The 54,598-nt window shown below is 70.4% G+C and carries 59 protein-coding genes and 2 pseudogenes (1 of these 61 cut by a window edge); 30 read left to right on the top strand and 31 right to left on the bottom strand.

Going from position 1 to position 54,598, the window contains the following annotated elements; genetic code table 11:
- Positions 1–190: the 5' portion of an NAD(P)H-quinone dehydrogenase gene (locus tag AB0N07_RS25375; RefSeq protein ID WP_030929901.1), read on the bottom strand. Its footprint begins 1,259 nt before the window's first position; 190 of the gene's 1,449 nt are visible here — the first part of the coding sequence; it begins with the start codon at positions 188–190; the stop codon falls past the left edge of the window.
- A gap of 107 nt (positions 191–297) precedes the next feature.
- Here AB0N07_RS25375 and AB0N07_RS25370 point away from each other — a divergent pair, with 107 nt between their 5' ends.
- The 4 genes from AB0N07_RS25370 (at position 298) to AB0N07_RS25355 (ending at position 3,811) form a co-directional block, all read left to right on the top strand.
- Positions 298–735 (top strand): gamma-glutamylcyclotransferase, encoded by a 438-nt coding sequence (locus AB0N07_RS25370; protein WP_275775213.1) that lies wholly within the window; start codon positions 298–300, stop codon positions 733–735.
- A gap of 49 nt (positions 736–784) precedes the next feature.
- Positions 785–1,063, top strand: coding sequence for a hypothetical protein (locus AB0N07_RS25365; RefSeq protein ID WP_115906260.1), 279 nt, complete (start codon positions 785–787; stop codon positions 1,061–1,063).
- A 153-nt stretch (positions 1,064–1,216) separates the two neighbouring features.
- A complete protein-coding gene (locus tag AB0N07_RS25360) occupies positions 1,217–2,041 on the top strand; it encodes a purine-nucleoside phosphorylase (RefSeq protein ID WP_365838724.1) in 825 nt (274 codons plus the stop codon).
- Positions 2,042–2,179: 138 nt separating this feature from the next.
- Positions 2,180–3,811: a phospho-sugar mutase gene (locus AB0N07_RS25355; protein ID WP_365838722.1), complete on the top strand. Its 1,632-nt coding sequence runs from the start codon at positions 2,180–2,182 to the stop codon at positions 3,809–3,811.
- Between the two features lie 225 nt (positions 3,812–4,036).
- On the opposite strand, the gene AB0N07_RS25350 is transcribed toward AB0N07_RS25355, so the two are convergent.
- Complete coding sequence (locus AB0N07_RS25350) at positions 4,037–4,516, bottom strand: SRPBCC domain-containing protein (protein WP_365838720.1); 480 nt, start codon at positions 4,514–4,516, stop codon at positions 4,037–4,039.
- A gap of 105 nt (positions 4,517–4,621) precedes the next feature.
- On the opposite strand from AB0N07_RS25350, the gene AB0N07_RS25345 reads away from it, so the two are divergent.
- Positions 4,622–5,380, top strand: coding sequence for a CerR family C-terminal domain-containing protein (locus AB0N07_RS25345; protein WP_365838718.1), 759 nt, complete (start codon positions 4,622–4,624; stop codon positions 5,378–5,380).
- Positions 5,381–5,620: 240 nt separating this feature from the next.
- On the opposite strand, the gene AB0N07_RS25340 is transcribed toward AB0N07_RS25345, so the two are convergent.
- Positions 5,621–6,310, bottom strand: a complete 690-nt coding sequence (locus AB0N07_RS25340) for a PH domain-containing protein (protein WP_365838716.1) — start codon at positions 6,308–6,310, stop codon at positions 5,621–5,623.
- 113 nt (positions 6,311–6,423) lie between these two features.
- Here AB0N07_RS25340 and deoC point away from each other — a divergent pair, with 113 nt between their 5' ends.
- The 5 genes from deoC to AB0N07_RS25315 all read left to right on the top strand — a co-directional run bounded on the left by deoC (position 6,424) and on the right by AB0N07_RS25315 (position 10,342).
- Positions 6,424–7,386: a deoxyribose-phosphate aldolase gene (deoC, locus tag AB0N07_RS25335; RefSeq protein ID WP_365838765.1), complete on the top strand. Its 963-nt coding sequence runs from the start codon at positions 6,424–6,426 to the stop codon at positions 7,384–7,386.
- 5 nt (positions 7,387–7,391) lie between these two features.
- Complete coding sequence (locus AB0N07_RS25330; RefSeq protein ID WP_365838714.1) at positions 7,392–8,828, top strand: aldehyde dehydrogenase family protein; 1,437 nt, start codon at positions 7,392–7,394, stop codon at positions 8,826–8,828.
- Positions 8,821–9,714: an aldehyde dehydrogenase family protein gene (locus tag AB0N07_RS25325; protein WP_365838712.1), complete on the top strand. Its 894-nt coding sequence runs from the start codon at positions 8,821–8,823 to the stop codon at positions 9,712–9,714. The genes AB0N07_RS25330 and AB0N07_RS25325 overlap by 8 nt, the downstream gene beginning before the upstream one ends.
- 127 nt (positions 9,715–9,841) lie before the next feature.
- The gene (locus AB0N07_RS25320) at positions 9,842–10,090 is read left to right on the top strand and encodes a type II toxin-antitoxin system Phd/YefM family antitoxin (RefSeq protein WP_208782558.1); all 249 of its coding nucleotides are present in this window, start codon (positions 9,842–9,844) and stop codon (positions 10,088–10,090) included.
- The gene (locus AB0N07_RS25315; RefSeq protein ID WP_365838710.1) at positions 10,091–10,342 is read left to right on the top strand and encodes a type II toxin-antitoxin system RelE/ParE family toxin; all 252 of its coding nucleotides are present in this window, start codon (positions 10,091–10,093) and stop codon (positions 10,340–10,342) included. It abuts the gene before it with no gap.
- 68 nt (positions 10,343–10,410) lie between these two features.
- Here the strand turns inward: AB0N07_RS25315 and AB0N07_RS25310 are convergent, their stop codons facing one another.
- Positions 10,411–10,812, bottom strand: a complete 402-nt coding sequence (locus AB0N07_RS25310) for a hypothetical protein (RefSeq protein ID WP_365838708.1) — start codon at positions 10,810–10,812, stop codon at positions 10,411–10,413.
- A 126-nt stretch (positions 10,813–10,938) separates the two neighbouring features.
- Between AB0N07_RS25310 and AB0N07_RS25305 the strand changes: the two genes are divergently transcribed.
- On the top strand, positions 10,939–11,574 hold the full coding sequence (locus tag AB0N07_RS25305; RefSeq protein ID WP_365838706.1) for a uridine kinase: 636 nt from the start codon (positions 10,939–10,941) through the stop codon (positions 11,572–11,574).
- A 182-nt stretch (positions 11,575–11,756) separates the two neighbouring features.
- Here the strand turns inward: AB0N07_RS25305 and AB0N07_RS25300 are convergent, their stop codons facing one another.
- Complete coding sequence (locus AB0N07_RS25300) at positions 11,757–12,500, bottom strand: SigE family RNA polymerase sigma factor (RefSeq protein WP_365838704.1); 744 nt, start codon at positions 12,498–12,500, stop codon at positions 11,757–11,759.
- A gap of 264 nt (positions 12,501–12,764) precedes the next feature.
- Between AB0N07_RS25300 and afsQ1 the strand changes: the two genes are divergently transcribed.
- The 5 genes from afsQ1 to AB0N07_RS25275 all read left to right on the top strand — a co-directional run bounded on the left by afsQ1 (position 12,765) and on the right by AB0N07_RS25275 (position 16,561).
- Entirely contained in the window at positions 12,765–13,442 is a 678-nt protein-coding gene (afsQ1, locus tag AB0N07_RS25295; RefSeq protein ID WP_030929935.1) for a two-component system response regulator AfsQ1, read from the top strand.
- Positions 13,439–15,019, top strand: a complete 1,581-nt coding sequence (locus AB0N07_RS25290; RefSeq protein ID WP_365838702.1) for a HAMP domain-containing sensor histidine kinase — start codon at positions 13,439–13,441, stop codon at positions 15,017–15,019. The genes afsQ1 and AB0N07_RS25290 overlap by 4 nt, the downstream gene beginning before the upstream one ends.
- Entirely contained in the window at positions 15,016–15,627 is a 612-nt protein-coding gene (locus tag AB0N07_RS25285) for a hypothetical protein (protein ID WP_365838700.1), read from the top strand. Before AB0N07_RS25290 ends, AB0N07_RS25285 begins: the two co-directional genes overlap by 4 nt.
- Positions 15,628–15,709: 82 nt before the next feature.
- Complete coding sequence (locus AB0N07_RS25280; RefSeq protein ID WP_365838698.1) at positions 15,710–16,261, top strand: VanZ family protein; 552 nt, start codon at positions 15,710–15,712, stop codon at positions 16,259–16,261.
- A gap of 96 nt (positions 16,262–16,357) precedes the next feature.
- Positions 16,358–16,561 carry a PspC domain-containing protein gene (locus tag AB0N07_RS25275; RefSeq protein WP_030929945.1) on the top strand — a complete coding sequence of 68 codons (204 nt, stop codon included), beginning with the start codon at positions 16,358–16,360 and terminating at the stop codon, positions 16,559–16,561.
- Between the two features lie 78 nt (positions 16,562–16,639).
- Here AB0N07_RS25275 and AB0N07_RS25270 read toward each other — a convergent pair whose 3' ends face one another.
- Entirely contained in the window at positions 16,640–16,990 is a 351-nt protein-coding gene (locus tag AB0N07_RS25270) for an ATP-binding protein (protein WP_365838696.1), read from the bottom strand.
- A gap of 139 nt (positions 16,991–17,129) precedes the next feature.
- The gene (locus AB0N07_RS25265) at positions 17,130–18,287 is read right to left on the bottom strand and encodes an adenosine deaminase (RefSeq protein WP_365838694.1); all 1,158 of its coding nucleotides are present in this window, start codon (positions 18,285–18,287) and stop codon (positions 17,130–17,132) included.
- 113 nt (positions 18,288–18,400) lie between these two features.
- Between AB0N07_RS25265 and AB0N07_RS25260 the strand changes: the two genes are divergently transcribed.
- A complete protein-coding gene (locus tag AB0N07_RS25260) occupies positions 18,401–19,162 on the top strand; it encodes an alpha/beta hydrolase (RefSeq protein WP_365838692.1) in 762 nt (253 codons plus the stop codon).
- 112 nt (positions 19,163–19,274) lie between these two features.
- Here the strand turns inward: AB0N07_RS25260 and AB0N07_RS25255 are convergent, their stop codons facing one another.
- Positions 19,275–20,237, bottom strand: coding sequence for a LysR substrate-binding domain-containing protein (locus tag AB0N07_RS25255; protein WP_365838690.1), 963 nt, complete (start codon positions 20,235–20,237; stop codon positions 19,275–19,277).
- 63 nt (positions 20,238–20,300) lie between these two features.
- Between AB0N07_RS25255 and AB0N07_RS25250 the strand changes: the two genes are divergently transcribed.
- Positions 20,301–21,614, top strand: a complete 1,314-nt coding sequence (locus AB0N07_RS25250; protein ID WP_365838688.1) for an MFS transporter — start codon at positions 20,301–20,303, stop codon at positions 21,612–21,614.
- Between the two features lie 176 nt (positions 21,615–21,790).
- Positions 21,791–22,795, top strand: coding sequence for a sigma-70 family RNA polymerase sigma factor (locus AB0N07_RS25245; protein WP_351462304.1), 1,005 nt, complete (start codon positions 21,791–21,793; stop codon positions 22,793–22,795).
- Here AB0N07_RS25245 and AB0N07_RS25240 read toward each other — a convergent pair.
- The gene (locus tag AB0N07_RS25240) at positions 22,679–23,065 is read right to left on the bottom strand and encodes an STAS domain-containing protein (RefSeq protein ID WP_365838686.1); all 387 of its coding nucleotides are present in this window, start codon (positions 23,063–23,065) and stop codon (positions 22,679–22,681) included. The two genes, AB0N07_RS25245 and AB0N07_RS25240, sit on opposite strands and share 117 nt — an antisense overlap.
- A 78-nt stretch (positions 23,066–23,143) precedes the next feature.
- On the opposite strand from AB0N07_RS25240, the gene AB0N07_RS25235 reads away from it, so the two are divergent.
- Both AB0N07_RS25235 and AB0N07_RS25230 read left to right on the top strand, forming a co-directional pair.
- Positions 23,144–23,293 (top strand): hypothetical protein, encoded by a 150-nt coding sequence (locus AB0N07_RS25235; RefSeq protein WP_365838684.1) that lies wholly within the window; start codon positions 23,144–23,146, stop codon positions 23,291–23,293.
- Positions 23,294–23,328: 35 nt separating this feature from the next.
- Positions 23,329–23,481 (top strand): annotated as a pseudogene (locus AB0N07_RS25230) (AEC family transporter); the annotation flags it as partial.
- Between the two features lie 6 nt (positions 23,482–23,487).
- Here AB0N07_RS25230 and AB0N07_RS25225 read toward each other — a convergent pair.
- The 9 genes from AB0N07_RS25225 to AB0N07_RS25185 form a co-directional block, all read right to left on the bottom strand.
- Positions 23,488–23,736 (bottom strand): Uma2 family endonuclease, encoded by a 249-nt coding sequence (locus AB0N07_RS25225; protein WP_365838682.1) that lies wholly within the window; start codon positions 23,734–23,736, stop codon positions 23,488–23,490.
- Positions 23,727–24,077, bottom strand: coding sequence for a hypothetical protein (locus AB0N07_RS25220; protein WP_365838680.1), 351 nt, complete (start codon positions 24,075–24,077; stop codon positions 23,727–23,729). Before AB0N07_RS25220 ends, AB0N07_RS25225 begins: the two co-directional genes overlap by 10 nt.
- Positions 24,078–24,152: 75 nt before the next feature.
- A complete protein-coding gene (locus AB0N07_RS25215; RefSeq protein ID WP_365838763.1) occupies positions 24,153–25,430 on the bottom strand; it encodes a thymidine phosphorylase in 1,278 nt (425 codons plus the stop codon).
- 86 nt (positions 25,431–25,516) lie between these two features.
- Positions 25,517–25,918, bottom strand: a complete 402-nt coding sequence (locus tag AB0N07_RS25210) for a cytidine deaminase (RefSeq protein WP_365838678.1) — start codon at positions 25,916–25,918, stop codon at positions 25,517–25,519.
- Positions 25,915–27,201 (bottom strand): ABC transporter permease, encoded by a 1,287-nt coding sequence (locus AB0N07_RS25205; RefSeq protein ID WP_365838676.1) that lies wholly within the window; start codon positions 27,199–27,201, stop codon positions 25,915–25,917. The genes AB0N07_RS25210 and AB0N07_RS25205 overlap by 4 nt, the downstream gene beginning before the upstream one ends.
- Positions 27,201–28,325: an ABC transporter permease gene (locus AB0N07_RS25200; protein WP_365838674.1), complete on the bottom strand. Its 1,125-nt coding sequence runs from the start codon at positions 28,323–28,325 to the stop codon at positions 27,201–27,203. Before AB0N07_RS25200 ends, AB0N07_RS25205 begins: the two co-directional genes overlap by 1 nt.
- Positions 28,322–29,836, bottom strand: a complete 1,515-nt coding sequence (locus tag AB0N07_RS25195; protein WP_365838672.1) for an ABC transporter ATP-binding protein — start codon at positions 29,834–29,836, stop codon at positions 28,322–28,324. The genes AB0N07_RS25200 and AB0N07_RS25195 overlap by 4 nt, the downstream gene beginning before the upstream one ends.
- A 233-nt stretch (positions 29,837–30,069) precedes the next feature.
- On the bottom strand, positions 30,070–31,131 hold the full coding sequence (locus tag AB0N07_RS25190) for a BMP family ABC transporter substrate-binding protein (protein WP_365838670.1): 1,062 nt from the start codon (positions 31,129–31,131) through the stop codon (positions 30,070–30,072).
- A gap of 289 nt (positions 31,132–31,420) precedes the next feature.
- Positions 31,421–32,641 (bottom strand): M20 family metallopeptidase, encoded by a 1,221-nt coding sequence (locus AB0N07_RS25185; RefSeq protein WP_365838761.1) that lies wholly within the window; start codon positions 32,639–32,641, stop codon positions 31,421–31,423.
- Between the two features lie 233 nt (positions 32,642–32,874).
- On the opposite strand from AB0N07_RS25185, the gene AB0N07_RS25180 reads away from it, so the two are divergent.
- On the top strand, positions 32,875–33,543 hold the full coding sequence (locus AB0N07_RS25180; RefSeq protein ID WP_365838668.1) for a class I SAM-dependent methyltransferase: 669 nt from the start codon (positions 32,875–32,877) through the stop codon (positions 33,541–33,543).
- Positions 33,544–33,597: 54 nt separating this feature from the next.
- Here AB0N07_RS25180 and AB0N07_RS25175 read toward each other — a convergent pair whose 3' ends face one another.
- From AB0N07_RS25175 to AB0N07_RS25160, 4 genes are all read right to left on the bottom strand, one after another.
- Entirely contained in the window at positions 33,598–34,752 is a 1,155-nt protein-coding gene (locus AB0N07_RS25175) for a hypothetical protein (protein ID WP_365838666.1), read from the bottom strand.
- Between the two features lie 52 nt (positions 34,753–34,804).
- Positions 34,805–35,743 carry an N-acetylneuraminate synthase family protein gene (locus AB0N07_RS25170; RefSeq protein ID WP_365838664.1) on the bottom strand — a complete coding sequence of 313 codons (939 nt, stop codon included), beginning with the start codon at positions 35,741–35,743 and terminating at the stop codon, positions 34,805–34,807.
- 14 nt (positions 35,744–35,757) lie between these two features.
- On the bottom strand, positions 35,758–37,023 hold the full coding sequence (locus tag AB0N07_RS25165) for an acylneuraminate cytidylyltransferase (protein ID WP_365838662.1): 1,266 nt from the start codon (positions 37,021–37,023) through the stop codon (positions 35,758–35,760).
- Positions 37,024–37,319: 296 nt separating this feature from the next.
- Positions 37,320–38,681 carry a DUF6716 putative glycosyltransferase gene (locus AB0N07_RS25160; protein ID WP_365838660.1) on the bottom strand — a complete coding sequence of 454 codons (1,362 nt, stop codon included), beginning with the start codon at positions 38,679–38,681 and terminating at the stop codon, positions 37,320–37,322.
- 197 nt (positions 38,682–38,878) lie between these two features.
- On the opposite strand from AB0N07_RS25160, the gene AB0N07_RS25155 reads away from it, so the two are divergent.
- From AB0N07_RS25155 to AB0N07_RS25140, 4 genes are all read left to right on the top strand, one after another.
- On the top strand, positions 38,879–39,865 hold the full coding sequence (locus tag AB0N07_RS25155) for a glycosyltransferase family 2 protein (RefSeq protein ID WP_365838658.1): 987 nt from the start codon (positions 38,879–38,881) through the stop codon (positions 39,863–39,865).
- Positions 39,865–41,205 carry an alpha-2,8-polysialyltransferase family protein gene (locus AB0N07_RS25150; protein WP_365838656.1) on the top strand — a complete coding sequence of 447 codons (1,341 nt, stop codon included), beginning with the start codon at positions 39,865–39,867 and terminating at the stop codon, positions 41,203–41,205. The genes AB0N07_RS25155 and AB0N07_RS25150 overlap by 1 nt, the downstream gene beginning before the upstream one ends.
- A 245-nt stretch (positions 41,206–41,450) precedes the next feature.
- On the top strand, positions 41,451–42,575 hold the full coding sequence (locus AB0N07_RS25145; protein WP_365838654.1) for an acyltransferase: 1,125 nt from the start codon (positions 41,451–41,453) through the stop codon (positions 42,573–42,575).
- A 38-nt stretch (positions 42,576–42,613) separates the two neighbouring features.
- Positions 42,614–42,850 carry a hypothetical protein gene (locus AB0N07_RS25140; RefSeq protein ID WP_365838652.1) on the top strand — a complete coding sequence of 79 codons (237 nt, stop codon included), beginning with the start codon at positions 42,614–42,616 and terminating at the stop codon, positions 42,848–42,850.
- A 73-nt stretch (positions 42,851–42,923) separates the two neighbouring features.
- On the opposite strand, the gene AB0N07_RS25135 is transcribed toward AB0N07_RS25140, so the two are convergent.
- Positions 42,924–43,505, bottom strand: coding sequence for a Uma2 family endonuclease (locus AB0N07_RS25135; RefSeq protein WP_365838650.1), 582 nt, complete (start codon positions 43,503–43,505; stop codon positions 42,924–42,926).
- 92 nt (positions 43,506–43,597) lie between these two features.
- Positions 43,598–45,196: a methylmalonyl-CoA mutase family protein gene (locus AB0N07_RS25130; RefSeq protein ID WP_365838648.1), complete on the bottom strand. Its 1,599-nt coding sequence runs from the start codon at positions 45,194–45,196 to the stop codon at positions 43,598–43,600.
- Between the two features lie 242 nt (positions 45,197–45,438).
- Between AB0N07_RS25130 and AB0N07_RS25125 the strand changes: the two genes are divergently transcribed.
- Positions 45,439–46,314, top strand: coding sequence for a L,D-transpeptidase family protein (locus AB0N07_RS25125; protein WP_365838646.1), 876 nt, complete (start codon positions 45,439–45,441; stop codon positions 46,312–46,314).
- 210 nt (positions 46,315–46,524) lie between these two features.
- On the opposite strand, the gene AB0N07_RS25120 is transcribed toward AB0N07_RS25125, so the two are convergent.
- The 5 genes from AB0N07_RS25120 to AB0N07_RS25100 all read right to left on the bottom strand — a co-directional run bounded on the left by AB0N07_RS25120 (position 46,525) and on the right by AB0N07_RS25100 (position 50,122).
- The gene (locus AB0N07_RS25120; protein ID WP_365838644.1) at positions 46,525–47,589 is read right to left on the bottom strand and encodes a hypothetical protein; all 1,065 of its coding nucleotides are present in this window, start codon (positions 47,587–47,589) and stop codon (positions 46,525–46,527) included.
- Entirely contained in the window at positions 47,589–48,251 is a 663-nt protein-coding gene (locus tag AB0N07_RS25115; protein ID WP_365838642.1) for an RNA polymerase sigma factor, read from the bottom strand. Before AB0N07_RS25115 ends, AB0N07_RS25120 begins: the two co-directional genes overlap by 1 nt.
- A 383-nt stretch (positions 48,252–48,634) precedes the next feature.
- Complete coding sequence (locus AB0N07_RS25110) at positions 48,635–49,390, bottom strand: hypothetical protein (RefSeq protein WP_365838640.1); 756 nt, start codon at positions 49,388–49,390, stop codon at positions 48,635–48,637.
- The gene (locus AB0N07_RS25105; protein WP_365838638.1) at positions 49,383–49,508 is read right to left on the bottom strand and encodes a hypothetical protein; all 126 of its coding nucleotides are present in this window, start codon (positions 49,506–49,508) and stop codon (positions 49,383–49,385) included. Before AB0N07_RS25105 ends, AB0N07_RS25110 begins: the two co-directional genes overlap by 8 nt.
- The gene (locus AB0N07_RS25100; protein WP_365838636.1) at positions 49,505–50,122 is read right to left on the bottom strand and encodes an RNA polymerase sigma factor; all 618 of its coding nucleotides are present in this window, start codon (positions 50,120–50,122) and stop codon (positions 49,505–49,507) included. Before AB0N07_RS25100 ends, AB0N07_RS25105 begins: the two co-directional genes overlap by 4 nt.
- 355 nt (positions 50,123–50,477) lie before the next feature.
- Here AB0N07_RS25100 and AB0N07_RS25095 point away from each other — a divergent pair, with 355 nt between their 5' ends.
- Both AB0N07_RS25095 and AB0N07_RS25090 read left to right on the top strand, forming a co-directional pair.
- Positions 50,478–51,365, top strand: a complete 888-nt coding sequence (locus AB0N07_RS25095) for a hypothetical protein (protein ID WP_365838634.1) — start codon at positions 50,478–50,480, stop codon at positions 51,363–51,365.
- Positions 51,289–51,648 carry a hypothetical protein gene (locus AB0N07_RS25090; protein WP_365838632.1) on the top strand — a complete coding sequence of 120 codons (360 nt, stop codon included), beginning with the start codon at positions 51,289–51,291 and terminating at the stop codon, positions 51,646–51,648. Before AB0N07_RS25095 ends, AB0N07_RS25090 begins: the two co-directional genes overlap by 77 nt.
- Positions 51,649–51,666: 18 nt before the next feature.
- Here the strand turns inward: AB0N07_RS25090 and AB0N07_RS25085 are convergent.
- Both AB0N07_RS25085 and AB0N07_RS25080 read right to left on the bottom strand, forming a co-directional pair.
- Positions 51,667–53,114, bottom strand: a pseudogene (locus AB0N07_RS25085) (MFS transporter).
- Between the two features lie 106 nt (positions 53,115–53,220).
- On the bottom strand, positions 53,221–53,613 hold the full coding sequence (locus AB0N07_RS25080; protein WP_365838630.1) for a hypothetical protein: 393 nt from the start codon (positions 53,611–53,613) through the stop codon (positions 53,221–53,223).
- Positions 53,614–53,780: 167 nt separating this feature from the next.
- Here AB0N07_RS25080 and AB0N07_RS25075 point away from each other — a divergent pair, with 167 nt between their 5' ends.
- A complete protein-coding gene (locus AB0N07_RS25075) occupies positions 53,781–54,275 on the top strand; it encodes a DUF1877 family protein (protein ID WP_365838628.1) in 495 nt (164 codons plus the stop codon).
- Positions 54,276–54,598 lie beyond the last annotated feature (323 nt).

Here is a 54,598-nt window from a genome sequence, read left to right as displayed (position 1 = left end):
CGAAGGTGGTCATCACCTCGGCCGTAGCGATAAGGGTCTTCGACGGTACGCAGTCGGTCAGCACCGACGCCCCGCCCAGACCGTCGCAGTCGACGACGGTCACCTCCGCGCCGAGCTGGGCGGCCACCAGGGCCGCCTCGTATCCGCCGGGTCCGCCACCGATGATCACGATCCGAGTCACGTACCCCATTGTCCCGCACCGTTCAAGGTGCTACTGCCCGGGGGGCGGGGCAATGGGTTGGCAAGGGGCCGCTGATACGTCAGGGGCCCGTGGGCCGGCTGCCGTACTCTCGACCCATGTCGCTCTACGCCGCGTACGCCGGCAACCTCGACGCGCGGCTGATGACCCGCCGCGCCCCGCACTCGCCGATGCGCGCCACGGGCTGGCTGAACGGCTGGCGGCTGACGTTCGGGGGCGAGCACATGGGCTGGGAGGGCGCCTTGGCGACGATCGTCGAGGACCCGTTCTCGCAGGTCTTCGTCGCGCTGTACGACATCGCGCCGCCGGACGAGGAGTCCATGGACCGCTGGGAGGGGGTCGGCCTGGGCGTCTACCGCCGGATGCGGGTGCGGGTGCACACGCTGGAGGGCGAGGAGTCGGCGTGGACGTACGTCCTGGACGGCTACGAGGGCGGTCTGCCGTCGGCGCGGTATCTCGGGGAGATCGCCGATGCGGCCGAGTCCGCGGGGGCACCACACGATTACGTGATGGAACTGCGGAAGCGTCCCTGCTGAGGGGGTCGGCTCCTAGACTTGGAGGATCGACGCACCAACGGGAGATCGCATGGCCCCCACCACGTATGACGTCTACTACACGGTGCAGGCCGCCGCGGCCCGCGACCGGCTCGACGACCGGCAGCGCATCGCGTTCGACAAAGGCATCGCCCTGCTGGCCCGCGACCCGTTCCTTTCGGTGTCGCGGCCCATAAGCTCCACCGGCGACGACCGCACGATCCGGCTCACGCAGAACGTCCTCGTCGAATACACGGTCAGCCGTGGGCGCCTGCTGATCTTCATCGTCGAGGTCTTCAACGACAAGGACGTCCTCGTCACGGACGAGTAGCTGTCCGGCCACCGCACAGCTTGACCACTTGACCACAGCGGCCGCAAAGGTCCCGTTGTGTCACCTGGTTCGTTGGAAACGACAAGACAACGATCGCCATCCCGTGAGCTCTGCCATCTACGCGCGTAGGCGTCGAGCGGCTACTCTCGACGCGTGAACGCATCTCTTCTTCCGGACGACATCCAGGGCGACCCGCACGCCGCCGCCGACGCCGCCGCCGCGCGCCTGCGCGAACTGACCGGCGCCGAGACCCACGACGTCGCCCTCGTGATGGGCTCCGGCTGGGCACCGGCCGTGGACGCCCTCGGCGCACCCGACGCCGAGCTCCTCGTCACCGAGCTGCCCGGTTTCCCGCCGCCGGCGGTGGAGGGGCACGGCGGCAAGATCCGCTCGTACAAGATCGGTGAGAAGCGGACCCTGGTCTTCCTGGGCCGTACGCACTACTACGAGGGCCGCGGGGTCGCCGCCGTGGCGCACGGCGTCCGTACCGCCGTCGCCGCCGGCTGCAAGACCGTCGTGCTGACCAACGGCTGCGGCGGGCTGCGCGAGGGCATGCGGCCGGGGCAGCCGGTGCTGATCAGCGACCACATCAACCTGACGGCCACGTCGCCGATCGTCGGCGCGAACTTCGTCGACCTGACCGACCTGTACTCGCCGCGGCTGCGCGCCCTGTGCAAGGAGATCGACCCGAGCCTGGAGGAGGGCGTCTACGCCCAGTTCCCCGGCCCGCACTACGAGACGCCGGCCGAGATCCGGATGGCGCGGGTGATCGGGGCGGACCTGGTGGGCATGTCGACGGTGCTGGAAGCCATCGCGGCGCGTGAGGCCGGTGCGGAGGTGCTGGGTATCTCCCTGGTGACGAACCTTGCGGCGGGGATGACGGGTGAGCCGTTGAACCACGAGGAAGTTCTGCAGGCGGGGCGGGACTCGGCGACTCGGATGGGGTCGCTGCTGGCTCAGGTGCTCGGGCGGCTGTAAGGGCGGGACTGCTCGGGGCCGGTGCGGCATTTTCAGCCCGTCCGGCATGTGAGGACGAGGCCCTTCGGGCCGAAGGGGGGTCCGGGGGCGCAGCCCCCAGGGACCCGCACCACGAGACGATGAGAGGCTGACCCGGACGTGCACGACGAACTGCTAACCCGCGCCAACGCGTGGCTCGGCGAGGACCCCGACCCGGAGACCCGCGACGAGCTCGCCAAGCTCATCGAGGCCGGTGACGTCGCGGAGCTCGAAGAGCGATTCAGCGGCACTCTCCAGTTCGGCACCGCGGGCCTGCGCGGTGAGCTGGGTGCCGGGCCGATGCGGATGAACCGGTCCGTCGTCATCCGTGCCGCGGGCGGTCTGGCCGCGTATCTCAACGCCAAGGGGGAGCGCGGCGGGCTCGTCGTCATCGGCTACGACGCCCGGCACAAGTCCGCCGACTTCGCGCGCGACACGGCGGCCGTGATGACGGGCGCGGGCTTCCGGGCCGCGGTGCTCCCCCGCCCGCTGCCCACGCCGGTGCTCGCCTACGCGATACGGCATCTCGGCGCGGTCGCGGGCGTGGAGGTCACCGCCAGCCACAATCCGCCCCGGGACAACGGCTACAAGGTCTATCTGGGGGACGGTTCGCAGATCGTGCCGCCGGCCGACGCGGAGATCGCCGCCGAGATCGACGCGATCGTCTCCCTGGACGACGTGCCGCGCCCTGAAGCCGGCTGGGAGATCCTCGACGACAGCGTCCTGAACTCCTATCTGGCCCGTACGGAGGCGGTGCTCGCCGCCGGTTCCCCGCGCACCGCGCGCACCGTCTACACCGCGATGCACGGCGTCGGCAAGGACGTCCTGCTCGCCGCGTTCGCCCGGGCCGGTTTCCCCGAGCCCGCCCTGGTCGCCGAACAGGCCGAGCCCGACCCGGACTTCCCGACCGTCGCCTTCCCCAACCCGGAAGAGCCGGGCGCCATGGACCTCGCCTTCGCGCAGGCCCGCGCGACCGACCCCGACCTGATCATCGCCAACGACCCCGACGCCGACCGCTGCGCCGTGGCAGTGAGGGACGGTGGCGACTGGCGGATGCTGCGCGGCGACGAGGTGGGCGCCCTGCTCGCCGCCCATCTCGTCAGGCGCGGCGCCCGGGGCACCTTCGCCGAGTCGATCGTCTCGTCCTCCCTGCTCGGCCGTATCGCCGAGAAGGCGGGGCTGCCGTACGAGGAGACCCTCACCGGCTTCAAGTGGATCGCCCGCGTCGAGGGCCTGCGCTACGGCTACGAGGAGGCTCTCGGCTACTGCGTGGACCCGGACGGGGTGCGCGACAAGGACGGCATCACCGCCGCGCTGCTGATCACCGAGCTGGCCTCCGAGCTCAAGGAGGAGGGGCGGACCCTGACTGACCTCCTCGACGACCTCGCCGTGGAGCACGGGCTGCACGCCACCGACCAGCTCTCGGTCCGGGTGGCGGACCTGTCGGTCATCGCCCGCGCCATGCAGCAGCTGCGGGAGCAGCCGCCGACCGAGCTCGCGGGCCTCGCCATCACCCGGGCCGAGGACCTCACCCGGGGCACCGAGAAGCTGCCGCCCACCGACGGGCTGCGCTACACGCTCGACGGCGCCCGCGTCATCGTCCGCCCGAGCGGCACGGAGCCCAAGCTGAAGTGCTATCTGGAGGTCGTGGTCCCCGCCGCCACGCACGGCGACCTCCCGGCGGCCCACGCCACCGCGAACGACCTCCTCGCGGCAATCAAGCGGGACCTGTCGGCGGCGGCCGGCATCTGAGCCGTACCGCTCGAACCTGCGTCACCTCGAAGGGGCGCCCTCTCGGCCATCGGCCCGGGGACGCCCCTTCGAGGGTTTCACCCGGGGCTGTTGACCCGGCCACCCCGCTCCGGGCAAGGGCGGACTGGAATCGCACCGCCGATCCGGCCCTGAAGCCCGTGGACTCGCGCCGCCGAGCTGATCCAGCCGAGCGATCGGCTCGGTGTGCCCTGTGATCGGCAGTCGTCAGATCTTGCGCTCGGGACCGCTCCCGGGGCGGAGCCTGCCCGCCTCATCGAGGTCGTTGAGTACCGCGGGCAGGCCGACGCGCAGCATCCTGCGCCGGACGTGGCCCAGGATCCGGGCCACGAAGAACCCGCCGGTTCCTGCGAAGCCCGTGTGGTCGTAGGTGAAGCGCGTTCCTGCAGCCCGAGGCTCGATCCGATAGGTGACCTCGGTGGTTTCGCCGCCGCCGTGGTCGGTCCACGAGTAGCGCAGCAGTCGCGGCTCGTCCACCTCCAGCACGACGCAGTCGACGATCCCGCTCCAGCCAGGCTTCGGCTTCGCGGTGAACCGGAACTCGGTGCCGACGGTGGTGGCAAACCCTTCCGGTCGGGCCCCGGCGCCGGTCGCCGTCCACAAGGGGATGAGCGCCGGATCGGTGACGGCGCGCCAGACCTTCGTGGGGGAGTGCGGATAGTCGCGGACGATGTGGATGGCGCTCATGGGGGCTCCCAAGGCAGTGTGGACGTCTCCCGGCAGAAGAAAGTTACAGCAACTGAAAATATACAGTAGCAGTAATAATCCAGTCGCTGGACTACGCTGTCATGCGTGAGCACGGTGGACTGGACGGGATGGCGCAGACAGGTCGGGGAGCCCGCGGCCGAGGGATTGCGGGAGCGGAAGAAGCGTCTGATGCGGCAACGCCTGTCGGACACCGCGACCGAGATGTTCCTGGAGCACGGCTTCGACGGCGTTCGCGTTGCGGAGATCGCCCAGGCGTGCGGAGTCTCGGAGAAGACGGTTTTCAACTACTTCCCCACCAAGGAATCGCTCATCCTGGACCTCGACGAGGCCACGACGACCGCCCTGCGCACCGGCCTGGCCATCCCTGACCGCTGCCCGGTCGACGCGGTGCTGCGGGTCCTGTCCGACGAGTTGCACGGCATGACGTCCTGGATCGCCGCACAGGACGACTCGGGTCAGGCCGCCGCCACGATCAGGCGCTTCCGCGAGCTGATCCGGTCCACGCCCTCACTACGGGCCTATCACCGCGACATGACTGACCGGCTCATCGCAGTCGCAGCCGAGGCGCTGGCCCAGCGCACCGGGATGAGCCCGGATGATCCCGAGCCGCAGATCGCGGCAACGGCTCTGATCGGGCTGTGGCCCGTCCAGTTCCGGAGCCTGGGAAAGCACCTGAAGAGCGTTCGCACACCTGAGCAGGTTCACAAGGCGGTGACCGCCGACGTCCGCCGCGCAGCCAAGCTCATCGAGGCCGGCCTGGCCACGTTCAAGGCTCTGGGGGAACCGCCGGCACCCATGCCCGCAACGCACTCCGAGCCAGAGAAAGGGCTGCCGACTCGTTGACACGCTCGGGGACGCCGTGACCGACCGAGCCGCCCGGGACCGGGCGTGCCCCAGCGGGGCCGGGCAGGACCGAGCGTCGGGGCGGTACCCAGCAGCCCGAGCGCTGCCGGTGCCCAGCGGTCCGAGCAGGGCCAAGCGGCCCGAGAGGCGCAACACCGTGGCCGACCGGCCGGACCCGGCGGCCCGGACAGTACCCAGCAGCCCGAGCGCTGCCGGCACCCCCGGCGGCTCGGACGCAGGTCAGCCCATAGCCGCCAGAACCGCCAGCAGCACCGCCCCCGCCACCGCCGGACCCGCGATCTCGTAAGCCCAGCGCACCGTGACCTCCCCCTGCGCCGTCCCCGTCTGCTCATGGGCTTCGAGCAGTGCTCGCAGGTCGTCCATGATCTTGTCGCTCTCGGCGCGGACGGGCCCCTCCGGGACGGGGGTGCCGCCCGGGAGTCCGCCGGGTCCGAAGACACCGCCCGGACGGCCCCGCCGCCCCCCGCCGCTCGCGTCCGCCGTGGCCCTGGCCTCCTGTCGCGCCGCCCTCTTCCGGGCGCGCAGCGAGACGGGGACGGCCCACAGCTGGTACTTGCTCCCGGACTTCACGACGACCTCGTTGGAGTAGCCGGACCGCAGCAGGGCGACCTCGCTCCAGGGCACCACGACGATGCGGAAGGGGTTGCGGATGCGCAGCCGCTCGGCGTTGGCGTATACGGCGGGGCGCAGCGTGAAGGCCAGGATCAGCGGCACCACGAGGATAAGCGCGGCGAGCGCCAGCCACGGGGTGCGGCCGTGCCCGGAGACGATCGCGTCGATGCCCAGCCAGCCCGCGACGGCAAGCAGCAGGACGCCGCCGACGATCCCCCCGGACGACCGGTAGGCCCGGTCCTTGTACTGGGGGGCCGGGGGCTGCGGTGCTGGTGACTCATGGTCCGGGGTCGTCATACCGCCGATTCTGCCCGACGGCCACGACGATGCTCGTACGTGGTGTGTGCGCACTTGATGGGCAGCCGGGGGTGTACAGCCGCTACGCGCGTAGATATGCTCGTCTGGTGACCATGCCCACCACTGCACCCAACGCAGCCCACGCACTCGAAGACGTCACCGCGTCCGACAGCACGCTGCGCCGCTTCCTTCACGGGCTGCCCGGCGTCGACGCGGTCGGTCTGGAGGCGCGCGCCGCCTCGCTCGGCACCCGTTCCATCAAGACGACCGCGAAGGCGTACGCCATCGACCTCGCCATCTCGATGGTCGATCTGACGACACTGGAAGGCGCGGACACCCCGGGCAAGGTCCGGGCGCTCGGCGCCAAGGCCGTCCACCCCGACCCCACGGACCGTACGACCCCCGCGACCGCGGCCGTCTGCGTCTATCCCGACATGGTGCCCGCCGCGAAGGAGGCCGTCGCCGGCTCCTCGGTGAAGGTCGCCTCGGTCGCCACGGCCTTCCCGGCGGGCCGCGCCCCGATCGCCGTGAAGCTGGCCGACGTCCGCGAGGCCGTCGCCGCGGGCGCCGACGAGATCGACATGGTCATCGACCGCGGGGCGTTCCTCGCGGGCAACTACATCAAGGTGTACGACGAGATCATCGCCGTGAAGGAGGCCTGCGGCACCTCGGCCCGCCTCAAGGTCATCTTCGAGACGGGCGAGCTGTCGACGTACGACAACATCCGCCGCGCGAGCTGGCTCGGCATGCTGGCGGGCGCGGACTTCATCAAGACGTCCACGGGCAAGGTCGCGGTCAACGCCACCCCCGCCAACACCCTGCTGATGCTGGAGGCCGTGCGCGACTTCCGCGCGCAGACCGGGGTACAGGTCGGCGTGAAGCCCGCCGGCGGCATCAGGACGACCAAGGACGCCGTGAAGTTTCTCGTACTGGTCAACGAGACCGCCGGCGAGGACTGGCTGGACAACCACTGGTTCCGCTTCGGCGCCTCCTCGCTCCTGAACGACCTGCTGATGCAGCGTCAGAAGCTGGCCACCGGCCGCTACTCCGGCCCCGACTACGTGACGGTGGACTGATCACCATGGCATCCGCATTCGAATACGCCCCGGCACCCGAGTCCCGCTCGATCGTCGACATCGCGCCGTCCTACGGCCTGTTCATCGACGGCGAATTCACGGAGGCGGCCGACGGCAAGGTCTTCAAGACGGTCTCCCCGAGCACCGAGGAGGTGCTGTCGGAGGTCGCCCGGGCCGGTTCCGAGGACGTCGACCGCGCGGTGAAGGCCGCCCGCAGGGCCTTCGAGAAGTGGTCGGCGCTGCCCGGCTCGGAGCGCGCCAAGTACCTGTTCCGCATCGCACGGATCATCCAGGAGCGCAGCCGTGAGCTGGCGGTCCTGGAAACCCTCGACAACGGCAAGCCGATCAAGGAGACCCGCGACGCCGACCTCCCCCTGGTCGCCGCGCACTTCTTCTACTACGCGGGCTGGGCGGACAAGCTCGACCACGCCGGCTACGGCGCGGAACCCCGCCCCCTGGGCGTCGCCGGCCAGGTCATCCCCTGGAACTTCCCGCTCCTGATGCTGGCCTGGAAGATCGCCCCGGCGCTCGCCACCGGCAACACGGTGGTCCTCAAGCCCGCCGAGACGACCCCTCTGTCCGCCCTCTTCTTCGCGGACATCTGCCGCCAGGCCGGTCTCCCCAAGGGCGTCGTCAACATCCTTCCTGGCTACGGCGACACGGGCGCCGCGCTCGTCGCGCACCCGGACGTCAACAAGGTCGCGTTCACGGGCTCGACGGCGGTCGGCAAGGAGATCGCCCGCACGGTGGCGGGCTCGCGCAAGAAGCTCACCCTCGAACTGGGCGGCAAGGGCGCCAACATCGTCTTCGACGACGCCCCGATCGACCAGGCCGTCGAGGGCATCATCAACGGCATCTTCTTCAACCAGGGCCAGGTCTGCTGCGCGGGCAGCCGACTCCTCGTCCAGGAGTCGATCCAGGACGAGCTGCTGGAGTCGCTGAAGCGCCGCCTCACCACGCTTCGTCTCGGCGACCCGCTGGACAAGAACACGGACATCGGCGCGATCAACTCCGAGGAACAGCTCTCCCGCATCACCACCCTCGTCGAGCAGGGCGAGGCGGAGGGCGCCGAGCGCTGGTCCCCGGCCTGCGAAATCCCGTCCTCCGGCTACTGGTTCGCCCCGACGCTCTTCACGAACGTCACCCAGGCGCACCGGATCGCCCGTGACGAGATCTTCGGCCCGGTGCTGTCCGTCCTCACCTTCCGCACCCCGGACGAGGCGGTCGCCAAGGCCAACAACACCCCGTACGGCCTGTCGGCGGGCATCTGGACGGAGAAGGGTTCGCGGATCCTCGCCGTGGCGAACAAGCTCCGTGCGGGCGTCGTCTGGTCCAACACGTTCAACAAGTTCGACCCGACCTCGCCGTTCGGCGGCTACAAGGAGTCGGGCTTCGGCCGCGAGGGCGGCCGCCACGGCCTGGAGGCGTACCTCGATGTCTGACCGCTTGACTGTCTTCAAGACCTACAAGCTGTACGTCGGCGGGAAGTTCCCGCGTTCCGAGAGCGGCCGGGTGTACGAGGTGACCGACAAGAAGGGCAACTGGCTCGCGAACGTGCCCCTTTCGTCCCGGAAGGACGCCCGTGACGCGGTGGTCGCCGCCCGCAAGGCGTTCGGCGGCTGGTCCGGGGCCACGGCCTACAACCGCGGCCAGATCCTGTACCGCATCGCGGAGATGCTGGAGGGGCGCAGGGACCAGTTCGTCCGCGAAGTCGCCGACTCGGAAGGCATCTCGAAGTCCAAGGCGGCTGCGGTCGTCGACGCTGCGATCGACCGCTGGGTCTGGTACGCGGGCTGGACCGACAAGATCGCCCAGGTCGTGGGCGGCGGAAACCCGGTCGCGGGCCCGTACTTCAACCTGTCCTCCCCCGAGCCGACGGGCGTGGTCGCGGTCCTGGCCCCCCAGGAGTCGTCGTTCCTCGGCCTGGCCTCGGTGATCGCCCCGGTGATCGCGACGGGCAACACGGCGGTCGTGGTGGCCTCCGAGAAGTCCCCGCTCCCCGCCCTGTCCCTGGGCGAGGTCCTGGCCACCTCCGACCTGCCCGGCGGCGTCGTCAACGTCCTGTCCGGCCGTACGGCGGAGATCGCCACGCCGCTGGCCGCGCACCAGGACGTCAACGCCATCGACCTCGCGGGCGCCGACGACGTACTGGCCAAGGAGCTGGAGATCGCGGCGGCGGACAACCTGAAGCGTGTTCTCCGTCCACAGCCTGTGGACGAAGTCGACTGGTTGACGACTCCGGGCACCGACCGCATGACGGCATTCCTGGAGACGAAGACGGTCTGGCACCCGACGGGTTCGCTGGGCGCGTCCGGCTCGGCGTACTGAGCCCTCCTCGACCGAGCCGCGCTTCCCCTCCGTCCGGGGGAGGCGCGGCTCTCCCGTCGGGGCGAGCCTTGCAGACATATAGTCACATGAATTGCACACTAGAGTAATCTTGTGCCACCATGCGCACATGGTAGAGATCGCCATCAGCGCAGCCCGTTCCCAGCTCGGCGACCTGGTCCGCCGCGCCGCCCACGGCCGCGAGACCATCGCCCTCACCGACCACGGGCACGTGGCCGCTCTCCTCGTATCGCCGCAAGTGATAGAGGATCTCGAAGACGCCCTTGTATTCGCGGACTACCAGCGGCGCAAGGCAGAGGGAACGCTCGAACCGGGCATCCCGCATGAGGAAGTCGGCCGGATGCTGGGGCTGCGGTAAGTGGCCTACGAGATCATCTGGGAGCCTCGCGCCACGAGCGCGGCCGTGCGGTTCCTCAAGGAGGATCCCGCCGGACTGTCCGCCGTTTACGCGGCCGTGGACGCCTTGGCCACCCAGCCGCGCCCGTCGGGCTCCATCCCCTACGGATCACCCGACCTCCGACGCCTGCACGTCGGGGACTACCGAGTGCTGTACGTCATCGACAACGACGTGATCCACATCCTGGTGACCCACCTCGGCCGCACCACCTGATCAGAGACCGAGAGCCGCGCCCTCCCCGTCCGGGGAAGACGCGGCTCTCTTTCATGCACGGGCCGGGTTCAGACCAGGCGAGGCCCGCCCAGCAGCATTGCGGCCGTCTCCAGCGCCGCCGGAACCGTACCGACCGGGCTCTCCTGGCTCAGAGCGGCCAGACCGGAGAGCGGGCCGGCGATGTGGTTGCTCGTCGGGTCGACGGTGTTGACGGGGAGAGCGCCGCGCCTCAGGCCCGGCACGGAACCGGTGACCGACCGCACCTGGCCGGTCGGGCCCTGGAGGCTCTTCTGCGGGTCGAGCTTGCTGAGCGTGTTCGCCGCGGTGGCCGGCGACAACGGCACCTTCACGGCGGCCGTGGAGTCCGCGGACGCCGTCGCCGCGCTCGCGCCGAGTGCCGCCGAGACGGTGGCGAGGGCGATCAGGGCGCGCCGGGCGTGCGGCTTGGAGGGGGAAGCGTGTCGTGCCATTGCAGTAGTCACCTTGGATTCGCTGAGTAATCAGGTCGACACGAAGGGTAGTTGAGATGTGATGCGCACACCAATGCCGACCCGCGGGGTCGGCAGGACGTACGGAATACGTCAAACTGGTGTCCCGTGAGCATCCATCTCCCCTCCTCCGCCCGCGTCGTGCTGCTCTGCGGCCCCTCGGGCTCGGGCAAGTCCCTTGTCGCCGCCCGCTCCGGCCTCCCCGTGCTGCGCCTCGACGACTTCTACAAGGAGGGCGAGGACCCGACGCTGCCGCTGGTGGCTGGAAGCTCCGACATCGACTGGGACCACCCGGACTCCTGGGACACGGACACCGCCGTCGCCGCGATTGCGGAGCTGTGCCGCACGGGCCGTACGAAGGTTCCCGTCTACGACATCTCCCTCTCCGCCCGCACCGGTGAGGAGACCGTCGACATAGGACGGACACCGCTGTTCATCGCGGAGGGCATCTTCGCGGCCGAGATCGTCGACCGTTGCCGGGAGTTGGGGCTGCTGGCCGACGCCCTGTGCCTGAACCGCGGCGCGGTCCGCACCTTCCGCCGCCGCTTCCTGCGCGATCTCAAGGAGGGCCGCAAGTCGGTCCCGTTCCTGCTGCGCCGCGGCTGGCGCCTGATGCGCCAGGAACGCTCGATCGTCGCCCGCCAGACCGCCCTCGGCGCCCACGCCTGCGACCGGGACGAGGCCTTGGGCCGGCTGGCCGCGGCCGCGGTGGGCCGGCGCCCCGCGGCGGCGCCCACACGCTGACCCCACCCACGACAGCGGGAGCACAAGAACAAAAAAAGCGGGACTGGACGGACCCCCCGGCCCTCCAGTCCCGCTCTCCCCCGTTCCCCCGTTCCCCCGGTGGTGCTTCCCCCATGAGCCCCCGTAGCTCCCCCGGTTACCGCTCCCCCTGCTTCCCCCGTTACCTGCTTCCCCCCCAACCCTCAGGCGACGAGCTCCCCGAAGGCGTCCTCCTCGTCACGGCCGAAGCTGAGGACCTCGTCCTCGCGCAGCCGGCGGAGCGACCGCCAGATGCTGGACTTCACCGTGCCGACACTGATGTCGAGGATCTCCGCGATCTCCGGGTCCGTGCGGCCCTCGTAGTAGCGCAGGACCAGCATGGTGCGCTGGAGTTCGGGGAGTCGGGCGAGCGCCTGCCACAGGACCGCGCGCAGCTCCGTGCCGCGCATCGCGTCCGTGTCGCCGGGCGTCTCCGGCAGTTCCTCGGTCGGGTACTCGTTCAGCTTGCGGCGCCGCCACGCGCTGATGTGCAGGTTCGTCATGGTGCGCCGGAGGTAGCCCCCGACCGCGGCCTTGTCGCTGATCCGGTCCCAGGCCTTGTACGTCGAGAACAGCGCGCTCTGCAGCAGGTCCTCGGCCTCGAAGCGGTCACCGGTCAGGTGGTAGGCGGTGGCGTACAGGGAGGCGCGGCGCTCCTGGACGTAGGCGGTGAACTCCGCCTCCGACAGCGACCGACGCTCCCCCGTGTCCTCCCTGTACGCGCTTCCCCCGTGCGTTTCCCCCGTGAAGGTGTCAACCACCGTCATGTACGCGGTGTGCTGACGCCCGGTGCCGCGAGCGCACCCCCGCCCGCTCACGGCACCGGACTTCTCGGAACCCCGGCCCCCGTTCACGTCGTGCAGGCGCGTGACCACTGCGCTATTGCTGGTGCTGTGCAGCATGTTCATCTCGCGCCCCCCGTCGTGGACTTCCGGTGTTCGGCTTGCTCAGGCGGTGGATCTCCGCGATGTCCTGGCGGTGCTTCCTTGCCTGTGCCGAGAAGCTTGCCCCCGCACCTTCATGGCCGTGTCCGCCGACTGTCACAGACCTGTCACAGGGGTCGGCCGCAGGGAAGACACAGCGCGGTCACGGAGCAGAGCGGTACGGGCACACAGGCGTACGGGTCCGCAGCAGAGTCGAAACCCCGACCCACCATGGGCCAGAATGAGCGCGTGCCTACCCTGTTGCTGATCGAGGATGACGACGCCATCCGTACGGCCCTGGAGCTGTCTCTTACGCGCCAGGGACACCGGGTTGCCACCGCTGCCACCGGTGAGGACGGTCTGAAGCTCCTGCGGGAGCAGCGGCCGGACCTGATCGTGCTGGATGTGATGCTGCCCGGCATCGACGGGTTCGAGGTGTGCCGGCGCATCCGGCGCACGGACCAGTTGCCGATCATTCTGCTGACCGCGCGCAGCGACGACATCGATGTGGTCGTGGGCCTGGAGTCCGGCGCGGACGACTACGTGGTCAAGCCGATCCAGGGGCGGGTGCTCGACGCCCGGATCCGGGCCGTGCTGCGGCGCGGGGACCGCGAGTCGACCGACGCGGCGAGCTTCGGCAGCCTGGTCATCGACCGCGCGGCGATGACGGTGACCAAGAACGGCGAGGACCTGCAGCTCACACCGACCGAGCTCAGGCTGCTCCTGGAGCTGAGCCGACGGCCCGGGCAGGCGCTGTCCCGGCAGCAGCTGCTGCGGCTGGTGTGGGAGCACGACTACCTCGGTGACTCCCGGCTGGTGGACGCGTGCGTCCAGCGGCTGCGTGCCAAGGTCGAGGACGTACCGTCGTCCCCGACGCTGATCCGTACAGTGCGTGGCGTGGGCTACCGGCTGGACACGCCTCAGTGACCGAAGCGCAAGGGGGGGTTCGCGGCTGGGCCGCGACTCGCAAGGGACATCTTTCACGGCTCCGTTTCACCAGTCTGCGGCTGCGCCTGGTCGTCGTCTTCGGGCTTGTGGCACTCACCGCCGCCGTGTCCGCGTCCGGGATCGCGTACTGGCTCAACCGCGAGGCCGTGCTCACCCGCACCCAGGACGCGGTGCTCGGCGACTTCCGGCAGGCGATGCAGACCCGGGCCGGCACCCTGAGCGCGCACCCCACACAGGACGAACTGCAGCACACCGCGGGCCAGATGGCGAACAGCAGCCAGCGCTTCAGCGTGCTGCTCGTCGCACAGGACGCCGACGGCAGGACCGTCTACGGCAGTTCGAGCGGCCTGGCCGGCTTCTCGCTGCAGGACGTACCCCAGTCGCTGCGCGCGGCCGTGACCAAGAAGCAGCAGGTCGACTCCGGCAACAAGTACGCCTACCACCTGTACTGGCAGCGCGTCGTCCACCACGGCACGCCGTACCTGGTGGCGGGCACGAGGGTGATCAACGGCGGGGCGACCGGCTACATGCTCAAGTCACTGGAGCCGGAGGCCAAGGACCTCAACTCGCTCGCCTGGTCGCTGGGGATCGCCACCGGGCTCGCGCTGGTCGGCTCGGCGCTGCTCGCGCAGGCCGCCGCCTCGACCGTGCTCAAGCCCGTGCAGCGGCTCGGGGTCGCCGCGCGCCGGCTCGGCGAGGGCAGGCTGGACACCCGGCTCAGGGTGTCGGGAACCGACGAACTCGCCGATCTGTCACGGACGTTCAACTACGCCGCCGAGGCGCTGGAGAAGCGGGTCGAGGACATGGCCGCGCGGGACGAGGCGTCCCGGCGGTTCGTCGCCGACATGAGTCATGAACTCCGTACTCCGCTCACCGCGATCACCGCCGTGACGGAGATCCTGGAGGAGGAGCTGGAGGCGGACTCCGGGTCGGTGGACCCGATGATCGAACCCGCCGTACGGCTGGTCGTCAGCGAGACCCGGCGGCTCAACGACCTCGTCGAGAACCTCATGGAGGTCACCCGCTTCGACGCGGGCACCGCACGGCTGGTCCTGGACGACGTCGACCTCGCCGACCAGATCACCGCCTGCATAGACGCCCGCGCCTGGCTGGACGCGGTCGAGCTGGACGCCGAGCGCGGCATCCACGCCCGCGTCGATCCGCGCCGCCTGGACGTGATCCTCGCCAACCTGATCGGCAACGCGCTCAAGCACGGCGGCTCGCCGGTGCGGGTGTCGGTGCGGCCGGAGGACGCCGGCGGGGAGGGTGCCGAGATCGTCATCGCGGTGCGCGACCACGGGCCGGGCATCCCCGAGGACGTCCTGCCGCACGTCTTCGACCGCTTCTACAAGGCGAGCGCCTCCCGCCCGCGCTCCGAGGGCAGCGGCCTGGGCCTGTCCATCGCGCTGGAGAACGCCCACATCCACGGCGGCGAGATCACCGCCGCCAACTCCCCCGACGGGGGCGCCGTGTTCACGTTGCGGCTGCCGCGGGACGCTTCGGCGCTGACCGAGGAGTCCGAGAAGGACTCGGGGAAGAACGGGAACGCCTCATGACCGTACGACGTCTACTGGCGCTCCCCTATTTCGTCGGCATGGCCGCGCTGCTCACCGGCTGCGGCATCCGGCCCACCGAGGTGCCCACGGACTTCGGGGCGGCACCCTCCCAGGTGCAGTGCTCGCCGCCCGAGCCGGACGTCTCGACCCAGGCCTCGCGCGGGCTGCCCGTACAGGTGTTCCTGCTGTGCGGGTCGTCACTGGTCGCCGTGGACCGGACGGTACGGGTCCCGGACGGCTCCCCGGACTCGCAACGGCGGGTCCTGGTGGCGCAGGGCCTGCTCGACCAGCTCGCGGCGACGCCGTCGCCCGCCGAGAAGGAGGCCGGGTACACCACGGACGTACGCGGCGGCATGACCGTGACCGGCCCCCGTCCCGGCGACCCCGACGAGACACTCCGGCTCAGCAACCCGCCCGGCGGCCTCACGTCCTTCGCGCTGGCCCAGCTCGTCTGCACCTTCTCCGACTCGACGGCGGCCGGGGGCGACGGCTCGGTCGTCCTCGGCGGCCCCGGCAAACAGCCGCTGCACCGCTACGAGTGCACGGACGAGGTCCGCTCCCGCCCGGGCACCGAGCAGCCGCCGTCGAGCGGGGTTACGGGCGGCTGACGTACGGGTGTGGCGGAGGCCTCATCCAGGTACCTCCGGGCAAGCCGGAACCGATCCTGCCGCACGCGGCGTCTAGGGGGTCGTGCAGCGTCAAGGCTTCATCGGCGGCAACGCCGCGATCCGCATCCGTGTGACAGGGAGCGTCCTCCTTGTCGCACACCTCGCGTTCGTCGCCTGGCTCACGCTGCGCCCGCTGGACGTGCCCTGGGTGATGCCCCCCAACCTGCATCCGTTCGCCGGGATACGCGCCGACCTGGCCCTGGGCCGGCCGGAGGCGGCCCGCCGCATCGGCGAGGGCATCGGCCTCCTCGCGCCGCTCGGCGTACTGCTCCCGATGGCGCACGGCAGGCTGTGGGCCTTTCCGTTCGCCTCGTTCGTCCGCACGGTCGCCGCGGGCGCGCTGGTGTCCGCAGGCATCCTGCTGCTGCAGACCGGGGTGCCCGGCCGGGTCCCGGACGTGGACTCGCTGCTGATGAACACCGTGGGCGTGGCCCTCGCCCATCTCGCCGTCGTCCCCGCGGCCCGCTCCTGGCTCCGCCGCAGGTCCGAGCGGAACGAAGGGGCGGCCCTCCGCCAGGAGGAAGCGGTTCAGGGTCGGACCCCGACGTTTCCCAGGGTCGGGATCGCACCGTAGAGCGACGCTTTGCCCCCTTCGTCTAAGTAGCGTTGAAGGCAGATGAGGAAGCCACCAAGAGGCCGCCTCCTACCGACGCTCACGAAGGAGCCGCACATGTCCGCCCTCGTCCGCCCCACCCACGGCCGCATGATCGGCGGCGTGTGCGCCGGTCTGGCGCGGCGCTTCGGCACCTCCGCGACCACCATGCGCGTGATCTTCCTGCTCTCCTGTCTGCTGCCGGGCCCGCAGTTCCTGCTCTACATAGCGCTGTGGATCCTGCTGCCCTCGGAGGAGAAGGCCGCCCGCACCGCCTGGTGAGCCCCTTTTCGCAGGTACGCCGATGGGGCGCACCCCGTGCCCGGGGATGCGCCCCATCGGCGCGTTCGCGAGGCGGACTCAGCCGATCGGCATGCCGTTCACGGGCAGGCCGTGGGTGGGCAGGCTCGACTGCACCGGCAGACCGCCGAGCAGCCCGGCGACCGGCGTGGACCCGTCGGTGAGCGCACCGGCCGACGGCTGCACGGAGGACAGACCGCGCTCGAGGGCGGGCTTGCCCTGGGCGACCGCCGCCTGGGCACCCGGCAGCGCCTGGGAGACGTTCTGCGCCGGGAGTGCGCTGGTGACGGAGCCCAGCGTGCCGGTGGCGTCCGGGACCGCCGGGGCCGCGTTCGCGGCGCCCGCGCCCGTGGCGGCGAAGGCGGCACCGAGAGCGGCGACACCGAGGGTCTTGGCAGCAGACTGCTTCATGAAATGAATCCTCGAAATGGGGTTGGGAAATGTGAGCGGTGTCCACGACCGTAAACACGGGCACCCGCCCGCCGCAAACATCGAAATGCGAACGGGTTGTGAATACCCGTCCGCATTCCACACACCCCGATATCCCCAGTTACTCCTCCGAGGACACAGACCCGCTGGTGGAGGCCGTCTGCTGGAACAGCCATTCGGACTTCAGCTCGGCATACCCGGGCTTGATCACGTCATTGATCATCGCCAGTCGTTCATCGAAAGGAATGAACGCTGATTTCATCGCATTGACGGAGAACCACTGCACGTCGTCGAGCGAATAACCGAAGGCGTCGACAAGGTGCTCGAATTCCTGACTCATACTCGTGCCGGACATGAGTCGATTGTCCGTATTCACGGTCGCACGGAAGTGCAGTCGGCGCAGCAGCCCGATCGGGTGTTCGGCATACGACTCCGCCGCCCCGGTCTGCAGGTTCGAACTGGGACACAGTTCGAGCGGAATGCGCTTGTCCCGTACGTACGAGGCGAGCCGCCCGAGCTTCACCGAGCCGTCCGCGTGCACCTGGATGTCGTCGATGATGCGCACACCGTGTCCGAGCCGGTCGGCGCCGCACCACTGCAGGGCCTGCCAGATGGACGGCAGCCCGAAGGCCTCACCGGCGTGGATCGTGAAGTGGTTGTTCTCCCGCTTCAGATACTCGAAGGCGTCGAGGTGCCGGGTGGGCGGGTAACCGGCCTCGGCGCCGGCGATGTCGAAGCCCACCACCCCCAAGTCCCGGTACCTGTTGGCGAGTTCGGCGATCTCCAGGGCACGGGCGGCGTGCCGCATGGCGGTCAGCAGGGCGCCCACGCGGATCCGGTGACCACTCTGCCGCGCGAGCCGCTCCCCTTCCCGGAAGCCCTCGTTGACTGCCTCGACGACCTCCTCGAGGGTCAGCCCGCCCTCCAGGTGCTGCTCGGGGGCGTACCGCACCTCGGCGTACACGACCCCGTCCTCGGCCAGGTCCTCGGCGCACTCGCGCGCGACCCGGACGAGCGCGTCCCGGGTCTGCATCACGCCGACGGTGTGGGAGAAGGTCTCCAAGTACCGCTCCAGCGATCCGGAGTCGGCAGCCTCCCGGAACCAGACGCCGAGCTTGCCGGAGTCGGTCTCGGGAAGGCGGTCGTAGCCCGTGTCGCGGGCTAGTTCGACGATCGTCCCCGGGCGGAGGCCGCCGTCGAGGTGGTCGTGCAGCAGAACCTTCGGCGCCCGGCGGATCTGCTCCGGCGTCGGGGTGTTCGAGATGGTCTGGCTCGTCATTTCCGCACTCTACCTCCTACGCGCGTAGATCGCGTGTTGTACAACTCCGTCGATACGTAACGGTGACCGCATGGACGGGGCACGTACACCCGCGCTTCTGACACTGTTCTGTCATGGCACACCAAGCGACGCCGGTTCGACGGGCCCGGCTGGGGAGGGCGCTCGGCCCGGAACCGACGGCGGTGAGCGGAGTGGTACTGCTGCTCCCCGGCGGCGACGAGGAGTCGGCCCGCAGACCGTCCCCCATGCTGGCGACCGCCTCCGTACGCGCACTGGGCCGCCGCCTGGCCCGCGCCGGACGGGAGGAGGGCCTCGCCGCACATGTCGTCCACTACCGCTATCGCGGCTGGAACGGCAGCGCGGCCCATCTCGCCGAAGACGCCTCCTGGGCCGCGGACGAAGCCGTACGGCGCTACGGCGACGTCCCCGTCTGCCTCGTCGGCCTCGGCATGGGCGGCCGGGCCGCACTGCGCGCGGGCGGGCACGAGGCCGTCAACTCCGTGCTGGCGATGGCACCTTGGCTGCCCGAGGAGGACGTCGCGGCTTCGCCTGAACCGGTGAAGCAGCTGGCGGGGCGGCGGGTGCTGATCGTTCACGGTACGAATGACGAGCGGACCGATCCCGAGTTGTCGTTCCGGCTGGCGGCGCGCGCGAAGAAGGCGAACCGGGACGTCTGCCGGTTCGAGGTGCACTCCGACGGTCATGGGTTGCATCAGTACCGGAGTGAAGTGCATGCGCTGGCGGAGGACTTCGTGATGGGGGTGTTGTTCGGGCGGTCGTTCTCGCGGCCGGTGGAGGATGCACTGGCGGCTCCGCCGCCGTTGGGGTTGCGGATGCCGTTGGCTGCGGGGTTTGGTAAGTCTCTGCGCCGGTGAGAGCTTGGGGGTTCGGGTTCGTTGCGGGGTGCGGGTTGGGTGTGGTTGCTCGCGCCCACGCGGCGGAGACGCATATCGATACAGCCCCGCGTCCCTCAAGGGGCGCTGTCGCTCAAGCCGGTAGCAGGTTGCCCCTTCTTGAGAGCAGGAACTTCTTGAAGGCGGCCACCGGGGGTGTGTCCGGGTGGCCGTCCAACCACGCCACGCCGATTTCTCTTGCCGCTCTCGGGGCCGTGACCGTGAGTTCCACAACTCCTGGGCGGGGGAAGGCGGGTGGGGGCAGGAGGGCTACTCCGAGGCCTGCTGCCACCAGGCCCCTCAGGGTCTCCGCCTCTTCTCCCTCGAAGGCGATTCGAGGCCGGAAGCCGGCCTCCTTGCAGAGGTCGTCGGTGATGCGGCGCATGCCGTAGCCCGGTTCGAGGGTGACGAAGGTTTCTTCGGACGCTTCTGCCAGGCGGATGCGGCGGCGGGACGCGAGGGGGTGGTCGGCCGGGACGACCAGGCGGAGTTTCTGTTCGTCGAGACGGCGGGCCACCAGGTCGGGGGCGTCGGGGACCGGGGAGGTCAGACAGAGGTCGAGTTCACCCGCGCGCAGCTTCTCCAGCATCGCCTCGCCGTAGTTCTGGACGAGGCTGAAGCGTACGCGGGGGTGATCGGCCCGGAAGGCGTGGATGAGGCCGGGGACCGTTTCGGCGCCCATGGTGTGCAGGAAACCGAAGGCGACCTTGCCGGTGGCCGGGTCGGCGTCGGCGCGGACCTCCTCGGCGGCGCGCTCGATCTCGGCGAGGGCGCGTTCGACGGAGCCGAGGAAGGTGCGGCCGGCCGGCGTGAGCGAGACGGTGCGGCCGCGGCGGGCGAACAGGTCGACGCCCAGGTCCTGTTCGAGGCGGACCATGGCCCGGGAGAGGGTGGACTGCGGGACCTGCATCTCCTGGGCGGCGCGCGTGACGTGCTCGGTGCGGGCGACACCGGCGAAGTGGGCGAGGCGCGGGGCGAGCAGCGAGACGATGTCATCGGTGTCTTTTGTGTCACTGGACGGTGACAGGCGGGCTTGTGACCTCTGCTGATGCACCATGGGAACGATTATGGCGATTCCATGCATTGGACGGATGAGCGGGGTCGTACGTAGCTTCGAGGCATGTCTCCCGCCAGTACCGGGGCGTCCACCGTTGTGGGCGCCGCATCCGTTGTCCCTGCCGCCCCTGCCGCCCCTGCCGTCGATTCCCGTATGACGCCGGGCGGCCCCGGCTATCGCCGGATGAGCTTCGCCCTGTTCCTCGCGGGGGTCGCGACCTTCGCGCTGCTCTACTCCACGCAGGCCCTGCTGCCGCTGATCTCCGGCGAGTTCGGGGTGGCGGCGAGTGCGGCGAGCTGGACGGTGGCGGCGGCGACCGGTGGCCTCGCGGTGTTCGTCCTTCCGATGAGTGCACTGTCGGAGCGGTTCGGGCGTCGTACGGTGATGACGGGCTCGCTGGCGGTCGCGGTGACGGTCGGGCTCCTGGTGCCGTTCGCGCCCTCGCTGACCGCGCTGGTCGTGCTGCGGGCGGTGCAGGGGGCTGCGCTGGCCGGGCTTCCGGCGTCGGCGACCGCGTATCTCGCCGAAGAGGTCCGGCCGAAGGCGCTGGTCACGGCGATCGGGCTGTTCGTCGCGGGCAACAGTGTCGGCGGGATGAGCGGCCGGGTCATTACCGGGTGGGTCGCGCAGGAGTGGGGCTGGCGGATCGCGGTCGGTGTGATCGGGGCGATCGCGGTGGTGTGCGCGGTGGCGTTCCGGCTGCTGCTGCCCGCTCCGCGCCACTTCAGGACGGGTTCGCTGCGGCCGCGGGTCCTCGCCCGTACGGTCCGCGACCACCTGTCGAACCCGCTGCTGTGCCGGCTCTACGCGATCGGCGCGCTGTTCATGACGGTGTTCGGCGGTGTGTACACGGTGATCGGTTACCGCCTGACGGAGGCGCCGTTCTCGCTGCCGCAGGGCATCATCGGGTCGATCTTCCTGGTGTACCTGGTGGGTACGGTGTCCGCGTCCACCGCCGGGCGGCTGGTGGGGCGGCTGGGCCGCCGTGGGGCGCTGTACCTGGCGGGCGGTACGACGGCTTCGGGCCTGGCGCTGACCCTCGCGGGGTCTCTGGTGCCGGTTCTGCTGGGGCTCGTACTGATCACCGCGGGGTTCTTCGCCGGACACGCGGTCGCGTCGTCGGCGGTGAGCAAGACGGCGACGACGGGGCGTGCGCAGGCCTCCGCCCTGTACCAGTCGGCGTACTACATCGGCTCCAGCGCGGGCAGTACGGTCGGAGCGCTGGCCTTCCATGCGAGCGGCTGGGCCGGGACGGTACTGGTCGGCCTGCTGGCGGTACTGGGGGTCGTCACGATCACGGTGTTCGGGACGCGGGCGGCTCGGGTTGCTGCGCGGCAGGAACGCCGGCCGGCATCTCTCAGCCCGTCCGGCGTCTGAGGACGAGGCCGTTCAGGCCGATCGGGGGTCCAGGGGGGCGGCGCCACCTGGAGGCTGCGACCTTCACCCACCTGCGCATTTCCCCGCTCGGCACGCCATTGTCAGTGCCCTGCGCTAGCTTCGGACGTGCTGGGCGCAAAGGCGCGACAGAGAACGGCCACAGGGGTGGGTGGACCATGACGACAGACCTCGACGTCAGGCTCGAGAAACACCGCGTCGAGCTGACCGGTTACTGCTACCGCATGCTCGGCTCCTCCTTCGAGGCCGAGGACGCGGTACAGGACACGATGGTCCGCGCCTGGCGCAGTTACGAGAAGTTCGAGGGCCGCTCCAGCCTCCGATCCTGGCTGTACCGCATCGCGACGAACGTCTGCCTGGACATGCTGACCGCCGGCAACAAGCGCGCCCGCCCGATGGACCTGAGCGAGTCGACGCCCCTCGCCCGGGCCGCCCTCTCCCCCCGCCCGGACAACACCTGGCTCGAGCCGATGCCCGACGCCCGTGTGCTGCCGACCGTCGAGGACCCGGCGGAGGCCGCCGTCGCGAAGGAGTCCGTGCGGCTCGCCTTCATGGCGGCCCTGCAGCAGCTGCCCGCCAAGCAGCGCGCCGTGCTGATCCTGCGCGAGGTCCTCGCATGGAAGGCCAGCGAGGTCGCCGAGCTGCTCGACACCTCGGTGGCATCGGTCAACAGCGCCCTGCAGCGGGCCCGGGCCACACTCGCCGAGCGCGAGCAGGGCGACAAGGCGGCAGCCGCGGCCGTCTCCGACCCCCTCGACGAGGAGCAGCGAAAGCTCCTGGACCGCTATGTGGCGGCCTTCGAGGGCTACGACATGGCCGCGCTGACGGCGTTGCTGCACGAGGACGCCGTGATGACGATGCCGCCGTTCGACCTGTGGCTGACGGGCCACGACGACATCACGGGCTTCATGACGACCCTGGGCTCCGCCTGCGAGGGCTCACGGCTGTTGCCGGTCCAGGTCAACGGCCTGCCGGGGTTCGCCCAGTACAAGCCGGACCCGGAAAAGGGCGGCTTCACCCCGTGGGCGGTGCAGGTGCTGGAGATATCAGACGGCGGGCTCTCCGGGTTCCACTTCTTCCTCGACACACAGCGCTGGTTCCCGCTGTTCGGTCTGCCCCTTCACCTCGAAGCGGAGCCCGACCAGGTCGAGGAGGGCGTGTAGGGACGGGGCGGGATCGCGCAGCCGGATCCGGCCCCCGGCCCGCCGGGCGGCCAGCTCCAGCCGCGCCAGCAGATCCACGGCTCCGAGCCCCGGCGGCCCGATCGCGGCGACGTCGACCACCACCACCCCGGCACCGGTGGCTTCCAGCAGCGCCCGCACGTCCTCGCACAGCCCGCTCACCTCGTCACGGGTGACGGGGCCGGGCAGGACGAGTACGGCGGGTGTCATGGCATCCACGAGCGGTAGACCGGGCCGGCGGGCGGAACTCATCGGGGCACACCCGACTACCGGGCGTGTCCACCGAGCGGGATCACATTGACCCGCTTCCCGCCTTCCCAAGAAGGTTGGATGTATACCCCAAGCATCAGCACCGCCCTGGATACCCGACGGCCTCCTCCGCTCCCTCAAGGAGGCGCCGTGCAGGGCGTGTTGACGGGTTTCGCGGTCATCGCGGTCGTCATCGAGGTGGGCCGTGTCGTCGGACGCCAGGGGTTGTGAACTGCTGTCGATTGACTGCGCACCAGCGCGTCCTGATGCGTGTGACGTCGGCGCTCCCGGCGGCGCAGAACCTGTACACGTACGCGAGCCGATATCGGGTGGCGGAGGGGTTGGCGCGGGACTCGATCCTGTTGTCGACGGTGTTGTCGGTGCCGGTACTCGTGGTGGTGGCCGCACTGCTGGGCTGACGTGCGTCAGCCGACACGGAACTCGCTGGTGTCGAGGCTCAGATCGAAGGGCCCAGGCAACTCGATCCGATCACCGAACTCGGCTGCGCGAAGTACGCGGTACACGTCGCCTTGGGTTTCGCCGTACAGCGTGATCGCGGGACCGTCCGGTGCCACGGGGTCGACGAGCAGGTAGAGCGGGACCCCGGCTTCGGCATAGCCCGCCGCCTTCGTCGTCCGGTCGTTGTGCGCGGTGGCCTTCGAGGTCACTTCCACGACGAGGCAGGCTGCCGCTGCGGCACAAAGTGATCATCACCTTTACGCAGCTCCTCCTCGGGCACCACAGCGAGGTCGGGGACGTAGATCTCAAGTCGCGGTGGCACAGCGGTCGCCAGCCTCTGGTAGACGCCCCACTCCTTCGGGATCACGTCGTAGAGGCACCGCTGCACACGCTCGGCAATGCGGTGGTGAGCACACGCCGAATAGGGCGTGACAGTGATCAGCCCCTCGATGATCTCCACCTTGCAGCCCTTGGGAACGTCCGTCCGCCGCCACACCCAGACAAGCTCGTCCCACTCGCTGTCCGTCTTGATGTAGTCGCCGTCACTCACATCCATCGGCTCATCCAACACGCCGAACGGGACCGGTGGGGGCCTACCGATCCCGTTCACTCGAAAGGGAAACTCGCCTGGTCAGGCGATACGTTCCAGCACCACAGGCGACGCCGAGAACTCCGCGCCGGCCGCCCCGATGTCGTAAGACCCGTCCACCGCCTGCAGCGCGTACTCGAAGCGCTCGGGGGTGTCGGTGTGCAGGGTCAGCAGGGGCTGGCCCTCGGTCACCGTGTCGCCCGGCTTGGCGTGCAGCTCGACGCCCGCGCCCGCCTGCACCGGGTCCTCCTTGCGGGCGCGGCCCGCTCCGAGGCGCCAGGCGGCGACGCCGATGTCGTAGGCGTCGAGGCGGGTCAGTACGCCCGAGGACGGGACCTTGATGACGTGCTGCTCGCGTGCCACCGGCAGCTGCGCGTCCGGGTCGCCGCCCTGGGCCGCGATCATGCGGCGCCAGACGTCCATCGCGGAGCCGTCGGCCAGGGCCTTCGCCGGGTCGGCGTCCTTCACGCCGGCCGCGTCGAGCATCTCGCGGGCCAGCGCGACGGTCAGCTCCACCACGTCGGACGGGCCGCCGCCCGCAAGGACCTCCACCGACTCGCGGACTTCGAGGGCGTTGCCCGCCGTCAGGCCCAGCGGGGTCGACATGTCCGTCAGCAGCGCGACCGTCTTCACGCCGTGGTCGGTGCCCAGGCCCACCATCGTGGAGGCGAGTTCCCGTGCGTCCTCGATCGTCTTCATGAAGGCGCCGGTGCCCACCTTCACGTCCAGGACCAGGGAGCCGGTGCCCTCGGCGATCTTCTTGGACATGATCGAGGACGCGATCAGCGGGATCGCCTCGACCGTGCCGGTGACGTCACGCAGGGCGTACAGTTTCTTGTCCGCCGGGGCCAGACCGTCGCCCGCCGCGCAGATCACCGCGCCGGTGGTGTCGAGGACGTTCAGCATCTCCTCGTTCGACAGCAGCGCGCGCCAGCCGGGGATCGACTCCAGCTTGTCCAGAGTGCCGCCGGTGTGGCCGAGGCCGCGGCCCGACAGCTGCGGAACGGCCGCTCCGCAGGCCGCGACCAGGGGCGCCAGCGGGAGGGTGATCTTGTCGCCGACGCCGCCCGTCGAGTGCTTGTCGGCCGTGGGGCGGGACAGGGACGAGAAGTCCATGCGCTCGCCGGAGGCGATCATCGCGGCGGTCCAGCGGGCGATCTCACGGCGGTTCATGCCGTTGAGGAGGATGGCCATGTTCAGCGCGGCCATCTGGTAGTCGGCGACCTCGCCGCGGGTGTACGCGTCGATGACCCAGTCGATCTGCTCGTCGCTGAGCTCACCGCGGTCCCGCTTGGTGCGGATGACGGAGATGGCGTCCATGGCCATGGGGTGCGTTCCTTCCGAGGTTCATGGAAGTGTGCGGCCCCTCCGCTCGAAGGGTTCAAGCCGGAGGGGCCGTACGGGAGTTACTTGGTGAGATGGTCCGGGCCGAAGGCCTGGGGAAGCATCTCCGACAGGGGCAGGATGCCCGCCGGTGTCTCCACCAACAGGTCGGGGCCGCCGAACTCGTACAACAGCTGACGGCAGCGGCCGCACGGGACGAGGATCTCGCCGTGGCCGTCCACGCACGTGAAGTGCGTCAGGCGCCCGCCGCCGGTCCGCTGCAGCTCCGAGACCAGCCCGCACTCGGCGCACAGGCCGAGGCCGTAGGAGGCGTTCTCGACGTTGCAGCCGGTGACGGTGCGGCCGTCGTCGACCAGGGCGGCGACCCCGACCGGGAAGCCCGAGTAGGGGGCGTACGCGTGGGACATGGCCTCGCGGGCCAGGTCCCGCAGCGCCTCCCAGTCGACGGCGACCTGCGGGGTCACTTGCCCTGGCCCTTCCGGTAACGCATGCCGTCCGCCTTGGGCATCCGCAGCCGCTGCGCGGACAGCGACAGCACCAGCAGCGTGACGACGTACGGAGTGGCGCCCACGAAGTCGCTCGGGACCTCGTCGGTGACCAGGTACCAGACCAGGACGCCCGCGCCCACCATGAGGCTGATACCGCCCTGCCAGTGCGCCTTCTTGTACAGCTTCCAGCCCGCCATCGCCACGAGCAGCACCACCAGCAGGAGCAGCAGGGCGTGGACGGTCTGGCCGCCGTTGCGCAGCTGCAGCGCGTCGGAGTAGCCGAACAGGCCCGCGCCCATGGCGAGGCCGCCGGGCCGCCAGTTGCCGAAGATCATGGCGGCGAGACCGATGTAGCCGCGCCCGCCGGTCTGACCCTCCAGGTAGGTGTGCGAGGTCACCAGTGCGAGGAAGGCGCCGCCGAGGCCGGCGAGGCCGCCGGAGACGGCGACGGCCGCGTACTTGTACTTGTAGACGTTGACGCCGAGGGACTCCGCGGCGATCGGGTTCTCACCGCAGGAGCGCAGCCGCAGACCGAACGGGGTGCGCCACAGCAGCCACCAGCTGCCGACGAACAGCAGGACGGCGAGGACCGTCACCACGGACAGGTCGGTGACCAGGCCGCCGATGATGCCGGCGAGGTCGGAGATCAGGAACCAGTGGTGGTTCTCGATGGAGTGCAGCCCGCTGGACAGGCCCGGTACGTCGAAGGTGGGCAGCGTGTCGACCGGCGGGGACTGCTTGGGGTTGCCGCCCGCGTCGGCCGCCTTGCCGTTCGTGAAGAACAGCTTGGCGAGGTACTGGGTGGTGCCCAGCGCGAGCAGGTTGACGGCGACACCGGAGACGATGTGGTCGACGCCGAAGGTGATGGTCGCGACCGCGTGCACCAGGCCGCCGAGGACACCGAAGCCGATGCCGCACAGCAGGCCGAGCCACGGGTTGGACTGCCAGCCGATCCAGCCGGCGCCGAAGGTGCCGAGGATCATCATGCCCTCGAGGCCGATGTTGACCACACCGGACCGCTCGGACCACAGACCGGCCAGACCTGCGAGGCCGATCGGCACCGCCAGACCGAGGGCGGCCGAGACCTGGCCCCCCGAGGTGAGCTGGTCGGAGCCGGTGATGACGCGGACCGCGGCGACGAGCAGCAGCGCACCGGCGACGATCATGAGGATCTGGCCGAACGAGCGGCCTGAGCGGCCGCGTCCGGTGTCCGCCTTGGGAGCCGCGGGGGGCGGCGTGTCGGTCATCGTGGCAGTCATCACGCCACCTCCTGCTTCTGGGTCGTGGCGGCCTGGGCGGCGAGCTCGGCGCCGACCCGCTGCTGCTGGCGCCTGAGGCCGTAGCGGCGTACGAGCTCGTAGGCGATGACGACGCACAGGACGATCACGCCCTGGATGACGCCGAGGATCTCCTTGTCGTACCCCTCGAACTCGAGGTGGTTGGTGGTGCGCTCCAGGAAGCCCCACAGGAGCGCGCCGAGCGCGATGCCGACCGGGTTGTTGCGGCCGAGCAGGGCGATGGCGATACCGGTGAAGCCGATGCCGGTCGGGAAGTCGTTGCTGAACTGGTGGCTGTCGTTGAGCAGGGTCGGCATGCCGATCAGACCGGCCACCGCACCCGAGATGACCATGCTGGTGGCGATCATCTTCTTGACGGAGACACCGCTCGCCGTGGCCGCGCTCTCGGACTGGCCGACGGTGCGCAGGTCGAAACCGAAGCGGGTGCGGCCGAGCACGAACCAGTACGCGACACCGACGACCACGGCGATGACGATGAAGCCCCACAGCTCGCCCGCCGGGCCGGTGTTGATCTGGAAGAAGTACGAGGACTGCGGCAGTGGCTTGGTGGAGATCACCGTGCCGCCGCTCTGCAGCTCGGCGAGCTTCCCCGGCTGCAGCAGGTAGGCGATGATCGCGGTGGCGATCGAGTTCAGCATGATCGTCGAGATGACCTCGCTGACACCCCGGGTCACCTTGAGGACGCCTGCGATGGCCGCCCACAGGGCACCGGTCACCATGGCGCACAGGATGATCAGCGGGATGGAGATCCAGCCGGGCGTGGTCAGCGCGCCGCCGAGGACCGCGGCGAAGAACGCGGCGATCCGGTACTGGCCGTCGACGCCGATGTTGAACAGGTTCATCCGGAAGCCGATGGCCACCGAGACACCCGCCAGGTAGTACGTCGTCGCCTTGTTGAGGATGTAGACCTGGCTGTCGCTGGCGGAGCCGTAGGTCAGCATGTCGCTGAAGGCGGAGCCCGGGTTCTTGCCGGTGGCGAGGATGACCAGGGCGGTGACGACGAGCGCGGCGACGATCGCCAGCAGCGGTGCCGCGATGCCGAGGAGCAGCCGCTCCTTGTCGATGCGTTGGGTCAGCTTGTTCATCGGGCGTCGTCCTCGTGGTCCTCGGCGGAGTCCTCGGTGTGCTCCAGGTGGCCGGTGGCCGCACCCGTCATGGCGGAGCCCAGCTCTTCCGGGGTGATCGTGGCGGGGTCGGCGTCGGCGACCAGTCGGCCGCGGTACATCACCCGCAGGGTGTCGGACAGGCCGATGAGCTCGTCCAGGTCGGCGGAGATCAGCAGCACGGCCAGGCCCTCGCGGCGGGCCTCGCGGATGTGGTCCCAGATCGCTGCCTGCGCGCCGACGTCCACACCGCGGGTGGGATGGGCGGCGATCAGCAGCTTGGGCGCGTGGCTCATCTCGCGGCCGACGATCAGCTTCTGCTGGTTGCCGCCGGAGAGGGAGGCGGCGGTGACGTCGATGCCGGGGGTGCGGACGTCGTACGCCTGGATGATGCGCTCGGTGTCGGTGCGGGCGGCCTTGATGTCGAGCAGCTGGCCGCGGGAGTTGGGCTTCTCGGTGACATGGCCGAGGATGCGGTTCTCCCACAGCGGTGCTTCCAGGAGCAGGCCGTGGCGGTGGCGGTCCTCGGGGATGTAGCCGACGCCGGCCTCGCGGCGGTCGCGGGTCGGGGCGTGGGAGATGTCGGTGCCGTCGAGGGTGATGGCGCCGGCGTCCGGGTCTCGGATACCCATGATCGCCTCGACCAGCTCGGACTGGCCGTTGCCCTCCACGCCGGCGATGCCGAGGACCTCGCCCTTGTGGATGGTGAAGGAGATGTCGTCGAGGATGATCCGCTCGACGCCGTCGAGGTCGGTCTGGGCCAGGCGCAGGCCGTCCAGCTTCAGCAGCGGCACGTCCGTGACCGTGGACTCCTCGGTCTCCGGGCTGGGCAGTTCGCTGCCGACCATCAGCTCGGCGAGCTGCTTGGGGGTGGTGCCGGCGGGTTCGACCGTGCCGACGGTGGTGCCGCGCCGGATGACGGTGATCTCGTCGGCCACGGACAGCACCTCGCCCAGCTTGTGGGAGATGAAGATGACCGTGAGGCCCTCGGCCTTCAGCTCGCGCAGGTTGTCGAAGAGTGCGTCGACCTCCTGCGGCACGAGGACGGCGGTGGGCTCGTCGAGGATGAGCGTCTTGGCGCCGCGGTAGAGGACCTTGAGGATCTCCACGCGCTGGCGGTCGGCGACGCCGAGCTCCTCCAGGAGGACGTCCGGCCGCACGTTCAGACCGTACGCGTCGGAGATCTCCTTGATCTTCGTACGGGCCTTGGCGCCGATGCCGTACAGCTTCTCCGCGCCCAGGACGACGTTCTCCAGGACGGTGAGGTTATCGGCGAGCATGAAGTGCTGGTGCACCATGCCGATGCCGCGGGCGATGGCGTCGGCGGGGTTGTGGAAGGTGACGGTCTCGCCGTTCACGGTGATGGTGCCCTCGTCCGGCTGCTGCATGCCGTAGAGGATCTTCATCAGGGTGGACTTGCCGGCGCCGTTCTCACCGCACAGGGCATGGACGGTGCCCGTACGGACGGTGATGTCGATGTCCTTGTTGGCCACGACACCGGGGAATCGCTTGGTGATGCCGCGCAGTTCGACGGCAGCGGGAGGGCTGGACGCGTTGATGGCGCACTCTCCTCGGGGACAAAGGGGGCTGAGGGGGAGGGCAGGCGTCGGCGACGCTAGCGCGGCAACTCCATGCTACACGCGTAGAGTTGACACATTGTTATGGCTCGGCGAGGGGCTGTGGGAACGCCCCCTCGCCGAGCCGGGGTTCGGCGGGAACCGTCAGGTCACGGGGTGGTCTTGACCTTGACGGTGCCGTCGACGATCTTCTTCTTCGCGGCGTCCAGCTGGGCCTTGATGTCGTCGATGAAGCCACCGCTGGTGGCCAGGCCGACACCGTTCTTGGCGAGCGAGTAGACCTGGTTGCCGGTCAGCGGCTTGCTGTCGTGCACGGACTTGATGAAGTCGTAGACACCGACGTCCACGTTCTTGACCATCGAGGTCAGGATCGAGCTCTTGTAGGCGGCCAGACCCGGGATGTTGTACTGGTCCGAGTCCACGCCGATCGCCCAGGCGCCCTTGGCGCCGTGGACGGCCTCGATGGAGCCGTTGCCGGAGGAACCGGCCGCGGAGTAGATCACGTCGGCGCCGTTGTCGAGCATGCCCTGCGCGGCCGCCTTGCCCTTGTCGGGGCTGGAGAAGCCGGAGGTGTCCGAGCCGTGGGTCAGGTACTGGACGTCGACCTTGACCTTGGGCTTGGTGTCGTGGACACCCTGGACGTAACCCGCCTCGAACTTCTTGATCAGCGGGACGTCCACACCACCGATGAAGCCGACGTGGTCCTTCTTGGTCTTCAGCGCCGCCGCGACACCGGCCAGGTAGGAGCCCTGCTCCTCGGTGAAGGTGATGCTGTCGACGTTCGGGGAGGTCGCGACCGAGTCGATCAGACCGAAGTTGACCTTCGGGAACTGCTTGGCGACCTTGTCGACCGAGGCGGCGTAGGAGAAGCCGACGGCGACGATCGGGTTGTAGCCCGCGCTCGCCAGGTCGGTCAGGCGCTGCTCGCGGTCGGCCTCGGTGTCGGAGGGCTTGGCGGTCAGTTCCTTGATGGAACCGCCGAACTCCTTCTCGGCCTTGTCGGCGCCGCGCGCAGCGGAGTCGTTGAAGGAACGGTCGCCACGGCCGCCGACGTCGTAGGCCAGACCGATCTTTATGCCCTTGCCGCCGCCGGCCGGAGCGGAGGAGGACGAGTTGTCCTGCTGAGAGGAGGTGCTGCCACATGCAGTGGCAGTCAGTGCGAGAGCTGCGGAAACGACACACGCAGCAGAAAGCTTTGCTACCCGGCGCACGGGAAGGCTCCTTCACCTGACCTGAGCGCCTTGTCGGCGCTTCATGTGAGCACCATGCCAGTGCTCGGGCCCGGACGCCCCTGCGGCGTCGGCTTCGCGGCATCGTAACGCGCGTAGATGTCAGAAAAACACCCCTCTCGAAGCCGTTATCGATTCGAGGCAAACGCTGTCTGAACTCAGAGTCTTACCCCGTCGCACACCCGGATTTCGATGCGCGCACGATTGGCTTACGAGCATGTTGCGCTGGAGGGCCGAGCGGCCCCCGAGGGGATCGCTCGGCCCGTTCGGATCACTGAGTCGCGTCCAGCAGGGCCGCCGCGGTGAACAGTTCGACACCGACCGCGATCGCCGACTCGTCGGCGTCGAAGTCGCCCTGGTGCAGGTCGCGCACCGTGCGCTCGCCCGGGGTACGGACGCCGAGGCGGGCCATGGAGCCGGGGACGTGCTCCAGGTACCAGGAGAAGTCCTCGCCGCCGAGGCTCTGCTCGGTGTCCTCGACGGACTGGGCGCCGCGGCGGGCGGTCATGGCCTCGCGCAGCAGGTCGGTCACGTCCGCGTCGTTGACCACGGGCGGGACGCCGCGCACGTAGTTGATCTCCGACTTGGCGCCGTGCAGGTTGGCGACCTCGTCGATGGCGGCGACCACGAGGTCCGGGGCCTGCCGCCAGGCCTCGATGTCGAGGCAGCGGACGGTGCCGGCGAGCTCGGCGTGCTGCGGGATGACGTTCGGGGCATGCCCCGACTCGATGCGGCCCCAGGTCACGGCGAGACCGGAACGGGTGTCCATCCGCCGGCCGACGAGCGCGGGCACGTCGATCGCGACGCGGGCGGCGGCGGTGACCAGGTCGGTGGTCAGATGCGGGCGGGCGGTGTGCCCGCCGGGCCCGTCCAGGGCGACCTCGAGCCGGTCGCAGGCCGAGGTGATGGCGCCTTGGCGCAGGCCGATCCGGCCGGCGTCCACCCGGGGGTCGCAGTGCACGGCGATCATCCGGCCGACACCGTCCAGCACACCGCAGTCGATCGCGTCCGCGGCGCCGCCGGGCAGCACCTCCTCGGCCGGCTGGAAGACCAGGCGCACGGGCCGCGGGAGCTTCCCCTGCCGGTGCAGCTCGGCGAGGACCAGGCCGGCGCCGAGCACCACGGTCGTGTGTACGTCGTGGCCACAGGCGTGTGCGCGGTCCGGCACGGTCGAGCGGTACGGGCACTCACTCTTCGTGTCCGGGATGGGCAGGCCGTCGATGTCGGCGCGCATACCGAGCATGGGCCGCCCGCCGTCCCACTCCCCGATGTCACAGACGAGCCCGGTACCGGTGGCGAGGACGCGGGGCTGCAGGCCTGCCGCCTCGAGCCGCTCCTTGATCGCCGCGGTGGTACGGAACTCCTGGTTGCCGAGCTCGGGGTGCATGTGCAGGTCACGACGGAAGGCGACCAGTTCGGCATACAGCGCCTCGGGCAGCGTGCCGTCGAGCACCGCTTCCCCGGCGAGGTCGACCTCGGACTCTGGTGACATCAGTTGCTTCACCCTCTTAAGCGTAGGACGCCGGGGTGGCCAACTGACCCTCGATCAACAAAAGTTCAGCCCCTGAGGGGAAAGAAAATCTGGCCGCTCGACGCATGGGCAAGGGTTGTGATGGGTATACCTTGCCTTTCTCTACGCATACCACGCCCCGCGCCTGTCCGGTGGTTCCGTTCCACCTGTCGGGACCACACTGTGGGAGACAGGGGCCAGTAGGGTGCGGGCCCGTGAGCTCCGCGATACCGGGCAGCCCGGATTTCCTGCATGCCACCCGAACCTCCTACGACGCGATCGCCCGCCCGTACAGCGAGCAGCACGCGGACCATCTCAGCGGCAGACCGCTGGACCTGGCCCTGGTCACCGCCTTCGCCGAGCTCGTCCGGGCGGCCGGTACGGCCCCTGTCGCCGATGTCGGCAGCGGACCCGGTCACGTCACCGCCCGGCTCGACGCGCTCGGGGTGCCGGCCTTCGGTGTCGACGTGTCGCCCGGCATGGTGGCGCTGGCCCGGCAGGCGCATCCCGGACTGCGGTTCCACGTGGGGTCCATGACCGCGCTGGACCTGCCGGACGAGACGCTGGGCGGTGTGCTCGCGCTCTACTCGATCATCCATGTCCCGGACGACCACCTGGCGGGGGTCTTCGACGAGTTCCGGCGCGTGCTGGTGCCCGGCGGGCACGTCCTGCTGGCCTTCCAGAGCGGTGCGGAGGACGGGCGGCTGCATCTGGAGGAGCGGTTCGGTCGCGAGATCTCGCTGGACTACTACTGGCGTACGCCGGATGCCGTGGCCGAGCAGTTGCTCAAGGCGGGGTTGCGGGTGGAGGCGCGGGTGCTGCGTGAGCCGGCGGAGGACGAGGTGCGGGCACGGGCGTTTCTGCTGGCGCAGAAAGCCATCTGAGGGGTGCAGTGGGCCGCATGTCGACACAGCCCCGCGCCCCTTCGGGGCGCGGCCTCAGGCCGCCGTGACCGCCGACAGGCGTGTCACGTCCCGTGCCGTTCCCGTCACGCCCGACAGGAAGCCCTGTGCTCGGGGTGAGGCGTTCTGGGTGAGCCACTCGGGGTCGATGTCGCAGACCGCGACGCGGACCTCCGTGCCTGTCAGGGCCAGCGGGAGCGTGTGGACGACCGTGGAGGGGAAGCTGAGGACCGTGCGGCCGATGGGGCCGCGGCGGGCGATCAGTTCCAGGGGGAGGTCGGGGCGGACGATCTCCAGGCCCGTCTCGGCGGCCAGGCGGTGGAGTTTGTCGGTGCTCTCGCGGCGGTGGGCGAAGTAGCGGGTGGCGCCGTGGGTCTTCGCCAGGGTGCGGACGGCCTCCAGGTAGCGGTCGCCGTCCACCACGCCGGTCTCCACCAGCGAGGTGCCCACCATGTCGGCGCCCTTGGTGATGCGGGGCGGGCCGAAGCGGGCCCGGGTCCAGGCGAAGTCGTTCGCCGTCACCGTCACGCCCTCCGGTTTCTCGTCCATCGGCATGGAGGAGAAGATCTCCACCCGCCGCTTTGCGCTCGGGGTGAGCCGACGGCGGGCCGAGGACGAGACGGGGGCGAAGATCAGGTCGCGTGCGCCGGGGCGGCCGCCCTTGCGGTGCCAGCGCACCAGGCGTTCGCCGCGGGCGAGCTGGGCGACGAACTCCATGGTCGCCGTTCCGTCGTCGACGACGACGAGGTCACGGGCCTTGGTGATGGTCAGCAGGAGCTGTACGTAGCGGGAGAAGGGATCGCCCATGACGACCCGGCGGGCCCTGCGCAGCAGCGGCGTGAGGCCGCCGATGGTGTGGAAGGGGGCGCCCGGACCGCCGCGCGCCTCCTCCCAGCGGACCTCGTACCCCTCGTCCCGGGCCAGCTCGGCCATTCGGCGCAGCTGGCCTCGGGTCATGGGGTCGGTCGGGGACAGGACGACGAGGGTGAGAGCCGGTGTGGTGCCCTTGGCCTGCTCAGCGCGCGGCGCGCGCCTGGCCGGTGGCACGACACCGGTTCCGCGCCCCGGGCCGGGTGCCTCCTGGGCCCCGAGGGCATGGAGGTGCGCCCACTCCAGCACGTTCAGCAGCTGTACCGGGCTCTCGACGAACGCGAGAGTGTGGGGGCCGGCTGACCCGGCGCGGCGGCTCATCCTACGTACGACCGTCCCGTCGTAGAGCGTTACAGGGTGTTCGGATCGGAGGTCAGACCGAGACCGGCTCGCCCGCCGCCGCGGCGATCTCCGCCTCGGCGACGACGCCCGGGACGCGGCGCAGCTTCTTCATGGGGCCGAGCTCGGAGTCGTAGACCTTCTTGACGCCGTCGCCGAGGGAGGCCTCGATGGTGCGGATGTCGCGGACGAGGCGGGTCAGGCCCTGCGGCTCGACGGAGGCGGCCTGGTCGGAGCCCCACATCGCGCGGTCCAGGGTGATGTGGCGCTCGACGAAGGTGGCGCCGAGGGCGACCGCGGCGAGGGTGGTCTGCAGGCCGGTCTCGTGGCCGGAGTAGCCGATCGGGACGTTCGGGTACTCGGCCTGCAGGGTGTTGATGACGCGGAGGTTGAGCTCCTCGGCCTTCGCCGGGTACGTCGACGTGGCGTGGCAGAGCAGGATGTTCTCGGAGCCGAGGACCTCGACGGCGTGGCGGATCTGCTTCGGGGTCGACATGCCGGTGGAGAGGATGACCGTGCGGCCGGTGGCGCGCAGGGCGCGCAGCAGCTCGTCGTCGGTCAGGGAGGCGGAGGCCACCTTGTGGGCGGGGACGTCGAACTTCTCCAGGAAGGCGACGGCCTCGGTGTCCCACGGGGAGGCGAACCAGGCGATGCCCTTCTCCTTGGAGTACTCGTCGATCTGGCGGTACTCGTCCTCGCCGAACTCCACGCGGTGGCGGTAGTCGATGTACGTCATCCGGCCCCAGGGGGTGTCGCGCTCGATGTCCCACTGGTCGCGCGGGGTGCAGATCTCGGGGGTGCGCTTCTGGAACTTGACCGCGTCGCAGCCGGCCTCGGCGGCGGCGTCGATCAGCTTGAAGGCGTTCTCGAGCTCGCCGTTGTGGTTGATGCCGATCTCGCCGACGACGTAGACGGGCTGACCGGGGCCGGCGGTCTTCGAACCGAAGGTGCGCAGACGGGAGTTGGTGCTCATGGCAGGAACTGTCCTTACTTGTTTAGGGAGTCGAGAGAGGGGCCGAGGATCCAGCTGGCGATCTCTCGGATCGCGCCGTCGCCACCGGGGACGGTGGTGACCGCACGGGCGGCGCCGCGTACCACGTCGTGGGCGCTCGCGACCGCCACGGGCCAGCCCACGAGGGCGAAGCACGGGAGGTCGTTGACGTCGTTGCCGACGTAGAGCACGCGCTCGGGCGCGATGCCCTGCTCCTCGCACCACTGCTTCAGTGCGAGGTCCTTGCGGTCGATGCCGTGCAGCACGGGGATCTGCAGCTTCCGTGCGCGCGCGGCGACGACCGGGTTCTGCTCCGTGGAGAGGATCAGCATCTTGAGCTCGCTCTTGCGCAGGGCGGCGATGCCGAGGCCGTCTCCGCGGTGCACGGAGACGAACTCCTTTCCATCGGCGTCGATCAGCACCCTGTCGTCGGTCTGGGTGCCGTCGAAGTCCAGTACGACCGCGTCGATGTCGTCTGCGGTCGGGAGGGCGCCGGGCCGGTCCGCGTCGAACAGCGGAGCCAGCGCGCGGGCCCTGGCGAGGTCGTGCGGGTCGTCGATCTCCAGCACCCGTGCCGGATCGGTGCGGACCAGTTCGGTACGGCCGAAGAAGCGGTGCTGGTGCTTGCGGAAGCCGGGGGCGTCCATCGCATAGGCGGCGCCGGTCTCCAGGAGGTCCTGGGGGCGGTCCTGGCGGCGGGGGCGGTACGACTTGTCGTGGTTGACGCCGTAGCCGCCGCCGGTGGCCGCGTCTGCCTCGGCGACCGTGCCGCCGGCCACCTCGTCCTCGGCGTCCCGCCAGATGAAGCCGTGGAAGGGGGCCACGGTCACCGCGGTGTCCGCACCGTTCTCGACGACCGCACCGGCCACCCCGTCGATGTCCTCGCGGACGACGAACGGGCTGGTGCACTGCACGAACACCACCACGTCGACGGCCGCGCCGTGCAGGGCCTCGTGGGCGTCCATGGCGTGCAGGACGGCGGCCTCGGAGGTCGCCGTGTCCCCGGCGATGGCCGCGGGGCGCAGCACGACCTCGGCGCCCGCCTCACGGGCCGCCGCGGCGATGGCCTGGTCGTCGGTGGACACGACGACGTCCGTCACCAACCGGGCGGCGAGACACTCCCGCACGGCACGGGCCACCAGCGGCACACCGCCGACGGGGGCGAGGTTCTTCGCGGGCACACCCTTGGAGCCGCCGCGCGCGGGAATCACCGCGAGCACCCGGCGCACGGAAGCGCCTTGGCCCGCTTGCGGGTTGGACATGGGGGCTACTCCTTGGGCTCCATGCGGAGGAATCGGTGCGAACGCGGCGGGGCGCTCCGCGGGCTGGGCCGATGTGCGGCTCGGCCGCGGGGCCGCGCTGGGACGTCGGTCGTCTGCGGCGCCGTCGTGGTTGGTCGCTCCCCCACTCTCGGCTCCGCTCGAGCGGGGGGACCTCCATGGCGGCGGAGCCGCATCTCGATACGGCTCCGCGCCCGTCGTCGCGGCGGACACGGCTCGCGCGACGGCCGCTTCCGCGGCGCCCGCGGCCGGGGTGGGCGCGTTCGCCCTTGTGGCGCTCACAGCTCCCCCATCCGCCGGATGACAGGGGCCACCCGCTGTACGCCGTGCCGGTAGGCGCCGCGTGCCGCTCGGCGCACGATCTGGCGGACCGGGCCCGGCTCCTTTTCGTGGGCGGGGGCTCCGGGCAGCGGGCTGCCGTCGGGGCCGAGGTGGTGGCGGGCGAGGATGCCGGGGAGGTAACCGGGCGCGGTCGCCGGTGTGTAGTACGGGGCGAGCGGGGGCAGTTCGGGCGCCGCGAGCAACTTGGCGATGCGCTCCCTCGCCACGTCGAAGGCGGTCTCGTACGAACCTCCCCCTGAGAGGGGGCCCCCGGTCGCGACGCCCTGCCGGGCCACCCACTCCTCGTCGGCCACCGGCCGGTGCCCGGCGTCCAGCTGGTCCCAGGAGGCGAGGCATCCGGAGCCGACGAAGTGGTGGTTGCCCAGGACCTCGCGGATGCCGAGGTCGGTCAGGACGACCGTCGGGATGCGGCGGTGCAGGGACTCCAGCGCCGCCGTCGAGCTGATGGTGACCAGCAGGTCGGTGCGGTCGAGGACCTCGCCCATGTTCCCGTACACCAGACGGAAGTTGGCCGGCGGATCGAGCCGCTGGACCAGCTTCTGGTAGGGCTGCTCCTCGATGTGCGTGGTGTGCTCGCCCGGCTTGGAGCGCAGCTTCAGCAGCACCTCGCGCTCGGGGTGCAGCCTGGCGTGCCGGATCAGCCGGTCGAGCAGGTAGGTGCGGTCCTTGCGGGTGTCCGGGACGGACGGCTGTACGGCGAACACCACGGTGTAGGGGTCGTGTTCACCTTCGTAGGCCGCCCCGCCGAGGAACGGCAGTGCCACCTCGGTCACCGACGAGGCGTCGGCGCCCACTCCCTCGTACACGGTCCGGAAACGCTCCGCGTCCTGGCGGGAGTTGGCGAGGACGAGGTCCGCGCCGTGCCGCAGCAGGAGGCCGTCGGCGAGCTTCTCGTAGACGACGCCGACATAGCCGGTGACGACCACGGGGCGCCGCTCGCGGCCCTCCCACAAGCGCCGCAGGCCGTGCAGCATCGCCTGTACGCCACCGCCGACGAGGGCGAGGACGAGGACGTCGTACTCCTCCTCTGCCATCGCGCGCAGGAACTCGACGGCCGTGACCTCCCGGAGGGAGTCGGCGCGCACACCGACCTCCGCCAGCTGGCGGGCGGTGGGCGTCGCCCGCCCGCGCAGCAGGAATCCGCTCAGCTCGGGACCGACTTGCGCGTCCTCGCGGGATGCGGCTTCCATGGACGGGCCCGGGACGATACGAGCCGCGGTCAGCGCACCCCATTTCCAGCGGGTGTCGGAGTCCGCGAGCACGGCGATTCGCGTGGGCTTCGAGGTACTTGGTGGCACGCCGAAGACGGTAAGAAGCAATTCCGAGGCGCGGCCCAACCGCACCTCAACAAAGAGTTAACAACACCCCGCCGGGAGCCGAACTGGCCCGCGAAATCGCCGGAGCTACAGGTGATGCACCGTTCCGACACATTCAGTTCACCCCCTGTACGGACACCGGAAAGTTACGCCGCCGACCTGCCTCTTACTCTTCTCGTGTGCCAAAGCTTTCCGTGATCGTGCCGTTCTACAACGTGCAGCAATACGCCCCGGACACCCTCAAAAGCCTTCGCTTGAACGCACAGCGGGATTTCGAGTTCGTACTGGTCGACGACCATTCGAAGGACGAAACTCCGGCGATTCTCGAACGCGCGGCCGAGGAACTCTCCGACGTGGCGCAGGTGCGGTATATCCGCCATGAGAAGAACGGGGGACTCGCCACTGCCCGCAACACCGGCCTGGACGCGGCGCAGGGCGAGTACCTGACGTTCCTGGACGGCGACGACTGGCTGGCTCCCGGCTACTTCGCCGAACTGGTCGCGGCCATCGAGGGGTTGGGCGTCGACTTCGTGCGCACCGACCATGTGCAGGCGACCGCCCGCGCGCGCAGCATCAACAGGGTGCCCATCGGGCGCCGCTGGGAGGCGCTGAACCCGCGCGAGGCGATCCTGCCCGCCGACCGTTCCACCTCCGTGGACTACGCCTTCGCCTGGGCCGGCGCCTACCACCGCCGGCTCCTCGACCAGGGCCTGCTGCACTTCACCGACGGGCTGCGCACGGCCGAGGACCGGCCGTGGATCTGGAAGCTGCACCGCGAGGCGGAGTCGTTCGCCGTGGTGAGCCTGCTCGGCGTCTTCTACCGGCGCGGGGTGGCGTCCTCCCTGACACAGATCGGCGACGTCCGCCAGCTCGACTTCATCCGCGCCTTCGACCAGGTCATCGAGGAGACGGCGAAGGACCCGGACGCGGACCGGCTGCTGCCGAAGGCGGTGCGCACCTACTGCGCGATCATCGCCCACCACGTCTCGGACGAGGACAAGTGGGAGCCGTCGGTCTACCGGCAGCTGCGGGCGAGGAGTGCGGCCGCCATCCAGCGACTGCCGCAGGACATGCTCGGCGACGTGCTCGAGACGATGGACCTGCACCGTTCCTCCAAGCTGCGGCGGCTGCGGCGCAGGATCACGACAGCGAAGGCGGCTGCCTGATGCCCCGTACCACCCGCATCTACTGCGTCTCGACCCTGTACGGCGCCGCCACCCTGGCCGCCGCGCTGGACTCGGACTGCTTCGAGGACGAGGACCGCAGTCTGCTGCTGGTCTTCAACAACTCGGCGACCCCGGAGACGACGCCGCCCGTCGACGAGATGCCGGGCTTTGAGCCGCTGCGCGACCACTTCGACGAGATCCTGTCCTGGAACGAGGCCATCAGCCCCTTCCACCCGGGCGCCTGGACCCCGCGCCAGGACGACATCCCGCTCTTCGAGCGCTATCTGCGACTGCTCTGGGGCCTGGGTGACGACCGGGTGGAGCTGGTCGTGGAGTCCATCCAGGTCGCCCCGGCGCTGACGGTGGCCCAGCTGTTCACCGACGCACCCGTGCACGTCTACGCCGACGGCCTGATGAGCTACGGCCCCACCCGCAACAAGATCGACCCACTGGTCGGCACGCGGGTGCGGCGGCTGCTCCATCTGGACCTGGTGCCGGACCTGACCCCGCGGCTGCTGACCGAGTTCGACGTCCCGGCGGAGCTGGTGCCGACCGAGGCGTTCCTCAAGGTGATGGGCGAACTCGCCTCGTCCGTCCAGGACTTGCCGGTGCTGCCCGACAACTCGGCGCTGCTGCTCGGCCAGTACCTGTCCGCGCTGGGCATCCTCTCCCCCGAGGAGGAGGAGGACCTGCACGTACGGATGATGCGCGGGGCGGTCGAGCGCGGGCACCGCTCGATCGTCTTCAAGCCGCACCCCACCGCACCGGCCCGCTACAGCCGCGCCCTGGAGACCGAGGCCCAGCAGCTGGGCGTGGACCTCACCGTCCTCGACCTGCCCGTCCTCGCCGAGGTGCTGTTCGAGCGCTCGCGGCCCGGCCTGGTCGTCGGCTGCTTCTCCACGGCCCTCTTCACGGCGTCCGCGTTCTACGGCCTGCCGGTCGCCCGTATCGGTACGGCACCGCTGCTGGGCGGGCTCACGCCGTACCAGAACAGCAACCGGGTGCCGGTGGTTCTCGCCGATGCGCTGCTGCCGGATCTGGAGGGCGGCAAGGGTGAGAAGACGCTGGCCGCGGGCACCGTGGACGGGCTGCTCGACACGTTGAGCTACACGATGCAGCCGCAGATCTACCCGTCCCTGCGGCCGGCCGCGGAACGTTACCTCTCCAGGCATCTCTCCGCGCGCACCAAGCGGTACTTCAGGCGGAAGCGGCTCACTGCGCTGGGGCTGCCGGGGGGCATCCCGGACCGCTTGGCGTTCCTCCCCCGCAACTCCACGGCCCGCCGGGTGGTCCGCCGGGCACGGGCGCTGAAGAAGGCCGTAGGGCGACAAGAGCCGTAGGGCGACAGGGAGAGCCGGGGCCCCCATCGGAGTGGGGCCCCCTCCACACTCATGTGCGGGGCTCTTTCCTGCGAGGTGAGGGGAATGGGGAATTCTGAGTAAACGCAAGAACCCAGGGCGACACTCAGGTGAACTCGCCGGGACCACGCGGCGAATCATGGTTTTCCCGGCCAAGGCATCCCTGTAATTCGGACTAATGTGCCGTGAGGCACCCGTCAGAGTGAGCGCCCACCGAGGGGAATTCTGTGACCAGCACGACCGTCCGGCCCGCGCCCGTCGCGCCGGTGCACCCACGGCCGGTACCGGCACAGCCCCGCGAAACCCGGCTCCGCGCCCTGGACGGACTGCGACTGATCGCCGCACTGATGGTGGCGGCGTATCACTACGGCGGCCGCGGCGGCGAGGTCACCAAAGCCTGGGGCGCCTCCGCCAAGCACGAGTTCCCCGCACTGCACGGCCTTTTCTCCTACGGCTGCCTCGGCGTCCAGGTCTTCTTCGTGATCAGCGGATTCGTGATCTGCATGAGCGGTTGGGGCCGGCCCCTCAAGTCGTTCTTCGCCTCCCGCGCCTCCCGTCTGCTACCGGCCTACTGGGCGGCGATACTCATCGTGTCGGCGGTGTTCGCACTGCCGATGGTCGCCTACAAGACCGTGTCGCCGAGCGACACCCTGGTGAACCTGACGATGCTTCAGCAACCGCTGGGCGTGGACCGGGTGCTGGGGGTGTGCTGGACGCTCTGGGCGGAGATCCGCTTCTACGCGCTGTTCGCGCTGTGCGTCGTACTGCCCGGGGCGAGCCGTCGCCGCGTGATCCTGTTCTGCGCCGGCTGGACGCTGGCGGCGGCGATCGCGCAGGGAACGAAGATGCCGCTGCTCGACATCGTGCTGATACCCGAGTACGCGCCCTTCTTCGTCGGCGGTGTCGGGCTCTACCTCGTCCACCGCGACCGGCGCGACGTCTACGCCTGGGGCATCGTGGCCGTGAGCTTCCTGATCGGGCAGCACTACGCGGTGCGCGGCCTGTGGAACGCGTCGGACCCGAACGCCTTCGCCCACCGCTCCTCGCTCGGCATCACCCTCATCGTCGCATTCGGCTTCGTCGCGGTCGCCGCGATCGCTCTGGGCTGGCTCAACTGGGCGAACTGGCGCTGGCTGACCGTGGCCGGGGCGCTGACGTACCCGTTCTACCTGGTCCACGAGCACCTGGGCTGGGTGGTGATCCACGCCCTGCACATCGGCCTCGGCCTGCCGTCGGCGGCGACCTTCGCCCTCACGGTCGCGTCGATGCTGCTGCTGGCCTGGCTGCTCAACCGTTACGTCGAGAAGCAACTGACGCCGAGGCTGCGAGCGGCACTGTCCGGACCGCGCTGAGACGGCCTGATGATGCTCGCGCGGCTCCCCCTAGGTGCATGCGCCCACCGCGCACAGTCACGGTGGTCTTCCTGGCTGCGTCCGTCGCCTGCTGCCTCGGCATGATTCTGGTCGGCAGCGTCCAGCCACAACACTGGACCGCACGGCAGATGCTGGTCCTGTACTCCTTCTCCTGGACCGGCCTCGCCATGGGCGAGTATCCGGCGCGCCACCGCCGGCAGATGTACGTGTCCGTCATCGGCATGGGCTTCCTGGCGTTCCTCCTGGCGAAGTGAGGCGGTCCGGCGGCCGGACCGCGCCGCTCAACCGACGTCGTACCGCCTCGCGCGGTTCGCCCTGCGCCAGAGATCAGTCGTCGCCGTCGAGGAGCGTGTCCACGGAGAGTTCGAGGCTGACGCCGACGGACTCGGGCACGGGCACGCTCTGGCCGCGCTTGTAGCGGACGGGGTCGGGGTACTTGCCGTCGGCCGGGTCGGTGTAGAGGAGGACCTCGTCGTGTTTGCGGTCGGCGACGAGGTAGGCGGGGATGCCTGCCTGGGCGTAGCACTCGACCTTCGGCCCCAGGTCGTCCGACCAGTTCGACGACGTCACTTCGACGACCAGACGGAAGACGTTCGGTGCGTAGTAGTTCTTCGTGACGTGCGCGTCGCGGAAGTCCTCGTCGAGGATGGACAGGTCCGGGATGGCGAAGTCCTCCGGGAGCGTGGGCAGCCAGAGACCGAGGCTCTGGGCCCATTCAGCCCCGCTTCCCCCGATACCCGCGCGTTCGAACGCACGACACACCTTGGTCAACGACAGCGCATGCGAGCCGTCCGGCGGCGGTGTCACAGTGAGCCTCCCCTGGAGAATCTCCACGCGGTGCCCAGGCAGTGCACGGGAGAGCAGGTCGGCGGCCTCGCCCAACGTCAGCTCGTGTTGCAGTACAGCCACGGCATCCTCCTTTTCGGGGATCACTCTCCACGAGAGTAACCGGGAGCGGGGAGAGCTCGCCCACGATCACTCATACGGAGTATTCGCCCAGCTCAGAAGGCATCGCTCGGCACATACGTCCCCCAGACCTCCCGCAACGCGTTGCACACCTCACCCACCGTCGCCCGCGCCCGCAGCGCGTCCTTCATCGGGTACAGGACGTTGTCCTCGCCCTCGGCCGCCTTCTTCAGGGCCGCAAGGGCGGCGTCGACCGCCGGCTGGTCGCGCTCGGCGCGCAGCTTCGCCAGGCGTTCCGCCTGCTGGGCCTCGATGGCAGGGTCGACGCGGAGCGGCTCGTAGGGCTCCTCCTCGTCCAGCTGGAAGCGGTTGACGCCGACCACGACCCGCTCGCCGGAGTCGGTCTCCTGGGCGATGCGGTAGGCGCTGCGCTCGATCTCGGACTTCTGGAAGCCGTGCTCGATCGCGTTGACCGCGCCGCCCAGCTCCTCCACCTTGGCCATCAGTTCGACGGCGGCCGCCTCCACCTCGTCCGTCATCTTCTCGATGACGTACGAGCCCGCGAAGGGGTCGACGGTGGCCGTCACATCGGTCTCGTAGGCCAGCACCTGCTGGGTACGCAGGGCGAGGCGCGCGGATTTGTCCGTGGGCAGCGCGATCGCCTCGTCGAAGGAGTTCGTGTGCAGCGACTGCGTGCCGCCGAGGACCGCGGCCAGGCCCTGGACGGCGACGCGTACCAGGTTCACCTCCGGCTGCTGGGCCGTCAGCTGGACGCCCGCGGTCTGCGTGTGGAAGCGCAGCATCAGCGACTTCGGGTTCTTCGCGCCGAACTCCTCCTTCATCACGCGCGCCCAGATGCGCCTGGCCGCACGGAACTTGGCGACCTCTTCGAGGATCGTCGTACGGGCCACGAAGAAGAAGGAGAGCCGGGGCGCGAAGTCGTCGACGTCCATGCCGGCGGCGACCGCCGTGCGGACGTACTCGATGCCGTCGGCCAGGGTGAAGGCGATCTCCTGCGCGGGGGAGGCGCCCGCCTCGGCCATGTGGTAGCCGGAGATCGAGATCGTGTTCCACTTCGGGATCTCGGCCTTGCAGTACTTGAAGATGTCGGCGATCAGCCGCAGGGAGGGCTTCGGCGGGAAGATGTACGTGCCCCGCGCGATGTACTCCTTCAGCACGTCGTTCTGGATCGTGCCGGTGAGCTGGGAGGCCGGCACGCCCTGCTCCTCGCCGACCAGCTGGTACATGAGCAGCAGCAGGGCCGCGGGCGCGTTGATCGTCATCGACGTCGAGACCTTGTCCAGCGGGATCCCGCCGAACAGCACCCGCATGTCCTCGACCGAGTCGATCGCCACGCCGACCTTGCCGACCTCGCCGTGCGCGATGGGGGCGTCGGAGTCGTGGCCCATCTGGGTCGGCAGGTCGAAGGCGACCGACAGGCCCATCGTGCCGTTGGCGATGAGCTGCTTGTAGCGGGCGTTGGACTCCACCGCCGTGCCGAAACCGGCGTACTGGCGCATGGTCCAGGGGCGGCCCGTGTACATCGACGGGTAGACACCGCGGGTGAAGGGGTACCGGCCGGGCTCGCCCAGCTTCTCGGCCGGCTCCCAGCCCGCCAGGTCCTCAGGCCCGTAGACCGGTTCGATCGGCAGTCCACTCTCAGTGGATCGAGCACTGCCCGACTCGCGCGCCATGGTGTGATGCCTCCCGCTGAGTTACTGGCCAGTACAGACCGACCCTCCTGCGGACTGTAGCGGGGTGCGTGCAGTCGGTGGAGGGGAGCACGCTGGGAGCTTCCTCACAGCGGTTTTGCGGTCTCCGTCACAACCATGCCCCGCCGTTCGCAAGCAGTCATCCGCGGGCAGCATCTCAGGTGACACGCGGGGCTGTCGGTTGCATCGGTGAGACGACGGGGGGCGCTGTGCGTATGACGGGCATGGGGAGATCGACCGCCGCTGCGGCGGCACTCGCGGCCCTGGCCGCCGTGTGCGGCTGCACCGTGCAGGGCACGGACGGCAAGGGGCACTCGCCCGTGCACATCCAGCTGCCGAGCAGCAAGGATCCCTCCGGCACGTCCGGTTCCGGCTCCGGTTCCGGTTCCGGCTCCGGTTCCGGTTCCGGTTCCCGTTCCGGTTCCGGTTCCGGCGACAAGGCAAGCGCCTCGCCCTCGACAGCCGGTCCCGCCGCGCTGTGGTCCCGTGGCGACTCCGGGGACGACGTCCGTGAACTCCAGGCCCGGCTGCGTCAGGTCGCCTGGCTCTACGACGGTCCGACCGGGACGTACGACGACCTGACCGAGGAGGCCGTGAAGGGCTTCCAGGGCAAGCGCGGGCTGCCGAAGACCGGGCAGACGGACACCGTCACCTGGCAGCGGCTGCTGAGCATGACGCACGAGCCGGGGAAGTGGGAGCTGTATCTGATGGGCGGTCAGCCCGCGGGCCCTGCCGATCCACGGTGCCTGACCGGGCGGGTGCTGTGCATCGACAAGACGAGCCGCACCCTGCGCTGGATGATCGACGGGCGGACGGTGTCGACGATGTCGGTCCGCTTCGGCGCGACCGGCACGCCCACCCGCGAGGGCGTCTTCCACGTGTACTGGAAGTCCCGCCACCACTGGTCGACGCTCTACGACTCGTCCATGCCGTACGCGATGTTCTTCAGCGGCGGCCAGGCCGTGCACTACTCGTACGACTTCGCGGCCCGCGGTTACGCCGGCGCCTCGCACGGCTGTGTCAACGTGCGGGACGAGTCGGCGATCGCGGATCTGTACGCGCAGGTGAACGACGGCGACAAGGTTGTCGTGTACCGGTGAGCCCCCGGAGCCGGGGAGAGAAGTGAGTGGGGCGCGGGCGGAACCGGGGGAACGTGTCCCGCCCGCGCCGATGCACGAGCCGTAGGTACGGGGGGAACCCCGGCTCTGTGCGACGGCCGATGACCAGTCGGCTCACTCAGTACTGCGCGGGTGGGGCCGAAAACGTTACTGGCGGCCCGAAAAAAATTTTGCGAACCGCAAAACAGCAGGTCAGAGCGCACTGTAGGTCGGCTTCGGGGACGGCGTCGTCACCAGCTGCCTCGGCAGAAACGGCGGGAGGGAGGGCGGTGTGACGGTGGGGCCGGGGGCTATGTGGTGGCCGTCGCCGTCACCACCCTGATCCCCCTGGTCGCCGCCCTCGCCGTCGTGGTTGCCCTGTCCACCCTTGCCCTTGCCGTCCTTGTCGTCGCCGCCACGGGACGAGCCGTCGGTGCCGGCCAGGATGTTCTTGCAGTACTTCCAGAGGCGGGCCGCGCCGGAACCGCCCGCCGCGCCCTCCAGGGCCCGCTTGCGGTCGCCGGTGAGTTCCTTGCCGTCGCGCACGTCGCGGCAGGCCGCCGGGGCGCCCAGCCACCAGTCGCCGCCTGCCGCCTGCCCGTCGTCGGAGCCGGAGCCGGGCTTGGCCGAGGAGCTGCCGCCGGTCGGGCCGGGCGGGGTCGTCGGGCCGACGGAGGGGGAGTTGGAGCCGTCGGGGGTGGTGTCGCCCAGGGCGCTGTCCGGCGAGGGCGACACCAGCGGACGGTCGGGGCTCGCGCCCACCGAGACGGAGGCGACCGGGCCGGGCTCGTCGTGGCCGAACGGCGTCGGGAGCACCCCGGAGGTCGCCGCGAACGCGACACCGCCGACCATGCCGGCGGCCAGCGCGGCCGTCAGCCCGAAGCGGGCGGGCCTGCCCCAGCGGGAGCGCCTGGGGGCAGCGGCGGAACCGCCGATGCGGACGAGCCCGGCATCGGAGGTCCGGGAGCGGGGACGGTGCGGCCCGGCGGCGGTCCGCTCGGGCAGCGCGCCGGAGCGGGCCGCGCGGAAGGCGGCCAGCGCGGCGGCCTCGCCGGGGAGTTCGGCGTTGCTCAGCGGGGCCTCGGCGATCAGCCCGTCGAGGGTCTTCGCGAGCCGTTCGGCCTGGTCGCGGGAGGCGGCGTCGACACTTTCGAGTGGCTCTCCGCGCAGCAGGAGCTCCGCTGTTTCGCGGTCCAGCCACCGGTCGGGGCTCGGGCCCGTGGCGGAGCCGCCGGCGGACTCCGAATCCCCCGGAAAGGCACAGCGCTCGTCGGCCATCACATGTCCTTCTGCGTCCGCGCAACGCTATGCGTCACACTCGCGGACGTCACCGCGCGGCCGCGCGGTTCCCTCTGGAGCGGCAGCCCGTCCAGGCCGACGCTCGATTCCGGATCCTCGCCGAGCAGTTCCGCGAGCCGCTTCAGACCGCGGTGCGCCGCCGTGCGCACGGCACCCGGGCGCTTGCCGAGCGTCTCGGCGGCGGTCTTGGCGTCGAGGCCCACGACCACGCGCAGCACGACGGCCTCGGCCTGGTCCTGCGGCAGCCGGGAGATCAGCGAGAGGGTGTGGTCGGTGGCCAGGGACTCCATGGCCTCGCCCGCGGTGTCGGACTCGGCGGCCCTGCCGGTCAGTTCCGTTTCGTCGCCGCCGATCGCCGGGCGGCGGCCGCGCATCCGTATGTGGTCCAGCGCACGGTTGCGGGCTATCCGGGCGGCCCAGCCGCGGAAGCGGTCCGCGTCGCCGCTGAACCGGTCCAGATCACGGGCGATCTGCAGCCAGGCCTCGGACGCGACGTCCTCGGCGTCCGGGTCGCCGACGAGCGTGCGGACGTACCCGAGCAGCCGCGGATGCACGGCCCGGTACACAGTCCGGAACGCGGTCTCGTTCCCGTCCTGTGCCGCAAGCACCGCGGCGGTCAGCTCCGCGTCGTCCCCCAGCACCCGATGGTTCCTCGTTCGATGGTCGCGGCGTCGAGGCCGCCGATCGTTGCGATGGTCTGCGATGGTCGTTCGTCTTCCGCGCCCGGCGCGAAAGGCACGTTACGACCTGAAACCGCTGCTCGTCCATGTCCGTACACCATGCAACCACCTTGCGAAGAGGTGCGCTGACCCCGGGGTGTGACAGAAACCGCACTCTCGGCGCTGTAGAGAGTACGGGCCGCCGCGCGGCCCGACCGCGCGACGGCCGGGGCCTCTCCTGTGGGGGGTGGCGGCCCCGGCCGTTGCTTCGGTGCCGGATCCCGACGGCAGACGTCCGGGGTGCGAGGGCCGTGCCGGGGCATGCTCAGTCGGCTGTTCCCGCCGCTCGCACACTCAGCCAGTGGTCAGTTGCCGCTCTTGCCGGTGCTCTTCTGCGGCTTCCCGGACTTGCCGGAGTCATCGGCCTTGCCCTTGTTGCCGGCCTTCGCGGTGTTCCCGGCCTTGGCGGTCCTGTCGTCCTTGCCCGGCTTGGGGGTGGCCGTCGACTGCCCCAGCTGCTCGGCGCAGTAGGCTGTGACGTTCGCCTCGCCGCCCGCGGCCGCGATCAGCCGCTGCCAGGCCGTCGAGTCCAGCGCCTTGCCCTTGCCGTCGACCTTCTTCTCGTACGCCCGGCAGTGCGCCTCGGTGTCCTTCGCCGTCTCCGGGCGGGCCGGCGTGGCGGTGGCACCGGGCGTGCCGGAGGCCGTCGCGGAGGGCACGACCGGCGCGTGCCGCCGCTGCCGGGCCGCCTGCCCGTCGTCGTGCGAGGAGCCGCCCACCGAGCCGATCGCCGCGAACGCGACACCGCCCATGGTGAGTCCGGCCAGGGCCAGCGTCAGGGTGGCCCGCAGGGAGCGGTGGGCCCGACCGTGCTCACGCGGGCGCCAGTCGTCGCGGCGCCGGGTCCGCGCGCGTAGCGCCCCGGTGTCGCAGGCGGCCCGGAACGCGGCGACGGCCCGCTGCTCGGCGTCGGCGTCGAGGGCGCCCGAGCACATCGCGTCGGCGAGCAGGCCCTCCAGTACGGGTCCGGCAGGCCAGTCCTCGGTGCCCGACAGGGTCCCGCGGGGGTGTACGCGCCGACGGCCGCCGGGGGCACTGCCGTCACTCTGCCGTTCACCCATGTCCGTATCCATCCGTGTCCGACGGCCGGCCCTCGCGGCCGCCCCTGCCGTCGATGACGTTCATCGCGTCGTCGATGTTCACTCCGTCGTTGACGTTCGTTTCGCCGTCGACGTTCATTTCGACTCCCCCAGCGTCCGGGGATCCTCATTCGTCACACCTGGGGCACCCAGCCGGGCCGCGAGGCGCTTCAGCCCCCGGTGCGCGGCCGTGCGCACGGCGCCGGGGCGCTTGCCGAGGACGCGGGCGGCCGCGGGGCCGTCGAGGCCGACGACGATGCGCAGCAGCACGGCCTCGGCCTGGTCGCGGGGCAGACTGCGGACCAGTTCCAGGGCGCGCTCGGTGGAGAGGGCCTCCAAGGCCTGGTCGTAGGTGCTGTGGGTACCGGGCAGCTCCAGTACGTCCTGTTCCAGCGCCGCCGACCGGGGCCGTACCTTCTGCCGGCGCAGATGGTCCAGGGCGCGGTGCCGGGCGATGGTCGCGGTCCAGCCGCGGAAGCCCGCCCCGTCGCCCTTGAAGCGCCTGAGGTCCCGGGCGATCTCCAGCCAGGCGTCGGACGCCACGTCCTCGGCGTCGTCGCCGACGATCCCGCGGAGATAGCCGAGCAGTCCGGGCTGCACGATCCGGTACGCGACCGCGAAGGCGGCCTCGTCGCCCTCCTGGGCCCGCGCGACGGCCGCGCCCAGCTCCCCGTCGTACGGCTGCACGGGGCGGGGTTCGCGTCCCTGGCGCAACAACTGTCCTCGTTCGTACGAGTGCGAAGGTGGCTCTGCCGAGCCCGCGCCGCGCGTCACCTCTGTCCGTGCGCGCGCCTTCACGACCCTCTGCGCCAGGCGTCACGGAAGTGTCACAGCCGATCGGATGTCACAGGTGTGCAGCATGTGCCGCCGTGCTGCACACAGCCCCCGCCCGACGCACGAGCACCTCACCGCGGACCGGGCACGGCGGCCGCAGAGTGATGTTCGGCCGGGCCCGAGCGCTGTGTGTAAGTGCCACCTGCTCTGTGACAGGTGTGGCAGTCATGGTCTTTTTTTTCTAGGGGTGGGGTAAGTGAGTCCTCGCGGTACGCGTGCGTACAGACCGCTGAGCATGAAGCGAAGGGCGTGGATCACGCTCGGCGCGGTGGTGCTGGGCGGTGGGGGTGTGGCGACGTACGCGGTCGCCGGCCCGCCCTCCGGCCACGGCCAGGCCAAGCGGCCGGTGAAGGTCTACGCCCTGGCCCTGAAGAGCGCGGCGAGCGGGAGGCAGGAGCTGCCGCGCACGCAGACCAAGCAGTTCTCGATGCTCGGCGTCTCCTGGAAGGACGCCGGCAAGCGGCTGCACGGCACGGCCCAGGTGCGCACCCACAGCATCGAGACCGGCGAATGGACCGCCTGGAAGAACCTTGAGGCCGACGTCGACCCGCTCGAGGACCCGGAGGCGGGCGCCGGCGCGCGCGGTGCCTCCGAGCCGCTGTGGGTCGGCCCTTCCGACGGCGTCCAGGTCCAGGTCGTCCACAAGGACGGCTCCACCAGCTCCGCCCTGCCCAAGGGGCTCGAGGTCAGCCTGGTCGACCCGGGAGTGGCGACCGCCGCCGAGCAGAAGGCCGAGCCGGCCGCGTATGTGGCGGATGTGACGCCCACGGACTCCGCGTCGGCGACCGACTCGGTTTCCCGCGCCGAAGCTCTCCCTGCGCACCGGCACGGTCAACACCGGCGCCGTCCCGGTCACCCTCGGCTGGCAGGCGACCGACAACGCCGCCCTGAAGTCGGTGAGCCTGCTGACCCCGACGACGGCCACCTTCGGCCCGACCACCACCAGTTCCAGCCGCACCGCCGCGTCCGGCACCGCGGGCACCTGGTCGATGACGGCGTACGACTACGCGGGCAACACCCGTACCTCGTCCGCGTCCTTCACGCCGGTGATCCTTCAGGAGACCTCGGCCACCGGGTCCGGCAGCTGGACGGCGCGTTCCTCCACCAGCTACCTGGGCGGTAAGTCGTACTCCAGCGGTTCGAAGGGCGCGAGCCTGACCTGGACCTTCACCGGCCGCTCGGCCTCCTGGGTGGTCAGCCGGGCCTCCACCTCCGGTCAGGCGTACGTCTACGTCGACGGCGTGAAGGTCGGCACCGTCGACCTGAAGTCGTCGACCACCCTGTACCGCCAGGCGATCTGGACGAAGACCTGGTCGGCCGGCGCCAAGCACACGGTGAAGATCGTGGTGGTCGGCACCAGCGGCCGCCCGACGGTCACGACGGACGGCCTGGTCTACCTCAAGTAGCCGCCGTCACAAGGCAGTTCACATCGCCGTGTCCACCGGTTCGGGCGTCCGCTCCTGCGCAGCTTGCGGGGTGGGCGCCCGGTCCGCGTCCACGACCAGGCCCGCGATGGTCGCGGCCGGCAGCAGCGACCCCATCGCCCACCAGGTGGCGACGTTGAAGCCGTGCACGGTCGCCTCCGCCTGCAGCGAGCGCGGGTCGACGCCCGGCCCCGCATGCGCCGTCAGATACCGCGCCGTCACCGTCGCGGCGATGGTGTTCAGCAGCGCCGTACCGATCGAACCACCCACCTGCTGTGCGGTGTTGAAGGTGGCGGAGGCCGCTCCCGAGTCACGCGGCGCGGCGCTGCCGGTGGCCAGCGAGACGGACGTCATCATCGCCGTACCCATGCCGAGCCCGAGCATCAGCATGCCGGGCCGGATGTGGGAGGCGTAGGCCGGTCGGATCCCCACCTGGGCGATGATCGCGAGCGCACCGGCCGCCACCAGCAGTCCCGGCACCATCAGCATCCGGGGCGGCACCCTGCCCAGCCCCCGAGCCGCGATCCGGGTCGAGCCGACGATCATCCCGGCGGTGATGGGCAGATACGCGACACCCGTCTTGACCGGCGAATATCCGAGGACACCCTGCATGTAGTAGGTCAGGAAGAGGAACACGCCGAACATGCCGACGGTCACGAGCAGCGTCGTCAGGAAGGCGCCGACCCGCTGACGGTCCTTCACCACGGACATCGGCAGCAACGGCACCCGCGCCCGCGTCTGCCACAGCCCGAACGCGGCCAGGAGCACGACCCCGCCGACGAGCAGCGTCAGCACCAGCCCGTCGTGCCAACTCCTCGACTCCGCCTCGGAGAAGCCGTAGACGAGGGAGAGCATTCCGGCCGAGCCGAGCAGGGCTCCCGGCACGTCGAGGCGGGCGTCGGGATGGCGTTCGCCGGGTGCGAGCAGGGCCAGCGCGCCGAAGAAGGCGACCAGCGCGATGGGGATGTTGACGTACAGGCACCAGCGCCAGTTCAGGTACTGGGTGAGGAAGCCGTCCGCGAGCAGGCCGACCGCGGCGCCCGCGCCGATGATCGCGCCGAAGATGCCGAAGGCCTTCCCGCGGTCCTTCGGGTCGGTGAACGTCGTCGCGAGCAGCGACAGCGCGGACGGCGCGAGCAGCGCGGCGAACACGCCCTGCAGGGCGCGCGCCCCGAACAGCATCCCGGAGTTGACGGCGGCTCCGCCCAGCGCGGAGGCGGCGGCGAAGCCGAGCAGTCCGACCACGAAGGTGTTCCTGCGGCCGACCAGGTCGGCGACCCCCCACTGCCCTAGAGGCGTGGGGGGACCCCCAGCCGGTTCCCGTCCGACATGTGCAGCGCGGACTGGGCGGAGGGCAGGGCGATGTCCACGATGGTCATGTCGAGGACGACCATCAACTGGGCGAGCGCAATGACCACCAGCGCGCACCAACGGCGGTTCTCGGCCATGGATGCCTCCCGAGTCGTACCGTCCCGAGGTCGCCTCCATGCTCCCTCCGGGCGCCACCTTTTGGGAACGCAGGCGTCTCTTAGTACGGCGATTTTGCCGCCGCCGTCACCTTCGGACGCCGTCGGTCGCATCCCGGCACAGCAGCCGCAGCGAACCGTCCCCGTGCCAGCAGCGCCGGGCCTCGTCGAACGGGTCCCACATCCGGCCGTCGGGAGTGCGGATCCAGTGGTCGCCGCCGGTCGCCCACCACTCGGCGCCGACCTGACGGACGATCACTTCACCGGCGTACGCCCCGAAACCGCGCAACACGCTCTCCACCGCGGCGTACGGGGTCCCTTCCTGCCGTATCCCCTCGATCATCCGGTCGACGCGCCACAGGCTCTGCGCCGAGTAGTCGAGGCGCAGCCGGGCACCCTCGCGCATGGCCGCGACCGCGTCCGCCGCCCACCGCACGGGCTTCGTCGCCGCGCTCGGCCTGGTCTCGTGGAAGGTAGTCACATAGACAGGAGCGGGGTCGGCGGGCCATCCGTCACGCGATTTCCGGGGAGTTCCCGATACCGGCGCAGTACCGCCCCACCGCCGCCGCAGGACGGTCACAGGACTCCCCCAGGTGCGGGTTTTGCCCGGGAGTGACGCTTCGCCCCTTCCGTGCGCTCCTCACACTGATGAGCCTGTACTTCCATCTCCGCGCGGTGCCGCCCTCGGCCCTGCGCAACAGCGCGACCTGGCTGCAACGGCTGTTCGAGGACGACTGGGACACCGTGCGCCGACGGATCGACCGCCACCGGGAGGAGATGCTGGACCACCACTACGTCGACCACGACACCCTCTACGCGGGCGCACCCCCGCACCGCGCCGGGGAGGGCCCCGGCGCCCACGTGGTCCTCGGCGGCCGCCCCGTCCCCCACCACGCCCCCGAAGCCCCACCGTTCCTCCTGCTGACCGCGGCTCAGGCGGCCCGGGTGGCGGCCTTCCTCACCTCGACCGACATCGAGACCCTGTGGCACCAGGCCCGCGACCAACTCCTCCCGCGCTACGGCGGCCCCACCACCGAACCAGAAACCCACACCCTCATCACCTCGACCCACCGCGACCTGACGGCCTTCTACCAGCAGACGGCCGAGTACGGCGACGCGGTGGTCAAGTGCCTGCTGCGCTGATTTTCCTGCCGTGGGCCACGGGTTGCCTCCCAGGAGCGCGGGAGACGGCTTCCCTTCGAGGGGCACGGGAAGACGGCTTCCCCGGACGCGCCGGAAGCACCTCTCCCGAGGCGCACGGGAAGCGGGCCTCTCCGGTGGCGCCAGGAGCGGCTTTCCCCAGGGCGCCGGAAGGCGGCTTGTCCGGTGGCACCGGGAGCGGCTTTCCCCGGGCGCCGGAAGGCGGCTTGTCCCAAGGCCGGGAAGTTAAGGATCTTCTGGTCGGTGTCGAGCGTGTCGGGTCAGCAGGCGAGGGCGTAGGTGGCGGGGCCGGTCTTGTGGATCAG

It is taken from the genome of Streptomyces sp. NPDC051172, assembly GCF_040682555.1.
GTDB lineage: Bacteria > Actinomycetota > Actinomycetes > Streptomycetales > Streptomycetaceae > Streptomyces.
The sequence above is the reverse complement of the archived record's forward strand: the minus strand, read 5'-3'. Positions and strand labels throughout refer to the sequence as shown.

Excerpts from the sequence above, each read along its gene's own strand:
- AB0N07_RS25300 (WP_365838704.1), bottom strand. The coding sequence starts at position 12,500 with ATGAACATGCTGCACAGCACCAGCAATAGCGCAGTGGTCACGCGCCTG.
- AB0N07_RS25175 (WP_365838666.1), bottom strand. The coding sequence starts at position 34,752 with ATGAGCCGCCGCGCCGGGTCAGCCGGCCCCCACACTCTCGCGTTCGTC.
- AB0N07_RS25275 (WP_030929945.1), top strand. The coding sequence starts at position 16,358 with ATGTCCGCCCTCGTCCGCCCCACCCACGGCCGCATGATCGGCGGCGTG.
- AB0N07_RS25370 (WP_275775213.1), top strand. The coding sequence starts at position 298 with ATGTCGCTCTACGCCGCGTACGCCGGCAACCTCGACGCGCGGCTGATG.
- AB0N07_RS25320 (WP_208782558.1), top strand. The coding sequence starts at position 9,842 with ATGGTAGAGATCGCCATCAGCGCAGCCCGTTCCCAGCTCGGCGACCTG.
- AB0N07_RS25140 (WP_365838652.1), top strand. The coding sequence starts at position 42,614 with ATGCGCCCACCGCGCACAGTCACGGTGGTCTTCCTGGCTGCGTCCGTC.
- AB0N07_RS25235 (WP_365838684.1), top strand. The coding sequence starts at position 23,144 with ATGTATACCCCAAGCATCAGCACCGCCCTGGATACCCGACGGCCTCCT.
- AB0N07_RS25340 (WP_365838716.1), bottom strand. The coding sequence starts at position 6,310 with ATGACGACCCCGGACCATGAGTCACCAGCACCGCAGCCCCCGGCCCCC.
- AB0N07_RS25265 (WP_365838694.1), bottom strand. The coding sequence starts at position 18,287 with ATGACGAGCCAGACCATCTCGAACACCCCGACGCCGGAGCAGATCCGC.
- AB0N07_RS25240 (WP_365838686.1), bottom strand. The coding sequence starts at position 23,065 with ATGAGTTCCGCCCGCCGGCCCGGTCTACCGCTCGTGGATGCCATGACA.
- AB0N07_RS25245 (WP_351462304.1), top strand. The coding sequence starts at position 21,791 with ATGACGACAGACCTCGACGTCAGGCTCGAGAAACACCGCGTCGAGCTG.
- AB0N07_RS25095 (WP_365838634.1), top strand. The coding sequence starts at position 50,478 with ATGAAGCGAAGGGCGTGGATCACGCTCGGCGCGGTGGTGCTGGGCGGT.
- AB0N07_RS25365 (WP_115906260.1), top strand. The coding sequence starts at position 785 with ATGGCCCCCACCACGTATGACGTCTACTACACGGTGCAGGCCGCCGCG.
- AB0N07_RS25185 (WP_365838761.1), bottom strand. The coding sequence starts at position 32,641 with ATGTCACCAGAGTCCGAGGTCGACCTCGCCGGGGAAGCGGTGCTCGAC.
- AB0N07_RS25120 (WP_365838644.1), bottom strand. The coding sequence starts at position 47,589 with ATGGCCGACGAGCGCTGTGCCTTTCCGGGGGATTCGGAGTCCGCCGGC.
- AB0N07_RS25125 (WP_365838646.1), top strand. The coding sequence starts at position 45,439 with ATGGGGAGATCGACCGCCGCTGCGGCGGCACTCGCGGCCCTGGCCGCC.
- AB0N07_RS25105 (WP_365838638.1), bottom strand. The coding sequence starts at position 49,508 with ATGAACGTCGACGGCGAAACGAACGTCAACGACGGAGTGAACATCGAC.
- AB0N07_RS25075 (WP_365838628.1), top strand. The coding sequence starts at position 53,781 with ATGAGCCTGTACTTCCATCTCCGCGCGGTGCCGCCCTCGGCCCTGCGC.
- AB0N07_RS25220 (WP_365838680.1), bottom strand. The coding sequence starts at position 24,077 with ATGGATGTGAGTGACGGCGACTACATCAAGACGGACAGCGAGTGGGAC.
- AB0N07_RS25215 (WP_365838763.1), bottom strand. The coding sequence starts at position 25,430 with ATGGACGCCATCTCCGTCATCCGCACCAAGCGGGACCGCGGTGAGCTC.
- AB0N07_RS25270 (WP_365838696.1), bottom strand. The coding sequence starts at position 16,990 with ATGAAGCAGTCTGCTGCCAAGACCCTCGGTGTCGCCGCTCTCGGTGCC.
- AB0N07_RS25205 (WP_365838676.1), bottom strand. The coding sequence starts at position 27,201 with ATGACTGCCACGATGACCGACACGCCGCCCCCCGCGGCTCCCAAGGCG.
- AB0N07_RS25260 (WP_365838692.1), top strand. The coding sequence starts at position 18,401 with ATGGCACACCAAGCGACGCCGGTTCGACGGGCCCGGCTGGGGAGGGCG.
- AB0N07_RS25150 (WP_365838656.1), top strand. The coding sequence starts at position 39,865 with ATGCCCCGTACCACCCGCATCTACTGCGTCTCGACCCTGTACGGCGCC.
- AB0N07_RS25325 (WP_365838712.1), top strand. The coding sequence starts at position 8,821 with ATGTCTGACCGCTTGACTGTCTTCAAGACCTACAAGCTGTACGTCGGC.
- AB0N07_RS25110 (WP_365838640.1), bottom strand. The coding sequence starts at position 49,390 with ATGGGTGAACGGCAGAGTGACGGCAGTGCCCCCGGCGGCCGTCGGCGC.
- deoC (WP_365838765.1), top strand. The coding sequence starts at position 6,424 with ATGCCCACCACTGCACCCAACGCAGCCCACGCACTCGAAGACGTCACC.
- AB0N07_RS25170 (WP_365838664.1), bottom strand. The coding sequence starts at position 35,743 with ATGAGCACCAACTCCCGTCTGCGCACCTTCGGTTCGAAGACCGCCGGC.
- AB0N07_RS25285 (WP_365838700.1), top strand. The coding sequence starts at position 15,016 with ATGACCGTACGACGTCTACTGGCGCTCCCCTATTTCGTCGGCATGGCC.
- AB0N07_RS25350 (WP_365838720.1), bottom strand. The coding sequence starts at position 4,516 with ATGAGCGCCATCCACATCGTCCGCGACTATCCGCACTCCCCCACGAAG.
- AB0N07_RS25250 (WP_365838688.1), top strand. The coding sequence starts at position 20,301 with ATGTCTCCCGCCAGTACCGGGGCGTCCACCGTTGTGGGCGCCGCATCC.
- AB0N07_RS25310 (WP_365838708.1), bottom strand. The coding sequence starts at position 10,812 with ATGGCACGACACGCTTCCCCCTCCAAGCCGCACGCCCGGCGCGCCCTG.
- AB0N07_RS25130 (WP_365838648.1), bottom strand. The coding sequence starts at position 45,196 with ATGGCGCGCGAGTCGGGCAGTGCTCGATCCACTGAGAGTGGACTGCCG.
- AB0N07_RS25255 (WP_365838690.1), bottom strand. The coding sequence starts at position 20,237 with ATGGTGCATCAGCAGAGGTCACAAGCCCGCCTGTCACCGTCCAGTGAC.
- AB0N07_RS25200 (WP_365838674.1), bottom strand. The coding sequence starts at position 28,325 with ATGAACAAGCTGACCCAACGCATCGACAAGGAGCGGCTGCTCCTCGGC.
- AB0N07_RS25165 (WP_365838662.1), bottom strand. The coding sequence starts at position 37,023 with ATGTCCAACCCGCAAGCGGGCCAAGGCGCTTCCGTGCGCCGGGTGCTC.
- AB0N07_RS25330 (WP_365838714.1), top strand. The coding sequence starts at position 7,392 with ATGGCATCCGCATTCGAATACGCCCCGGCACCCGAGTCCCGCTCGATC.